Consider the following 57,671-nt stretch of genomic DNA (forward strand, 5'->3'; position numbering starts at 1 on the left):
ATTTCTTTTTTCACTTGATCGCGCAATTTTTTTACATCTTCCACAAGCTGTTCATCATATGCGCCGTCTTTCGGCTTTCTTTTTGCCGTTGCAAACGACACGTTTTTCATTGCTTCATGTAGCTTTTGCCACGACTCATGGCGCGCTTCTTTTAGCTTTGCAATGACTTGTTCGTCGCTTGCGAGCGTATCGTATAAATAAGCGGGACCGCCCGGCTCTTTCGTTTTTTGCAATGCCTGCGCTAAGCGATATTCTGCTGCTTCAAGCGCCAAATCAACCGCTTGAAAAAGGTAATGGGCATACGGTAAGTCATCGATGCGCGCACCTTCTTCCACGTCATACATATGAACGATTTGTTGCAACCATCCACTTGGGTTTGGATGCGAACGTGAAAACTCGTATAACCGCAAAATAAGCGTCTGTAAATCCGCATCTGTGCGATCGCTCGTATAGCGATCAACAACGGCTAAAAATGCTTCGTCGTTTTCGGTATAATATTGTTCAAATAACGCTTCTAACACTTCTTCTTTTAATAACGCCATCTCTCCCTCATCCGCGATGCGAAACACCGGGTCGATGCCAATGACGTAATAATATTTGCGAATGACATCTAAACAAAACGAGTGAATCGTGGAAATGGACGCCTTTTGCAAAAGGCTGAGCTGTCTCCGTAAATGAAGCGAATGTGGTTCTTTTTCAAGCGCTCGCTCTAACGCTTCCCCGATGCGTTGGCGCATTTCCGCCGCCGCCGCATTTGTAAACGTGACGACAAGCAATCGATCGACATCGATCGGCTGTGTCGTATGCAATATTTTTTGAATGATGCGTTCAACGAGCACCGCGGTTTTTCCTGATCCTGCTGCTGCGGCAACGAGCGTATGTTTTCCAGTCGCATAAATCGCTTGCCACTGTTCATCTGTCCATTGACTTTCTCGTGGTTTTGGCGGAATCACACAATCACCCCTTTAACCATTCATCAATCTGTTTCGGTGTTAATACGCGATATTGTTCCGCATCAATCCCTTCGTCAAATTGGCATACATCGCGAAACTCACAATATTGACATGCGGTTTTATTTTTTTGTTTGTACGGTGCAATATGCGTCACACCTTCGATCATTTGTTCGCCAACATCAACAATAAAGCGACGTACATGTTGCCGTAACATCGTAAACTGTTGCTCTGTTAACACTTTTGAATGTTGCGCAAACGTTCCATTTTTATTTAAACGGACAGGAACGATAAGAGAGCTTGTCCCCGGCTCTACATGCTCATCCATTAAGCGAACCGTTTTTTCATCTGCTAATACATATCCGCCCATTTTAAACTGTTCTAAAAACTTTTTCTCTAACTCATGTTCATCAAGCCATTCATTCACTTTTATCGTTGGATTATGAATCGGGAAGTATAACACTCCAGCTGGAAACGCCGATGTACCAACGAGCTTTTCCGCATACTCAAGCACAATATCTAAATAGGCCAACATTTGCAACGCTAAACCGTAATACACTTCCGTTAAATCGAGCGTCTTTTGCTTTGATTTATAGTCAATAATGCGGAGAAGCACCCCCTGTTCGCTCGTTGCTTGGTCGACGCGATCAATGCGACCGACAAACTGCAATACGGTTCCGTCCGATAATGTAAATGTAAGCGGTGGAAGCGGTTCTCCATCACCAAACCCTAATTCTACACCAATCGGCACAAAGCCGCTCCGCTTGGCGTGCTCGCTTAATACGGTCGTCGCTTTCGTCATAATCGTCTGTAACTTTTTCTTCATATATCGGTAACGGTGTGTGCTTAACAACACTTCTTGTTGAATGTACGGAGCAATTTGCTCCACCGCCTCGTACGACAACTGTTCACATTGCTGTTTTGATAATTGACTCCACGGAAGTTGCTCTTGACGCAAACGATCGGCGATCACTTTTAACGCCTGATGAAACAACTGTCCCATGTCTGGCGCCTTCAATTGAAAGACCGTCCGTTCTTTTAACTTTAAGCCGTGCGCCGCAAAATGAGCGAACGGACAACGGTTAAACGTCTCCATACGCGAAATGCTCGCTTTCACTTTTTTTCCATATAACGCTTTCGCAAGCTGCTTATTTAAACGTTTCGCGCGATTTTCATAAAATAACGCACGTACAACGACCGCCATTCGTTCTTTCCATTGTTCATGTTGTACATAGGCATTGTATACATCCCACCATATCGGCTCAATGGCATATTGTCGCTTCCACGCTTCAAGTTGTTGCACGAGCGGACCGAGCGTTGCCACATCGTTTGTCACATACGTCAGCTGTTGTTGTAGTGGGAGTAAAAACGGATCCGTCCCCCATTGCATTTTTGTCACGTTCGGGAACATATCGGTCAGCCGTTTTATGAACATCGATGGCAACAACGTTTTTTCTTGCTCGTCAGAAAGCGCATACGTCACATATAAACGTTCAGACGGACTAACAAGCGCTAAATAAAGCAAAAACGGCTCATCAAGCAACCGCTCACGGCTTGCCGGAGCAACATGTAAAGAATAATGATGCAACAATTCTCGATCCGTTTCCGACAACATGCCGTCATCATTTTTACGCATCGGAATGACGCCTTCATTTACCCCTACAAGAAACGTACAACGAATATTCGAAAGGCGCGAACGATCGAAATGCGCAATTAATACTTGATCCGTTGCCGGTGGCACGAGAGAAAACTGCAAACTTTCAAATCCCGTTTCGATAATCGTTAAAAATGTTTCAAGCGAAAGCGTTTCATCCCCTAATATTTCAACGTATTGATCGAGCAAGTCAATAAACGCTTGCCACACTTGTTCGTGGTGGCGGGCTGCGGACAGATCACCTCTTTCTTCCGCTTCATCGCGCAACCGTTCTAATTTTTGCGGAATTTGAAGGTGTTCTGCATATGCATATAGCGCTTCACATTGCTCGCGCCCCGTTTTCGCTTGTTTTAACCGCTTTTGTAAAACCAATAATGGCGAAATGACAAGTTTACGCCATTCGTTTAATTGTTGTTCATATCGTTTTTCTTCATCAGTTTGAGGTGCATGCACACCTTCTAGTCCTTTATATTTACGATACGTCCAATGCTCCGTCCACTTATCTCCTTGGATCCCAGAAGCAAGCACATAGTTTTCAAGTTGATCCATCGCCATGCGCATATCATGTACAGATTGGTCGAGGTGAAAAAAGAAATCTGTTTTCACTGCACGAAACACCGCTTCATAACGAAAATTTGTCCGCACTGCTTCCATACTTGCGCGCAACCATTCAATAAACGGATGATCGAGCATCGGTTCTTTTTCGTCAATAAAATACGGAATGCGATAGTCGGCAAACACCGTTTTTAACACGTTGCGATAATCTCCTACGTTACGAATCAATAAAGCGATGTCACGATAGCGATACTTTTCATCTCGTACAAGTCGAATGATTTCACGTGCAATGCCTTCCATTTCCGCTCGGCGTGTGGTCGCTTCCCCAATGATGATCGCTTCCGTTTGTTTTTCCCACTTACAGACAGGTCGATCATCGTAATGCGCTTCAAGATGACGGAGTTCTTCATGTTTATGGCGGACGTTGTGACGAAGTTGTTCTACTTTTTCAATCGGTACCCCATTTTGCAACGCGATGTCGCGCAATTGCGCATACGTCCGCCACGTATTGCGAAAGACATGCAAATCATCCGGCAGTTGCTCATACGGGGCATCTAACGTGAGTGCAACGGTCACATGCGGGCAATGAATAAATAATTGTTCGATGACCATATATTCTTGCGGCGTAAATTCATAAAAACCGTCCATGTAAATGTGCGCGCGTTTCATATAAGAAGAATGGCGAATTTTTTCGGCAAGCAACCGTAAATAATCTTCCGAATCGACGTAATGATGCGCCATCTGTTGTTCAAATTGCTCAAAAATCATCGCTGTATCTTTTAATTTATCGGCAAGCACGGTTTCATTTGCGGTCGCATGGCGGCGCAGCTGCTCTTCCGTTTGTTTTAACGTCGCTGGCGTCACACAATACCGTTTATATTCTGTCAACATTTGTTCAAGTTGTTCAATAAAGCCACGTTTATCCGCCGCTTTCTGAAACAACGTTAACTGCTCTTTTTGCTGTTCAACAATTTTCCTTAGCAACATATGTACGCCTGTTTGCGTTAAATGATGGCGGCTCATGCCGCCTGTCTCTTGCAAAATACGCCAAGCAAGGCGCGTGAAACTAAATACTTGTGCTCGAATCATTCCTTTGAGGCTACCGTTTATTAACGCGTACTCCGATTGAAACGTCATTTGTTCAGGAACGAGGTAAATAATCGGATCGCCATCTGGTTTTTGTGCGAGTTGATCGATCATTTCTTTTAAACACATTGTCGTTTTTCCGCTTCCTGAGCGCCCGATGATGAAACGTACAGACATATTTGTCCATCCTTTCTTATTTTCCGTCGTGCAATGCAAAACGTTGCTCGACTTTTTTTCCGATGTACCATAAAAGAAAAATGACAACAGCGACAAACACCGTGCGCATCGGCTGACGAATAAGCGCTACAACGTCGTAACCGATAAAGCTAATCATAAATACCATCACCATTTTTCCAAACAATATCGCTAACATATATTGTTGCATCGCAATGCCGGATAACCCCGCCACAACATTGACTGCTGCCGATGGTGTAAACGGAAAACAAAGCAGTAAAAAGAGCGGACCAAAACCGCGGCGCTCCACCCAATGCATCATGCGGCGAATCGTCGGGTGGCGATGTAAAAAAGAAAAAAAGCGCTGCCTCCCGATTTTTCGAACAAGGAGGAACACGAGGAGTGAACCGACACTTGTCCCAATCCATGAAATAAGAAATCCTTTCCAAAGGCCAAACGCTGCCGCATTTGCCATGACAAATACGAAGAGCGGCAAAAACGGTAAAAATGCTTCCGCCATTGGCAAGACGATGCCAGGAATCACACCAAATGAACGATATTCCGCTAACATGTCAAGCATATGTTTTATCGTAAACCATTGTTTTAATTCCTCTAAACTCATACAGTAACCCCTTTGCTACGTGCTCATGATTATATTGTACAAGTTTAGAGGAAAAGAGAAAACTGTTACGACCATTCCTTTTCCCTTAAGTATAGTAAATACATCATTTTCCGTTCGCGCGCTTCGATGCGCTCGTTCATTTTTGTCCGTAACTGTGCAGTGCGATGTAGCTGATTGATGAATGAATGATGTGAAATACATAGCTCGACGATCGTTCCGTTTGAAAACGTAATGCGCGTTTTTCCACCTTGAACATGCTCATGATGACGAATATGTAAATGCGATAGCCATACACATTGAGGATTCATTGGGGAAATCGTTGGAAAAAAGAAAATTTCGTTCGTTGGTTCAACTGCAATCGGTGCTTTATGCGAAGTGCCAATAATATGTCTTGCTCCATCTTTTCTTCCTCTTAAACTTGCGCCATAATACAAACAACTTTGCTCAATAATTTCCATCGGCTTTTGTTTGACGATAATTTCTCCATCTTCCTCTAACACTTTCGTCCACATTTGCTTATCGTGAAAAAACGGAAAAAGCCCCATCGTATAGCGCGTCAAATATAGATGCTCGACGATGAGCATACCGCTCCCTCCCTTATATACACATTTCGACAATATTATACCATAAATATACGGAATTTTCATGAAAAATCCCCTCGTTTTTTTCGAGGGGATGTTATTTTATGCACCTGTAAATTGTTCTTCTTCTGTCGAGCCTTTTAGCGCCACAGTTGATGCTTGACCGCCCGTAATGACAAGCGATACTTCGTCAAAATAACCTGTTCCGACTTCACGTTGATGGCGTGTAGCTGTGTAGCCATATTTTTCTGCCTCAAACTCCGCTTGTTGCAATTCGGAGTAAGCCGCCATGCCGCGATCGCGATAGCCGTGCGCTAACATAAACATGCTGTAGTTGAGCGCGTGGAAACCAGCCAACGTAACGAATTGGAATTTGTAGCCCATTTTTCCGAGCTCCACTTGGAAGTTGGCGATCGTTTCGTCGTCCAACTTTTTCTTCCAGTTGAAGGAAGGCGAGCAGTTGTATGCAAGCAATTTGCCCGGGAATTTTTCATGAATCGCTTCCGCAAAACGACGCGCTTCTTCTAAGTTCGGTTCGCTCGTTTCGCACCAAATTAAATCAGCATACGGTGCATATGCCAATCCGCGCGCAATCGCTTGGTCTAAGCCGGCACGCGTACGGAAGAAGCCTTCTGGCGTACGCTCTCCTGTAATAAACTGTTGATCACGCGGGTCGATGTCGCTTGTAATTAAATCAGCTGCATTCGCGTCTGTGCGCGCAATTAATACGGTTGGGACGCCCATGACATCTGCCGCAAGTCGCGCCGCAATTAAGTTGCGAATCGCTGTTTGCGTTGGAAGCAACACTTTTCCGCCTAAATGGCCGCACTTTTTCTCAGAAGACAATTGGTCTTCAAAGTGGACGCCTGCTGCTCCTGCTTCAATCATCGCTTTCATCAGTTCGAAGACGTTCAATTGGCCGCCAAATCCTGCTTCCGCATCGGCAACGATCGGCAAGAAATAGTCGATATCTTCTTTCCCTTCCACATATTGAATTTGATCAGCCCGTTGAAGCGCTTGATTAATGCGCTTTACAACGTGCGGCACGCTGTTTGCTGGATATAAGCTTTGGTCCGGATACATATGACCGGCTAAGTTCGCATCTGCCGCCACTTGCCAACCGCTTAAATAAATCGCTTTTAAACCAGCCTTTGCTTGTTGCACCGCTTGATTTCCTGTTAACGCCCCAAGCGCATGTACGTAATCTTCCGTATTTAATAAGTTCCAAAGCTTTTCCGCTCCGCGACGCGCTAGCGTATATTCAATATCAAGCGAACCGCGCAACTTAATGACATCCTCTGCGCTATACGGGCGCGTAATGCCCTTCCACCGTTCATCCAATTGCCAACTTTCTTCTAATTGTTTCACACGTTCTTCAAACATGCTCTCTCCCCCTTAATTTTTTTATCGTAACCCCTCTGTTTCCGTACATATGACCCCCAAAAAAGTTGTGACGCTCTTTTCTCTATGTACGAGCTTTGATACATCTCCCACCCTTCTTGTTATAATACACATTTTCCTTTCGACGTTTTTATTATATAACACAATTTTCAGAAAAGAAAGTATTTTTATGAATTTTTTTCAAAAAAATTTCACCTTTCCTACTTTTGTTCTAAAAAAATAATGCGCTCTAAAATGGTCGGATGACTGTAACGAAACAGTTTGACAAGATAAGGTGGATGCACTTGGCTTAAACTAGAGCGAGTCAACTGTTGAAACGTCGAGATCGCTGCTTCTTTATTTTTCGTCAGTTCAATCGCATACTTGTCCGCCGCATGCTCTTCATAACGGGAAATAGCATTCATCGCAGGGCTTGCCGTAAAACTTAATAGCGAAATCAATAGTAAAAACATCGGTAAAGAAGCGAGGTCATTCCATTTTTCAATGCGGCAAAGTGTCCCAAATCGTTTCATCATACGCTTCATCCATCGATTCGTCAACAGCAATCCGACAAATGTCACAACAATATATAACCCAATTCCCCAATAAATATGTTTCATGACGTAATGCGCCATTTCATGCGCCATAATAAATAAAATTTCATCTTCGCTTAACCGCTCAAGCGTCGTGTCCCATAACACGATGCGCGAATTGCCGCCAATGCCCGTTACATAAGCATTTAACGCATTCGTTTTTTCCGACATGTTCACTTCAAATACGTGGTCGGCTGGAATGTTTGCCTTCTCAGCTAACGCTAAAATTTTTGCTTCTAACTGTTTATTTTTTAATGGATAAAAATCGTTATAAAGCGGATCGATAAAAACTGGCTGAATAAACGTTAAAAAAAGCGTAAACGGAATGGAACAAAGCCACGCATACACCCACCATCGCTTTTCGAATTTTTGCATAAGCGTATATAATACATACACAATGACAACCATGATCGCATAGTTCACCCAAAAATCAATCAGTTCATCACGCATCCAACTCGAAAACGTTTGGGTTGAAATATGATACATTTTCGCCATGTAGTAACTTGCATAGCTAAGCGGAAACGTCACGACTTGTACAAGAAGCGATAACCAAAAGACGTAAATCGCCGTTTGCATAAACCTCCGTTTCGTCGTCGCCTCCGCCCACTGTTGAAAACGGGCTGACAAACCAAACAACAACACAAAAATATAAATGACCCACTCATATGGAACAGATAAAAAAAATAAAAAGTTTTTTACTTCCGAAAACTGTTCAGCAAGCATTAATTCTTTCTTCGTTAAAAACGTCGCAGGATCAGCGCTCGTTCCTTTATATTGTGCTGGAATGGATGAGTCCGTCCATTGAAATAAATAAAACGCAAAAAAGAGCGCATACATTGCATAAAGGAACAACGTCCAAAAAGCGATTTTTCTCATTGCCCTTCCCCCTTGTCCATGATTACTATTAGTTTAGTTTTTCATTTGCCATTTAGAACAACGAAAAAATTCAAATAATTGTCACGTCCCATTCTCCTCATTGGCACGTTGATTATGTATGATGAAAGTGGGAGGGATACACGTTGAGAAAACTATATATTGGCTTTTTTAGTTTACTTGCGATTTGTATTGGTATAGGCATCTTTTATTTTTCTTACTACCGCCAAGATCAAATGGAGTTTCCAAAAGACGTGACGATGGAAACTGCGTGGGGAAAACCGTATTCATTCAATAACATGGAACCGAAAGTACGTCTACTAGAATTTGTATACACAAACTGTCCAGACATTTGTCCAAGTACGTCATTTCAAATGAAACAATTAAAAGAACAGCTCGAAAAAGACGGTTTGTTTAAAACGAAAGTTGAATTTATTACGATTACGATCGATCCGAAACGCGACACCCAACAAGTGATGCAAACATATGCGAACATGTTCGGAGTAAAAAGCGATGACGAAGGATGGATTTTTTTACGTGGGAATGAAGAAGATACAAAAAAAGTAGCTGACGCGTTTAACTTCTTATACCGCGATCCCGGCAACGGCATGCTTATTCATACAACGCTCACATACTTTTTAGACGAAAACAACCGCGTCATTGACACATTCGGCATGGGCGAAAAAGGGTTTGATAAAGAGAAAGTGTATAAACGTATTCTCAAAGAGGCGAAATAGCCTCTTTTTTCGTTCCCTTTGTATGATGAATAAGAATGAGTCTTTTTTTCTAATTCAGAAGAAATGAGCAGTTATTAGGCATTTATACGCTATGGGAACCAAACGCACTCGATGGAAAAGATGAAAACTACGTGAACAAAGAAGCGCACGACGGGACAGGCCGCTTCGTTCCGTACGTCGTCCGCAGCGATGGAAAAATTATCGTTGAAGCGAGCCGTGACTACGATAAAGAAGGGAACGGAGATTATATTTAGTACCAAAACAAACGAAAAAGCCCATTTTATTTGAGCCATACACGTATGCAATTGACGGCAAAGACGTGCTGCTTACGCGCTCACCTTGCCGCTCATCGATCCGACAACAAATGAATTTTAGGGATCGTCGGCGTTGATTTTGAAGTAGCGTTTTTGCAACAGCTCGTCGCAAACGAATTTACTCGCATCAAATGCAGCGATTGAAGCAGCACGTACTGGAGAAGCAGGAAAAGGCTTTGCTGTTGTCGCCGAAGAAGTGTGAAAGTTAGCTGAACAAGCAGATGAAGCGACGAAACAAGTAAACGAGCTCATCGGGCATGTCCAACATCAAGTAAAAGAAGTGTCAGAAGTCACAAAACAAGGAGCGGAAGATATAAAAGAAGGCAGCGCAATCATTACGAACACTGCGCAAGCTTTCGAACGAATTGTCCAAAAAACAGATGTCGTATCGGAAGAAATTCAAGAAATATCAGCGGCAACAGAACAAATGTCAGCTGGCGTGGAACAAGTGACTGCTTCGCTTGAAAACATTGTTGAAACGGCTAAAGATGTACAAGCTGAAATCGTTCAGGCGACGCATTCAGTCGATGAACAAACGAATATTTCTAAACAGCTTGATGCATCCGCCAAACAGCTTGCTCGCATCGCTGTGCAGCTGCAACAATTAATCGAGCGCTTTACTTTGGAGTCCCAAAAATAACGGGACCCCTTTTCAACTATCCGCATCACTTTACTATTTTTTTTTATCATTTAGCAATACTAAAATATACAAAATAATAAAATAAATACGTACTTTTTTCTTTTCATCCACTTGTCGCAACATATTTATAATTTCCTCTTCCATTTTCCCTCCATGTTCCACTTCCTTTTCATTTGCAACGAGCCAATCGATAGATACATCTAGCACTCTACTGATCGGAATAAGCAAATCTACACGCGGGGTTACCGTCCCATTCACAATTTTATTAATCGTGCTCTTAGACTGACCTGTTTGTTCTACTAAATCTTTTTGCTTTAAATTGAGTTGTTTTAAACGTTGCTTAATTCTCTCGCTAATGATCGCTTTTATATCATTCACATTCACCACTCCCTTCATGTTTTGTTTCTTTTTTGGATTTTTTTTATTGAAAAGTTCCTAAAAAGAAACTATAATGGTAGTCAAATAAACCTTTCTTCGTTTTACGTAACCACAACAAGACGGTGGATTCGTGGACGTTTATGCTCGTGCAAAACGTACCATCAGCGCGCGGGTCATATGTTGTTATACGTCGATCATGTGCTTTTTAATATAAACAAATGTTTCTAAAACTTTTTACATCGTCATCTCTTGGCTGATCGTTATTCTTCTATTCCTTTCTGTATTCTTAAAATACACTAGGAAAATCGTGTCCTAATAAAAAGAAAAAAATGAGCATGACGTATATGACTTTTTATCATACGGACATCGAAGCGCCTTGTTTGCAACCGATTTCTTGTATTTATCGCATGTTAAAAAACTAATTCATTATGGAGTAGGCGTCGTTTCGATCTCCTTTATGTACGTAATGTACATATTGAGCGTGTATCACTCGTTTATTCAAGCGAGCGATGTTTTTTGTACTCCTCCATTCTTTTTTAGTAGCTTTGATAATGTTTTACTTATTTATTAGTTATATGACGACAAAGCATATAACGCACACGATCAATTCCTTGCAGCAAAAAATCGCGGACGACTATATTCCGAACGTTTATATTGACGAATTTTCCTCTCCCGTTCACACGTTCAATGCATATAAAATTTTTTTGCTGTTGCATACAATTGGACAAGAAAATGATGAATATCGGTACATTGTTGAACATTCTCACCGCGTTGCAAATTATTGTTTGAGAATTGGTGGATATCTCGGTCTTAACGATCATCAGCTACATAGCTTGTATCAAGCTACCCTTCTTCACGACATTGGAAAAATAGGTATACCTATCTATATTTTATTAAAAAAAGAACCTTTATCTAAAGATGAATTTTCATTTATTCAACAATATCCGAACATTAGCTACTTTATAGCCAAAACGACATTAAGAACGGAAAATGAAGAATTGTTAAACGCCATTCGATTTCATAAAGAACATGTAGACGGAACAGGATATCCTAACCGTTTGAAACAAGATGAGATCCCTTTGCTAGCAAAAATCATCTCAGCCGTAGATGCATTCGATGCTATGACCTCATCTAGACCGTATCGAAAAAGTAAAAGTAAAATGGAAGCAATTGAAACTTTATTAAAAGAAAGCGGGACAAAGTGGGATGCCAAAATTATGAATGTGATGAATTTATTGTTAACAAAAAAAACAAATATGTTAATGTAGCGATAAGAAGCTAAACACTTCGGATCGCTTTTTTCTTGTCTATATAGAAAGGAGACGCTCCATTGGACTGTACAAACTTATTTAAAACGACTCGTTCATTTTCTCGAGCTGCTCATCAGAAGATGTCAAATATTTTTTTATAAAAACGAATCTATGATTAAGCGACATATTTTTAGTATGTCAGAGACGACTATAGTACATTACAATTCAACGTCATGGATCGTTTATCCTATTCAAACAGGCACAAACGATAGTTCTGTTCGTTTGCTTATTTCCCATCCATACCATCCAGACAATCATATGTACGTCGAATGCTTAATTGAAATACTTACGCTTATCATTCAAAAAAATATAGCGAGCAACAACTCGCCCAAGAAGTTGAACAACTATCAGAAAGGGAGAGGCAAATATTTTTCCTTTTACTAAAAGGGTACAGCAATCAAGAAATCGCGGACGAACTCGTTTTGAGCAAACATACGATTAAAAATCATATTAACCATGTGTTTCAAAAACTGGATGTCAAACGTCGTTCACAGTTAATTGCAAAGTTCAGTCATCTTTTATAATTTTGTCATTCGGGGGAGCATCATGGATATTTTTGTAGGAAGACAACCTATCTTTAACAAAAATTACGAGGTCGTTGCTTATGAATTGTTTTACCGAAGCGGAGAAAAAAACTTTTATAACGCGTTAGACGGAAATAGAGCGACAATGGACGTGCTAATCAATAGCTTTATGAACATTGGAATTGACAAGCTAACGAACGGAACTCGGTGTTTCATTAACTTCACAGAAACGTTATTAAAAAAGCGAATCCCGTTTCATTTCCCAAAAAATTTAATCGTTGTTGAAATACTTGAAACGATTCCATATTCATATGAGCTCTTACAAATTTGCAAAGAGTTAAAGAAAGAAGGATATATGATTGCGTTAGATGATTTCATCTTTTTAGACCAATACATTCCTTTATTTCCTTATATCGATATTATTAAGGTCGATTTTTCTCAATCCAATAATTATAAGCTATACGATTCTGTCATTAAATCTCACCATATTCATTTACTTGCAGAGAAAATTGAAACGAGCGAACAATTAGACGAGGCAATGCGAAACGGGTTCGTATATTTCCAAGGATATTTTTTCAGTAAGCCAATTGTCGTGAGAGAGAAATCTCTTCCAAAAATGTCGCACAATTCCTATTTCTCTTTGTTAAAACAATTAAATAAAAACGAATTAAATTTTGAAGAACTTGTTGAAACGATTGAACACGATCCTTCATTAACTTATCGTTTACTCAAAACAGTAAATTCTTTTTTCTTATCTTCTTCCCCAAAAATTAAATCGATTCGTCATGCGGCGATTTTGCTTGGAACAAATCATTTAAAAAGCTGGTTGACCGTTCTCGCATTTCAACAGCCGAACGAGCCGTTCAAAAATGAGGTCATTGTCAACAGCTTATTAAGAGCGAAAACACTTGAACAACTTGCTCATTTCATTGGTTTAAGTGATGAAAAAGAGATGCTGTTTTTTATGGGCATCTGTTCTTCTTTCCATCTACTATTGGATCGGTCTTTGCATGACGTATTGGAAGAGCTGCATGTCGATGAAATTATTCAACAAGCATTAGAGGGGCGTCATCCACTGTATTCCTCTTTATTTGAGCTCGTTCTCTCACTCGAAACAAACGATAACGAGCAAACGAAACAATTAGCGAAGGCACTAAACATCCCTACATCTGAAGCATTCGCCACTTATCAAAAAAGCATCGAATGGATCGTGCAAATCCAAAGTGGATGGGTAAACTTATAAGTATTGAAAAACCAACATCTTTCGACAATAATAGACATATATTCTATTTTTCTATATAAAAGGAGGAGCTCGAAGTGGAGAACCATCCGCCTACGTCACGAATCTACATTAAGCGCAATTTTTAATCGAAAAACAGTGCGAACAGCTACAAGGTTTTTACTTTAGCCGACCGATATCGCTTGAACAACTACCAAACACGATCGCATCATTACGACAAATCGTTCACACATTAAAATCCCCGATGTAACTCGGGGATTTTTTTATACAAGCACAGCGCGATCGCTCGCAAATTGGCTACCGCGAATGCGCTGAAACTCTTGGAGAAGCACTTCAACAGTCAACTTTTTCTTTTCTTCTCCACTTGCTTCAAAAATAATTTGCCCACCATCCATCATAATGAGCCGATTTCCTAATTGGACAGCTTGCTCCATATTATGCGTCACCATTAGGGTCGTTAGGTGATTTGTTTCAACAATTTGTTTCGTTAAATCGGTAATTAATTGAGCGCGTGCAGGGTCTAACGCTGCCGTATGCTCGTCAAGCAGGAGCACATGCGGTTGCGTAAACGTCGCCATTAAAAGTGACAACGCTTGCCGTTCTCCGCCAGATAATAACCCCACTTTCGCATGCAGACGATTTTCTAGCCCAAGCTGAAGTGTTGCAAGCGCTTCTTTAAAAAATTCACGCCGCTTTTTCGTCACGCCGAAACGAAGCGTCCGCTTTGTTGTTCGGTTATAGGCTATCGCTAAATTTTCTTCAATCGTCATATTCGGTGCGGTTCCTGCCATCGGATCTTGAAAGACGCGACCGATGTAACGGGCGCGATCGTGTTCGCTCATCGTCGTCACATCTTTCCCGTCAATCATCACTTCACCGGTATCAGGGACAAGTCTTCCTGAAATAATATTCATCAACGTCGATTTTCCTGCCCCATTGCTTCCGATGATGGTGACAAAATCGCCTAGCTGAAGCGAGAGATCAATATGTTTTAATGCCACTTTCTCATCGAGCGTTCCTTCGTTAAACACTTTCGTAATCTGCTTGAGTTGAAGCAACCGCTGCACCCCGCTTTCTCGCTTTTCGTTGTTTTTCAGCACGCGCCGCGATCATTTGCGGAACGACGAGCGCTAAAATGACGATCAAAGCTGTAATGAGCTTCACATCACCCGTTTCTAAAAATTGGACGCGCAACGCCAACGTAATGACGATACGGTATACAATGGCTCCGAAAATGACTGCAAGCGTCGCCCGTACAATCGTTTTCGCCCCAAATAGCGCTTCCCCAATAATGACCGACGCTAAACCGATGACGATCATGCCGATCCCCATGCCGATATCGCTAAAGCCGCTATATTGCGCAATGAGCGCGCCCGAAAATGCAACAAGCGCATTTGAAAGCCCAAGTCCCATGATCGTTAAGCGGTCGGTATTCCCTGAAAAACTAGCAATCATTTTTTTATTATCCCCGACTGCGCGAAGCGCCAAACCGACTTCTGTTTTTAAAAATAAGTCAATAACAACTTTCACTATAACAACTAACAACATCCCAAAAACGACAATTCCCCACGTTTTCGGAACGAAAGGAATAACCGTTGCCAACGCTTGGTCGAAACGTTGAAACGCTTTCGTAATGATTGTCATGACCGTTTCTCGTTGCAAAAGCGGGACGTTCGGTTTATCCATAATGCGCAAATTAATCGAATATAAAGCGATCATCATTAAAATGCCTGACAATAACGGATTAATTTTCCCTTTCGTATGCAAAAGACCTGTCATACATCCTGCGAAAAAACCCGCCCCAAGCGCTGCAAGCGAAGCAATAAACGGATTGACGCCAGCGACGATAAGGACGGAAGCAACGGCCGCTCCCGTCACAAAACTTCCGTCCACCGTCAAGTCAGGAAAATCTAAAATGCGAAACGATATATACACACCAAGCGCCATAAGCGCATATAACAATCCTGCTTCGACAGAACTAAACAATGCTGTAATCATACGATCCATCCTTTTTATTCAATAAATTCCGCCATGCTATCCCATTCACTACGCCACGTGATCCCCATCTCTTCTGCCGCTTTTTTATTAATGACAAGTTTTAATTTTTGTGGATATTGCACCGGAAGTTCCGATGGCTTTTTCTTCCCTTCTAAAATGTCAGCTGCCATCACACCCGCTTCGTAGCCAATATCATAATAGTCAAATCCGTATGCCGCAAAACCACCACGTTTGACCGAATCTAACTCCCCAACAAAAAGCGGGATGTCTTGATCGTTTGCAACTTGAATGACGGATTCAAGTGCAGAAACAACAGTATTGTCTGTAATAACATAAAAACAATCTACTTTGCCGACTAACGATTCCGCTGCTTGCTTCACTTCCGACGACGTCGACACCGACACAGGTACGATCGTTAAATCGGTTCCCTCCATCGCTTTTTTCACCGCATCCACTTGCGCGACGGAGTTTTGTTCACCAGCGTTATAAATCATCCCGACGCGATTCCCATCGACAAATTGATCAATAAATTGCACCGTTTTTGGAATCGCATCTGGATGTGTGTCTGTCGTTCCTGTCACGTTTCCGCCCGGCTGTTCCATCGACTGTACAAGTTTCGCGCCAACCGGATCCGTCACAGACGTAAAAACGATCGGAATATCTTTCGTTGCATTTAATGCACCAAGCGCACTCGGCGTTGAATTGGCGAAAATTAAATCGACGCCATCTGCCACAAAGTTGTTGGCGATCGTTTGGTTATTGTTCATATCTCCTTGCGCAATTTGCACATCGTATTCGACTTTTAATCCTTTCTCTTCAAGCGCCTTTTTAAATCCGTTAAACGCCGCATCAAGCGATGGATGTTCAACAATTTGCGTCACGCCGACTTTATATGTTTTTTCTTTTTCCCCACTCGTTTCTTTCGTCGTTTTCTCTCCAGCGCATCCTGCTAGCACACCACCGGCAAGCAGCAGCGCTCCACACGTTTTCAACCACTTCATTCGTATCCCCCTTACTTTTTTGCTGTTATGCTTTTATGCGTTAAATTATACAAATATATTTTCTAAATATCAAGTAAATTATAAAAAAATAAATAAAAAAACGGTGCTTACATCGCACCGCTTTGAGAAATGACTTGCTCTTTTAACGCGCGTCTTAAAATTTTTCCTGTCGTATTTTTTGGTAACTCGTCTAAAAATTCGATTGAACTTGGCACTTTATATTTTGCCAAATGTTCGCTACAATAAGCAATCAGCTGTTGTTCTGTCAATTGTTTATTTTTACTTACGACATAACATTTTACCGCTTCACCAAAATTCGGATCAGGCACACCAATGACCGCAGCCTCAACAACGTCCGGATGGCTATACAGCACTTCTTCCACTTCGCGCGGATATACGTTGTATCCCCCAACAATAATCATATCTTTTTTTCGATCAACAATATAAAAATATCCTTCTTCGTCCATTTTCGCTAAATCGCCTGTATACAGCCATCCATCTCGAATCGTATGCGCCGTTTCTTCCGGCATTTTATAATATCCTTTCATCACATTCGGACCGCGTACGATCAGTTCACCTACTTCGCCGACCGGCACTTCCTCTCCTAATTCGTTCACAATTTTATTTTCCACGTTCATAATGCTCGTCCCAATCGATCCCGGTTTACGCGGACGATCGAGCGGATTAAAACACGTCACCGGTGATGCTTCCGATAAACCGTACCCTTCGGAAACGATGACATGAAATTTTTTCTCAAAGTTTTTCAATAATGCAACAGGCATTGACGCACCGCCTGAAATGCATAGACGCATATGTGCAAAGTCTTCCGCTTTTCCGTCTGGATACTGATATAAAAAGTTATACATCGTCGGTACGCCTGCAAACACCGTCGCTTTTTGTTCACGCGCTACTTTAAACACTTCCGCTGGGCTAAATTTCGGGAGAATCAGCACCGTTCCGCCGTTCATAAGCGGCGCATTGAGCGCAACCGTTAAACAAAATACATGAAACATTGGCAACGTTGCAATGACGCGATCATCTTCATTAATTTTTAAGTAGTCCGCGACATCTTGGGCGTTACGGTATAAATTTTTATGCGTTAACATCGCTCCTTTTGGTTTTCCAGTCGTTCCTGATGTATATAAAATGACCGCCACATCATCATCGTGAAGCTCTGGCCCGAAGAACGGCACATCACCTATCGCCAGCACATTTGTAAACGATTTCATTTTTGCCGGCACAGCGATCCCGTGTTCTTTTCCTTGCGGTGTTTCACAAATGATCATGTGCTCGACATTTGGCAAGCGTCCGTCAAGCTTCATAAGCGTCGGAATGACAAGATCAAGCGCAATGACAACTTTTACATCGCCGTTCGTTAAAATGTAATGAATTTCATCCGCCGTATAAATTGGGTTAATCGGAATGACTGTCGCCCCTGCACGCATGGCACCATACAAACTGACAATAAAATACGGTGAATTGCCTAGCAAAAGTGCCACATGATCCCCTTTGTTTACTCCAAGCTTTGCGAGCCCGCTCGCAAACTTCATAATCGCTCCGTTTAATTCACCGTACGTTGCAGACGTTTGCTCAAACATATACGCCTGCTTATTTGGCTTCTCCGTAGCAATTTGCTGTAACCGTGAAACTAAATTCATCTTCCCCACCCCTTTAGTGAATGAATGATCATTCATTTTAAAATTAAAAAAATTCTAAATGTATTATATTTTAAAATAAAAAAACAGGCAAGCGAGACATCTTTTAAAAACAAATAAAAGCTTACTATTCACAACCAATGAACAGCAAGCTTGCTATAGGTGACTCAGTCGCTTTCAATTAAAATTGCCCGTTGTACAGGCGGGCAATAGCGGCCATGTTTGTTTCGTATAAATGATACTTTTTTCCGTCTAGCAATAACGTGTTCACATCGATATTTCGCATTGCTTTCCTTCACTTTTTAAATGTTGGATAACAGCGTGCATCAAGCTGTTTTTATCAAAATGTCTTTCATCTAACTCAATAAAGATTTTATGATTAAGATTGCGATTGCTTTTAAACACATGATTAAACATGCTAATCCTCTCCTTGTTCCTAAAAATACGAAGGTATGTTTTATCTCTCATAGACATCTACCTCTCTATCATTTATATTTTACCAAAATAAAAAAGGGGACTTACCCCTTGTTAAAACGACAACGACCGCATTTGGCTATCTGTGGCGCGCAACAGCTCTCCCCACGTTCGATAACCGCGCAGACGAAATTGTTCTAATAGCTCCACAAATAAATACGCAGTCGTAAGCGCATCACCGATCGCCGAATGACGTTCATACATACGTGTGCCAAACGCTTGGGCATATCGCTCTAAATCGCGCATATCATATGACGGTGCAATAAAGCCGATTAAATCGAGCGTATCAATAAATGTCGGCTTGTGAAATTTCATTTTTTCACGGCGCAATTCGTGTTTCATCACAAATAAATCAAATGAAATGTAATGACCGACAAAGCATACACTTTGTTTTTGTTCAACAAACTGGAAAAATTGTTGCAATGCTTCAATTGCCATCGGCGCATGCTGAACTTTTTCCTTTGTAATATTCGTCAGTTCAACAATAACGGGTGGAATATCACGATTTGGGTTCACATACGTATGAAACGTCTCGTTCTCCAGCACGTTCGTTCCTTTTACTTGCACCGCACCGATTTCGATTAACCGATCCGTTGTCGCCACATGAAATCCCGTCGTTTCTGTATCAAAAACTGTAAAAACAACGTCATCAATTGGTGTCGATAACGGGATATTGTCGTTTAACTTATAATCAATCGCCTTGCGTAAAAAAAACATCATCATCCCCCTTAAAAATAAGAAAATAATTGCGCTTGTAGTTGCTTTAACGTTTTTAAACTTAAAATGAGTTCATCTTTTTCACGCGTCGTCATCGTCGTAAACGATAAAACAGACGAAGACGGTTGATTTGCTTTGTAGTGATTCCATTTATGGCGAATGTAAATGGCTAGCACGTTTTCTGCCGCTTTTTGCACATCTTTTGCAAACGATGGGGACAACACGTGTTTCTCCTTTAGCTTCTCAATTCGCTCAAACGGCGTGCCAGATACAATGCCATGAATTAATCCTAAAATTTGCACGCTATGGTGGTACGGAAATAGCACTTCTTTTTTCATATCAATCGTTTTCCGCTCAAGTCCAAAAATCGAACGAATCGGGCGGTCAAGCGTCGGAATTTCATTTTGCTTTTCCATCTCCACAAGCCGAAAAAAGAAAATTTTCGCTCGGTTTAACTGCTCGCGAATTTGTTGTTCAAACGTGCGATGCAAATCCATATCCCCATATACAAATCGATATGAAAAAAAGTTTTGTGCCAACAACAAATTGTCGTTTGTCGCATGAATCATCCATTCACGCAATCGGTCTTTCCACGTCTCTAATGAACCGCGCCATGCCTCTTCGCTCGCCATCATTTTTCCTTTGCATCGCTCATATCCCGCTTTCTCCATCATGTGCACAATCGCCTTGCCAAGGTTCGCAAAATACGAACGATGCTCCTCGCTTTCATACACGAGAAAATGATCTTGATCCGTCAGTAAAAACTGCTCTCCTCGGCCACTTGATCCCATTTGATAAAAAGCGAATCGGCATGGAGGCTCCCCTACTCTGTCCAACGCTAACGACAAACAACGCAATACGAGTCGATCATACAGTTTCGTAATCATATGTAAACATTGGGCAATCGGCACTTGATCGCGCAACATCGTTGCTAACAACTCGTAAATTGCCGTTTTCACTTTTGGCAACGTTTGTTCATCTGCATGATCGATTTGTTGAATGGTCCGCATCATGCTTTCGTTTTTCTTTCGCATTAAATCAGAAAACGTCACGATACCTTGCACTTTTCCGTCATCTACAACAGGCAAATGTTTCACCCCACGTTCAATCATTAGCGCAAGCGCATCGTAATAATACGCAAATCGCGAAATCGTCGCGACATCTTTTGTCATCACCCGTTCAACAACCGTATCGTACGGAAGCGATTGTCCTAGCACACGCTCGACAAGATCCGTTTCCGTTAAAATTCCACATAACGTTTGTTCATCTGTCACGACGATCGAACTAATATGAGCCGCCGCCATTTTTTTCGCCGCCTCTTGTACGGTTGCCGTCAACGGAAGGGTCACAACGTCGCGAATCATAACATCTTGCACAGGAACAACAAACGATGTAGCGTCCCCGAATTTACGCGCTTGCTTAATTTGCTCAGCAAGCGACACATATACATCTTTTAAACGAACACACACCTGCGCAAGTAAATAGTCATGTACGTTCGGATCATCCCATAACCGTGTTAACACGGAAAACGGCATGACAAGCACTTCACATCGTTCCGCCGCCCGTACCGCAACGAGCTCTTCTTTTCCATCGCTTTTCGATACACCTAAAAAATGGGCTAAGCTTGAAAATCCGATAATTCCTCCTTTTTGCACCACTTCAAGCACTTCGTCATATCCTTCATGCTCAACATATACTTCCGCCACCCCATCAAGCAACAACACAAGCCCTTTACGCTGCTCATTTTTCCCTAAAATCATCTCATCTTGTTCAAACGTTTTTCGTTCACATTCAGCGATAAGCTGTTCGATTTCGGATTGTGGCAATCCCTGAAATAATGGATGCATCAATATCCCCTCCCTTACAAAAACGGCATCTGTATATACAGATGCCGAACACATTATCTCATCCACACTTGACCGTCTTTGTATGTCATTTGCTCTGGATAACGAAGATCATACACTTCTTCTTGAACAGACTGTGAAGGTTCTTTCGTCATTAATGAAACAACGACATTCGCTAACATGGCCGCAACTGCTCCAAAAATTCCTGCCCCTGTATCAACAATTCCTGCAACTGAAAAGCCACCATACTTCGCTGCTAAAATGTAGCCTAGTGAAACGGCTAAACCGACAAGCATTCCTGCAATGGCACCAGCAGCGTTTGAACGTTTCCACCATACACCAAGGACAAGCGCCGGGAAGAACGTGCTTGCCGCAATCGCAAACGCCCATGCAACAATTTGTGTAATCACGCCCGGAGGATTTAAAGCGACTAAACCAGCTAACACCGTCGCTGCCGCAATCGAGATGCGTGCAACAAGCAAGCGATTTTGTTCCGATGCGTTCGGGCGCAAAATACGATAATAAATGTCGTGTGCAAATGACGATGAAATAGCAATCATTAAACCTCCTGCTGTTGATAATGCTGCCGCCATCGCTCCAGCTGCGACTAAGCCGATAACAAACATGCCAAGATTTGCGATTTCTGGTGTCGCCATAACGACGATGTCGTTGCTAATGACCATCTCTTGCCATTGTAAAATACCGTCGCCATTTGCATCCGCAATTTGCAACTTCCCTGTGTTAATCCATTTTTCTGTCCATGCTGGCAATTCGCTAATCTTTTGACCGACGACATTTTTAATTAGGATGAAGCGTGAAAATGCGGCATACGCAGGCGCTGATAAGTAAAGCAACCCGATGAATAAAAGTGCCCATGCCCCTGACCAACGGGCTGCTTTCATCGTTGATACCGTATAGAAACGAACGATGACGTGCGGTAGACCCGCTGTTCCAGCCATTAATGTAAACATAAGAGCGAGAAACTGCCATTTGCTACCATTCAAAAATGGTTCTGCATACTGTGAAATGCCTAATTGCTGATCCAACTCTTGAAACTGACCGACAATTTTTCCGTAAGAAAGCCACGGAATCGGGTTTCCTGTCAATTGAAGCGACATGAAAACGACCGGAATTAAGTAAGCGATAATTAAAATGACGTATTGCGCTACTTGCGTCCATGTAATTCCTTTCATTCCGCCAAACGCCGCATAAAACGCAATTAATACAACACCGATCATCGTACCGACTTTTGCATCTACCTCAAGCAAACGTCCGATAACGACGCCCGAGCCGGATAGCTGACCGATCGAATAAACGAATGAAATAATGATCGTACAGAGCGCTGCAATTACGCGAGCCGTATGACTTTCAAAACGATCGCCGATAAACTCCGGTACCGTATAACGACCGTATTTGCGAAGTTGTGGGGCAAGTAAAAATGTCAATAATAAGTATCCACCTGTCCACCCCATAATGTATGCAAGACCGTCATAGCCTAACAACATAATCGTACCGGCCATACCGATAAAGGATGCCGCACTCATCCAGTCCGCCGCAATCGCCATACCGTTTGAAAATGGAGAAATGCCGCGACCTGCGACGTAGAAATCAGACGTTTCTTTCGCCTTATTGTAAATTGCAATCCCGATATATAACGCAAATGATGCGATAATAATGGATAAAGACACGAGAAATTGTGTGTCCATGTTGCTCCCCCTTCCCCTTTGTTCTCTTAATGATCAAGTGTTTTCCCTGCGCTTAGTTGTTCGTTTTTCTCTTCGCTAATGCCGTACTTTTTATCAATGTTGTCACTTACTTTTGCGTTAATAAACAATAAGATGATAAACGTCGCAACGGCTCCTTGTGCTCCCATAAAGTAATGGAATGGGAAACCGTTAAACGTCATATTTTTAAATGACTCCGCGAACATAACGACGCCAAACGACACAATAAACCAAATAATCAAAAAAATAACAATTAACCACACACGCTCACGGAAGTACGCATCCGCCACTTTTTTGTCAATTTGTTTCAAACAAACACACCCCCAAGTTAAAAATAAATTTGACCGTTTCTAAAAATGGTGCTGGGAACGTTATGACTTCAAATAAAAAGTAAGCGAAGACTGACAAGAATGGAATGAGTAAAAAGAAAGGCTTTTGTTTACGAAAAGCAACGTACAAACTCGCAATTGTAATGGCTAAGATGAGGTAAAATGCAATCAAACAACTCCCCCCTATTTTGTAAGCGTTATCATTTTCTTTTAGCCCTCCCTACCTCCTAGTATGTACTGCTAAATTTTAAGAAAATTCTAACACAATCATATTATCTCCACTTTTCATTTCATCGTCAAGCATCTGTTCAAAAAATTTTCAAAATTTTTTATTCTGTATTATAACAAAAGGGTAGCCGATCGCTACCCTTCCCATGTCCATCTTGTTTTTGCTAATTGCACATCGCCACGGAAGATCGTTTTTGCTTCGTCGACAAGTTGTTCAACGTTGCCGAAATGAGGTAAGTGCGTTAGTAGCAATGTTTTAACGCCAGCGTCGCGCGCGATCGTTGCCGCTTCCTCGCTCGTCATATGCCCTGCTTGTTTCGCATGTTGCCCGGCATAAAAGTTGCATTCGCAAATCAGTACGTCCGCATGTTTTGCAAAAGGAACAAACTCAGGCAAATAACTAGAATCTGCTGTGTATACGACCGTCTTTTCTCCTGCACAAATGCGCATCGCATAACAAACAGCTGGATGTTCTGTCGGCATAAACGTAATCGTAAATGGACCGATATGAAGCTCATCGTTCGGATCGTACGCCACCGCTTTCGTCACTCCTTTATGAGCAAGGCGTGCGAATCCATCCCGATCAAACGAATGTCCATAAATAGGAAGCTCAGGCAAATGTGCGCCTAAATTTTTCTTAATGAGTCGCGCGTATTGAAGCGGTCCGATATCTGCGACATGGTCGTGATGATAATGTGATATGATAACCGCATCAATTTGCTCAATGTCAATGACGTTTTGAAGTTGCGCTAACGCTCCGCTTCCACAGTCAACTAACAGATGAAACCCGTCATGTTCAACTAAATAACATGACGTTGCTTCATTTTTTTTCGGAAATGCTCCCCAATAGCCGATCACTGTCACTTTCATATGTATTCACCTTCCTTGCAAAAATGTGTACAACTAAACGATACCAAATTTCTGAACAAATTTCACATACGCAAATGTTATAAAACAACTATTGACAAATATATATCTGTTATAATACAATAAAGTCAACAAAAGCGAAGGGGATGGGGAGTTATGTTAGAAAAAATGTCTGAATTTTATAAAAAGTTACCACCGAAAACATGTTGCGAGTGCGGCGAAGAAATGGAAGAACAACATGAATGTTACGGCAACGTTTGCGTGCAATGTTTAAACGTTTCTTGTTAAAGTAAAAAGCAGCCTGCGCGGCTGCTTTTTACTTTAACTTATATACACGTGCTTCATACGGTTTTAGCACAATCGTGTCAATCGATTCATTTTCATCGACCGTATAGTTGCTAATAAGCAATTGTTTTTCCGTAAACGTGATATGTGACGGCAATGTAAATGTTGGCTGCTCGCTGCTAAAGTTTGTGATGACAAGCAGCTGCTCATCGTTCAACTTGCGTACGTACGCATAAATTTGTTCATCATCTTCAAGCAACAGTTCATATGATCCGTATACGATAATTGGATGCTCTTTTCGGAGACGAATGAGTTTTTTATAATAATGGAACACCGAGTTTTCATCTTTCAACGCTTGTTCGACGTTAATGTCGCGATAATTCGGATTTACATTAATCCACGGAGTGCCTGTCGTAAAGCCTGCATGTTCTGTCGCATCCCATTGCATCGGTGTGCGCGCATTATCGCGACCGCGGTAATGAATCGCCTTTAATATTTTGTCTGGATCATACCCTTTGTTTACTACAACATCGTTCCATAAGTTAATCGTTTCCACGTCACGATAATATTCAATGGACGGGAAAGAAACGTTCGTCATACCGATTTCTTGTCCTTGATAAATGTATGGCGTTCCTTGCATCATATGTAGCCATGTCGCTAACATTTTTGCGCTTTCTACACGATACGTTTTGTCGTCACCAAAACGCGAAACAGAACGCGGTTGATCGTGATTTTCTAAATAAAGAGAGTTCCAACCTTTCCCGTGCAGTTCAACTTGCCATTTGCTCATAATTTTTTTCAAATCGGTTAATTTCCACGGTTGAATGTCCCACTTGCCGAGATGGCTACCCGGTTTCGAATCGACGTCCATATGCTCAAATTGAAACAACATATTCATTACGCCATCTTGCTCGTTCGTAAACCGAATGGCATCGTCTGTTGTGACCATTGGTGTTTCGCCGACTGTCATAATGTCGTATTTGCTTAATACTTTTTCTTTCATTTCACGCAAATAGTCCATTAATTTCGGACCGTTCACAAAATATTGACCGCCCCATTGATAACGATCGTTTGGATTTGTCACCGGCGCATCTGGCAAACCTTCTACTTTTGATAATAAGTTGATAACATCCATCCGGAATCCGTCAATGCCACGATCTAACCACCATGTCATCATGTTGAAAATTTCTTCGCGCACCTTTTCGTTTTCCCAGTTTAAATCTGGTTGTTTTTTCGAAAATAAATGTAAGTAATATTCCCCTGTCGCTTCATCATATTGCCAAGCAGAACCGCTGAAAAACGATTGCCAATTGTTCGGCTCTTTTCCGTCTTTCCCTGGTCGCCAAATGTAATAGTCGCGATACGGATTGTCTTTTGACTTGCGCGATTCAATAAACCAATGATGTTCATCTGACGTATGGTTGACGACTAAATCCATCACTAATTTCATGCCGCGTGCATGCATTTCGTGAAGCAGTTCGTCCCAGTCAGCGAGCGTACCAAACTCGTCCATAATGTCTTGATAGTCGCTAATGTCATAGCCGTTATCGTCGTTTGGCGACTTATATACAGGCGATAACCAAACGACATCGACGCCAAGCTCTTGTAAATAATCTAATTTTTCGATGATGCCGCGCAAATCGCCAATTCCGTCCCCATTTGAATCTTTAAAACTGCGCGGATAAATTTGATATACAACTGCTTCTTTCCACCACATGTTTATTCCTCTCCCCTCTATTCTTTTACAGAACCAGATGTTAAACCTGATACGATGCGACGTTGGAATAATAATACCATAATAACGAGCGGAATCGTAACGATAACGGTCGCTGCTGAAATTTCGCCCCATGGAATCGTATATTGCCCTTGGAACATTGCGATCCCAACCGGTACCGTTTTATAATTTTCTGCTGTGTTAATTGTTAACGCGAATAAAAATTCGTTCCATGCCGCAATAAACACGAGAATGGACGTTGTGAAAATGCCTGGTACAGCTAACGGCAAAATGACTTTAAAATACGTCTGCAACGGTGTTGCGCCGTCCATTTTCGCTGCTTCTTCTAAATCGAACGGAATTTTACGGAAAAACGTCACTAATAGCCAAATCGAAAGCGGCAACGCAAACGTCGTATACGGAATAATTAATCCTAAATAACTATTCGTTAGCCCAAACTTTTTAACAAACATATAAATTGGCGAAATCGTCGCGATTTGCGGAAACATCGAAACAGATAAAACGATGCCAAGAATAATCGATTTACCTTTAAAATCTAAACGGGCGATCGCATATGCAGCAAACGCTGCTACAAATACGGTATATACGGTTGTAATTGTCGCAATGACTGTGCTGTTCCATAAATATTTTAAAAACGGATAATTGACGAAAACAGAGACGTAACTTTTTAACGTCGGATGGCTCGTAAACCAATTAAACGCCTCATCTCCAAACAATTCCGTTAACGGCTTGATTGAACTTAATAAAATCCACAAAAATGGAAACATGACTAAAAAAACAAAAACAAATAAAAACACGTAAAACAATGGCCCGGCTTTCTTTTGCATCGTCGCACCTCCTATTTTCGATCAGAAATGAGGTCAGCACCTAAAATCTTAATGTAAATCGTCGAAATAATCGCTACGCAAATAAAGACGATTACCGCTAACGCTGAACCGCCACCGAAGTTTGTTTGTGAGAACATGACTTTATATGCTAAAATCGAAATCGTTTCTGTCGAGTTCGCTGGTCCGCCGCCTGTCAATACGAAAATTAAGTCAAATACACGAAACGCATCAAGCGTACGGAACAAGAGTGCAACAAGAATGCTTGACTTTAAAAGAGGTAGCGTAATTTTGACGAACTGTTGCCACTTTGTCGCTCCGTCAATCGATGCCGCCTCGTATAGTGAGCTTGGGATCGTCTGCAAACCTGCTAGCAGCAATAATGCCATGTATGGAGTCGTTTTCCACACGTCAGCGAAAATGACAGCAAACATTGCTCCTGTTCCTGTCGTGAGTAGCTCACTCATATCATTAATAATTCCGATATCCGCGAAGTATTTTGCAACAATTCCGTTTTGTCCATCATATAAAAATTTCCACATTAACGCGGATACGGCTGTCGGAATTGCCCACGGAATTAAAATCGTTGCTCTGACAAGTCCGCGTCCAAAAAACGCTTTATTAATCAACAGCGCGATCGCTAAACCGAGCACTAGTTCAATGGATACAGAAATAACCGTAAATACAGTTGTATTCCAAAGCGCTTTCCATAAACGGGAGTCGCTCAAATAGTTTTTGTAATGTGCTAAACCGACAAAGTTCGGTTCAATAACCGCCCCGCTTAATCCGTTTGCAAGCCCTGTTAATTTGTCCCCTTGTTTTAATTGTCCGTTTTCGTTTAATGTCTTTAATGTTTGTTTCGTTTCGCTAATCGTTTTTGTTAAATGTTGTGCCGCTTCTTCATCAATAGAAACAATTTTGAGCTCTTCACTCGGCACTTCAAAATTATTTAAAATTTCATCAACTTGTTCATATCGTTTTGCTACTTCTTTATCCGCGCGAATTTCCTCATCGACTTGTTGCAATTTTTCTTGCAACGATTCCAGCTGTTCTTTTTCCGCACCCGTTGCTTGAGCTATCTCTTGCTTTAATGCGCTCATTAAAAATGGATAATTTTCTAAATATCGCTCTAAGTTTAAGCTGTAATCAAGATGGAGAGAGGACTTCGCTGGGTTGTTGAGACGATAGTCAAATAAACTGAAATAAAATGACTGAATGACTGGCCAAATGGCGACAGCTAAAATAAGCAAAAGCGACGGAGCAACAAGAATATACGCTAAACGGCGCTCCGATTTTTTTTCGTTTTTCACTCGTTGTTCCCCCTTTATGCAAAGGATTTAGCCTTCAGCGCTCAAAAGAGGCTGAAGGCTAACGTGTCATTACTGCATAACAGCTTTAATTTCTTTTTCCATGTTCGCAACTGCTTCTTCAACTGTAATTTGTCCAGCAATCGCTTTTGATACGTTAATTTGAATAATTTCAGACACTTCTGGGTAGTTTGGTACAACTGGACGTGGTACCGCTGCGTTTAATCCGTTAACAAATCCTTCTTCTGCGAAGAATGGATTCGCTTTTAACACTTCTTCATCTTTAAATAGTTCTGGAAGCGTTGGTGCTAAACCGCCGTAAATCGCAGAAATTTTTTGACCTTCTGGACCAGTCATAAATTTCACAAATTCCCAAGCTGCTTCTTTATTTTTCGAATATGCGTTAATTGCTGTCATCCATCCACCTAATGCGGCAGCTGCCCCTTTATCACCAGCAGGGAGTGGCGCAACGCCGACTTTGTCAACGATTTTTGATTGTTCTGGATCGTTTGCTAACGCGTATTGATATGGCCAGTTGCGAATAAATGGAGATTGACCTTCAATAAACGCTGTATGAGATTCTGGTTCTGTAAATGTTGTAATGTTGCTTGGCACAACGTCAGATGTTGCAATCTCAACCATTTTCTTTAATCCTTTAATTGTTTCAGGGCTATTGACAACAACATTATTGTTTTCGTCTACAATTTTTCCACCGTATGCCGCAATAAATTCAATCGCGTTACATACTAACCCTTCATATTGTTTCGCCTGCATTAAGTAGCCGAATTGTGTACCACCTTGCCCTTTAAACTCACGTGCAGCTGTCAACAACTCATCCCAAGTTTTTGGTACTTTCTCCTCTGGTACGATATCTTTACGATAAAATAATAGTCCTGTGTCAATAAATTTCGGCATCGCCCATTGTTTTCCGTCGAAGTTTCCAGCTGCGAGTGCACCTTGGTTATATGCATTTAAATCAATGCCGTCTTTTTCAATAAAACGATCGAGCGGAAGAACATATCCAGCTTGCGCAAATTCTGCTGGCCAAACGACGTCTAAATCCATGACGTCAATTTCAGACGACTTCGCATTTAACATCGTGACGTATGCATCGTGCTGAGCCCCTGTGTCTGAAGGCATTTCGCGGAATTCAACATCAATGTTTGGATATTTTGCTTCAAACGCTTTGACGATTTCTTCTGTCGCTTTTGTTGCATCTTTACCGCGAGCGTACACAATTTTTACAACTTCTTCTGATTTTTTTGCATCGTCTTTTTTATCCGTTGTTTCCTTCTTGTCTGTGTCTTGACCGCCAGAACAAGCTGTCAAGCCGAGCGTAAGCGCTAACAATGCAGAAGAAAATTTCGTTGCCTTCTTCATGAAAAAGTCCCCCTTTATTGAATAAAATGTATGTCAAGCTTCACTTTTATGAAGCTCGCTACCAACTGTCGACGCACGTACAATCAACTGAAGTGGAAATTCATAAATTTCTTGTACGTCATACCTTTTTGTCTGAATTTTTTCTACGATAATATCCACCGCTTTTTGTGCCATTTGTTTGACTGGCTGATGCACAGTTGTAATCGTCGGGTTTGTTAGCTCAGTAATCGCTTGATTGTCAAAACCAACAACAGCTAAATGTTCAGGGATGCGATAGCCACATCTTAACGCCTCAGATATAATGCCGGCCGCTACTTCATCGCTTCCGGTGAATACAGCCGTCGGTCGCTCTGAAAGCGCCATCATTTTTTGGAATACACGCTTCCCGTCTGCGATATGAAACGCATCGCGAAAAGCATACTGCTCATGAAATGAAACTTTATACTCCGCCAGCGCCTTTTTAAAACCGATTTCACGCGACTTTGCCACATTGCTTCGATAACCGCCGGAACAGTATGCGATTTTCGTATGGCCTTGTTCGAGCAAATGTTTTGTCGCTATGTATCCCCCGTATACTTGATCGAGCCGAACCGTTGGAACGTTTGCACGATCATCAAACTCATTGCAAAGGACAATCGGCCCGTATTGCAAAAAAGGTTTTAGCTTTTTCCATTCATTTTGAATAGAAGCTAAAATAACACCATCTACTTGTTTCGTTTTTAATAAATTCATATAGTTTAACTCTTTTTCAGGCGAATAGCGCGTCTGACAAATAATGAGCTGGTAGCCATATTCGGCTGCCGCAATTTCTGTCGCTTCTACAAGTTCGCTGAAAAAAGGATTTGTAATACGCGGAATAAATAGCGCTAAAATGCTCGTTTTTTGATTCCGCAAACTTCTAGCCGATGAATTCGGTACATACCCTAGCTTTTCCATCGCTTCAAGCACGAGCTTTCGTTTCTCTTCTGACACGTACGGGTGATTGTTAATGACGCGCGAAACCGTCGTCCGTGAAAGCCCTGTTAGCTTGGCGACATCTTCAATCGTCGCCATCCTCCCATTCCCCCCTCATTCCAATCGAAAAGAAACGAATGAAATCGTTTTCATATCCATATTATACGCACATCATCTTGTATATGCAAGTTAATTTTTTAAAAATTTTTTCATCAAAAAAACTTCTGAAGCATATTACGCCTCAGAAGCTCGTTCGACAATCGTTATAAATTGACGACGATGTTGAATCGTAAAATACGTCATCGTTCCAGCCATCATAACGACAATAAACATAAGTAATTTGCCGACGTTTTCCCACATAAACGCAAAATCACCGCTCGAAATGACCGTTTTAAATCCGAAAACAGAATATGTCATCGGCAGCCATGCGTTAAAATGTTGCAATGCACGTGGAATTAACTCAAGCGGGAACGTACCTGCGCTTGTCGTTAATTGTAAAATTAAGATGACAATTCCGATAAATCGTCCTGGATCTCCAAAAACTGTAACGAGAAATTGAATGACTGATAAAAAGGTAATGCTTGTCACCACGCTAAACAAAAGAAATAACGGAACGCTTTTCACCTGTAAATCAAGCCCGAAAAGCAATACGCTGTCCGCAAGAAGCGCTTGTAACACACCCACACCAATGAGTACACCAAACTTCGCAAAAAACCATTGAAATGGTGAGCGTGGCACTCCAGCCGGTTCGCGAAGTGGAAAGACGATCGAAAGTAAAAGCGCACCGACAAACAATCCTAACGACAAGAAATATGGTGTAAACCCTGTTCCGTAGTTTGGCACTTCATTGATTTTTTTATCTTTTACTTTCACCGGTTCGGCAAACATGTTATATACGTCTTCGTTTGCTTTGACGTTGCTTGCTTTTTCAGCACCTTCTTTCAATTTATCTGCTAGTTCTCCTGAACCGTCCGCAAGCTGATTCATTCCATCTTGCAATGTTTCGGTTCCGTTTGTTAGTTCATTCATTCCGTTCGCTAATTGTTGTGCACCATCCGCTAACCGATGCGCACCATCTTGCAGTTGGTCGCCCCCATTCGCAAGAGCTTGCAAACCAGAAGCAAGTGTTTGACCACCATTTGCGAGCTTCTCTGTCCCTTGTTTCGCTTCTTGCATTTTTTCATGTAACGTATGCATGCCCGAAACAAGCTGTTCTTGTCCGTTCACTAATGCATTTGCGCCATCGGCGAGTTGCTGTTGTCCAGCAAGCAGTTCGTTTACGCCGCTATCGAGAGCCACATGCCCTTCATGTAGTCGCTTTGCCCCTTCGCTTAAAGACGTCGCACCTACTTGTAACGCTTTAGCTCCATTGTTCAACTGTACAACGCCTGTTTCTACTTGTTTGCTCCCTAGTGATAATTGCTCAACATGTTGTTTTAATTGCTCGTATACCGCTTTTTGTACTGGATCTGACGCTTGCGCAACAAGCGTATTAAGTTGCGAAACGAGTTGCTCTAACCCGCTTGTCACTTGCGTCGCACCCGCTTGAACTTGCGTAGCTCCTTGTTGCCACTCGGCAAGCGATGTAACTAGTTGTTCCGTCCCGCCACTTAATTGCTCTGAGCCTTGTAAAAGTAGTGGCATGCGAGCATCGAGCGCTTTCATTCCTTCAAGTATACGATTTGTACCTAAAGCCAGTTTTACTGTTCCTTCTTTTGCTTGCTGTGCTCCTGCAAGCAATTGTCCTTGCCCATCTACCATGCGCTTCATTCCATCATGAAGCGTTTGAACACCGGTTTGAACTTGCATTGAACCGTCAGCTGCTTGATGCAAACCGTCCGTAAATGTAATTGATTTTTCAGCAAGCGTCGCTAAATGGCGATACAATTCATTGGAGCCATCTCGCGCTTTGTTCATCCCATCATATAGCCTGTTCGTTCCGTCTTTTGCATCTATCAATCCGTCATGCAATTTGTTTGCCCCATCGCTCGCTTTTGTTAATCCGTCCGCCAACGTTTTTACGTTTTCAAACATGTTTTCGGCGTACGTTTCGGTTAATGTTTTTGCTACCTCTGTTTTAATTCTTTCTACTGCTGTTCCACCGATTTGGGCAGATAAAAAGTTAAACCCTTCATTTGGCTTGTAAATAAGTTGAAGCTTTTTCGGGTGATCATCTTGTAACGTCGTTGCGTTTTTAGAAAAATCTTCAGGAATTTCAATCAGCATATAATACCGTTGCTCTTTTAATCCTTTTTCCCCTTCACTTTGGCTTACAAAATGCCAATCAAACTGTTTCTTTTCTTTTAGCTTGTCGACGAGATCATCACCAATATGGAGCTCTTCTCCTTCAAATGTCGCGCCTTTGTCATTATTAACAACAGCGACAGGCAAATCGTCTAAATGATCATACGGATCCCAAAACGCCCATAAAAACATACCACTATATAAAAGCGGAATAAATAAAACAGCGATAATCGGAATAAGCACTTTCCGATTGGACGTGACCGCTTTTATTTCTTTTATAAACAATTTGCTCAACCCCCTTTTTAAAATATTGACCAATTTGTTCATTTAGTCATTTTACACAAAAAAGAGAAGGATCATCATCGAGATAATCCTTTTAATAAATACGAATCAAACAGTTCGGCAATTTTTTGTTGCGACAACGGCTCATGCTCTTTTTCCCAATCAACATGTAACGCGATATACATCTTGAACATTAAAAACGCCGTTAGCTCTGCATCGCACAAACGAATTTCCCCTTTTGCCATCGCCTCTTCTATTTTTTCCCGCACATAAGCGATCATTTCACGATCAAGTCGCTTCATCACATCACGTACAGCTGGCGTGCCGATATCGCGCACTTCTTGTAACAGCTTAATCGTCAACTCATGTTCTTTGCGAAACGTAAAAATACGTTGCAAAGCACGTTGTACGTTTTCGTTAAACGATAAGCGTTGATCGATTGCCGCGTCTGCCTCATGCTTAATTTCAGAAATGATCGAAGAAACGATGTCTTCAAGCAGCTCTTCTTTACTTTTAAAAAACGTGTAAATCGTCCCTTTTCCGACATTCGCCATTTTCGCTACTTGGTCCATCGTCGTTGCTTTATAGCCAAAAAGCGAAAATGACTTCGCTGCCGCTTCAATAATTTGTTTTCTTTTATCTGACATAGGCGTTCATCCTTTATTTTGACTAAATGAACATTTTGGTCATTTTGTTTTATATCGTAACACATATGATCTGTAGTTGCAAGAAAAAAGGTGCCTTTTATAGCGACACCTTTTCTTTCGTATAAGCTAAATAATGCAATACTTTTTTAACTGCCTCTTCCCCTTGATCGATGCAATCCGGGAGCCCAAGCCCTTCATACGAACTTCCTGCCAAAAAGATGCCTGGAAGATGTTGTTGCATATGTTGTTTCACCCGTTCCATCCGTTCACGATGACCGACCGTATATTGCGGCATCGATTGTTTCCAACGTGTCACAATCGAAAACATCGGATTCATCGTAATGTTCATCACTTTATTTAAATCGTCCATCACGACTTGAACGATATCTTCGTCTGTTTGATCAACAATCGCCTCATCCCCAGGACGTCCGACATAACAACGCAACAAAACATAACCTTCTGGTGTCGTATGTGGCCATTTTTTATGCGTCCACGTACATGCGGTAATCGTATAATCGCTATCGCGCGAAACAACAAATCCCGTTCCATTCATATCCTTCGCGACCGCTTCTTTCGGAAACGCTAATGCGACCGTTGCAACAGACGTCGATGGCATCGTTTCAAAAGAAGAAAACATCGTTTCATTCGGAAAAAGCGATGGCAATGATTGATGCGGAACAGCGACTACAACGCTATCCGCTTCTTTTTTCTCCCCGTTGCTTAACGTTAACACATATCGTTCCTCAACCTTCTCAATCCGCTCAACACGGACTCCTTTATGCACCGTTCCTTTTTCCAACCTTTGCTCAATCGCATCGACAAGCGAAGCCAACCCCGTTTTTAACGTTTGAAAAATGCCTTTGTCGCTTTTTTGTTTCGTTTTTTGTTTCGGCATCGATCGCTTCATGCCGAGCACGAGACTTCCGTGTTTTTGCTCTAAGTGGAAATATTGAGGAAACGTTGCCATTAAGCTAAGTTGGTCAATATCGCCTGCATAAATGCCTGATAATAAAGGTTCAATGAGGCGATCCACCACTTCATTTCCGAGACGACGGCGGAAAAATTGCCCGAGCGATACGTCCCCCTTCGTTTTTAACGGTGGCAAAACAAAGTCAGCTGCAGCTCGCAACTTTCCAAATGGCGAAAACAGTCGCGTTACAACAAACGGTGCAAGCTTCGTCGGAATGCCCATCACCGCTCCGCTTGGAATCGGATGAAGCGTTCGATTAACGAGAATGTACGATTGACCTGCCGTATTATGCACGAGCTCTTTCTCAAGCCCGACTTCGTGAATGAGGCGTGAGGCGCTCATTTTTCGTGCCAAAAAAGAATCCGGTCCGCGCTCAATGACAAAACCATCGCGATACACCGTTTGCACTTTTCCGCCAAGTCGATGACTCGCTTCAATTAATTCACACGAAATGGGCAACTGTTTTTCGCGCGCTTCTTTTTGCAAGTAATACGCTGCCGCAAGTCCCGTCATCCCACCGCCAATAATGACGACTTTCTTTTTCATGACACTTCCCCTTCTTTTCGCAAATGGTTTAACACAACAGTTGCAAGGGCGTCAATAAACTGCGGATGGGCGTTTGGCATCGGCGGGCGATAGTAACTGACGCCAAGTTCATCTGTTACTTGTTTACATTCAATGTCGTTATCGTACAACACTTCTAAATGATCGGACACAAATCCTGCTGGAACGTATACGAATGCCTCGTACCCTTTTTCTTCATATAGTTGTCGCGTTAAATCTTGCACATCAGGACCTAGCCAAGGCTCTGGCGTATTGCCTGCACTTTGCCAACCAATGACGTATTCCGAAACACCTGCTTCTTTCGCAATGAAATCGGCTGTTTCTTGTAGTTGTTTTGGATACGGATCTCCCATTGCAATAATTTTTTCAGGCAAGCTGTGGGCGGAAACGATCAACACCGCTTTTTCCCGCTCTCGTTCAGACATCGAAGCATACGTTTCTTTTACTCGTTCTGCCCAATATTGAATAAATTTCTGTTCAGTATACCAACTTTCCACACACGTCAACTTCGGTCCACCTAAACGGGCCGCTTCTTCTTTTGCTCGTTCGTTATATGATTTGACACTAAATGTCGAAAAATGCGGCGCTAATACGATCGAAACCGCTTCTTCTATTCCGTCTTCATGCATTTGCCGAACGGCATCTTCAACGAACGGCTCAATATGCTTTAATCCTAAATACATGCGAAATTCAATCTCGTCTTGTACTTCATTAAGTCGCTCGGCAAGTTTTTCCGCCTGTTGTTTTGTAATAGCTGCAAGCGGTGAGATGCCTCCGATCGCTTCGTAACGCTCGCGAAGATCCGCTAGCATCTCTTCCGACGGTTTGCGACCATGACGAATGTGCGTGTAATATCGCTCTAAATCCTCTTCTTTATACGGCGTGCCGTACGCCATGACAAGCAATCCCATTACTTTTTTTGACATCGTTTATTCATCCTTTTCTTTTTGCTGAATAATCGTGGATAAACGCTGTAAGTCGTTTTAACGTTTCTGGCTTGATTTGTGGGAAAATGCCATGCCCTAAGTTAAATACGTACCCACCTTCATGCGCCATGCCTTCATCTAAAATTTGTTTGACGCGCGCTTCGATAACTTCCCATGGGGCAAGCAATACGGCTGGATCTAAATTGCCTTGTAACGCTTTTGTCAGCCCCATCTCGCGCGCTTCACGAATCGATAAGCGCCAATCTAAACCGACGACATCAAGCGGCAAATCGTGCCATTCTTTCGCTAAATGGCTTGCGCCAACCCCAAACATAATAAGCGGAACATGTTCGTCACGAAGCGCGGTAAAAATACGCTCCATCGTCGGTTTAATAAATTGACGATAATCAGAAACATTGACTGCACCAACCCAAGAATCGAAAATTTGAATGGCGCTTGCCCCGGCACGAATTTGCGCTTTCACGTAACGAATTGTCATATCCGCTAGCTTATCCATAAGGGCAAACCATGCTTTCGGTTCCGCATACATAAACGCTTTCGTTTTATTATAGTTTTTCGAAGGGCCACCTTCAATCATATAGCTCGCTAATGTAAACGGCGCACCAGCAAAACCGATGAGCGGAACAGTCAGTTGCTCTTTCGTCAATAGGCGAATCGTTTCAAGCACGTATGGCACGTCGTTTTCTGGATCAATTTCACCGAGACGTTCGACATCGGCAAGCGAACGAATCGGATTGTCGATAACTGGTCCGATACCCGCTTTAATATCGACATCGACACCGATCGCTGGAAGCGGTGACATAATATCTTTATATAAAATGGCCGCATCGACGTTATATTGTTCAACAGGCAAACGCGTCACATAGGCGCATAGCTCTGGTTGGTGTGTAATTTCAAAAAGCGAATATTTTTCTTTCAACGCGCGGTATTCCGGTTGCGAACGCCCTGCTTGTCTCATATACCAAACAGGAACGTATTCCGTCGCTTCTCCGCGACAGGCACGTAAAAATGTATCGTTTTTAATCATCATGTCCATCCTTTCATGTTATGTAATCGCTTATATTATAGTGTAGCGAAATTGTTTATTTGTTTCCACTAACACAACTATACCGATTTTTTCACCGTCTGGGTAGTAATAATGTGCAACGTTCATGAAATCGCCAAGAAGAAAAGAAAGTGGTAAAATATGAGCAAGAAAAGGAAGGGGATGATATCGGTGTACGTATTTATGACAAATGGAACAATCGACTACTTAAAACGATTACGCGATCAGCATCCAAATGAGCGCATGTTGCTCGCATGTAATGAGGACAATGGTATGCTCATTCATGAGACAGAAGGAAACTCTTTATTTCATGAGCCTCGTCCATATGAAGTGCTAGATGCTGTTGGATTGCTCGGAGGGGAGTTTATCGTTTGTAATAACATTCCTGTCACAGATGAAGGTAGACCACTATTTGAACATCGCTTCAATCAGCGAGCGCGTTTAATTGAAAAAGAACCTGGCTTTGTCGCTATTCGCGTGTTACGTCCGTTAAAAAGCGATACATATGTCATTATGACGATGTGGGAAAATGAAAGTGCCTTTCGTCGTTGGCAACAGTCTAAAGCTTACGAAAAAGCGCACCAAAAACGTGGCACAGAAAAAGGAATCGATCAACAACGGTCCATTTTTCCGCGTCCATCCTATGTGACAACATATGCAGTTGTAAAAGAAGGCTGACACATCGTCAGCCTTATCCATTCCAAGCGTTCATGCCGCCGCGCACGTTCACGACGCGCTTAAATCCATTTTTCGCTAATATTTTTGTCGCTTGATTGCTACGCATACCACTTTGACAAATCACAATCGTCTCTTTCTCGCGATCGAGCTCATGTAGTTGATCAGCCAACTGATGAAGCGGGATATTTTTAAATTGACGAATGTTGCGCGCACGATATTCCGCAGGTGTGCGTACATCAATAAATTGGCGGTCTTTCGTTTGTTTTAATTTTTCTTTTAACTCATCTGGTGTAATATGCTCCACACCTTTTGTCGGCAACATTTTTGCCGCAACAAAATAAATAAGCAAAATGATGAGAACGACATTAATCCATGTACCCATATATGTTCCTCCTAAATACGTATATGGGTATATTAACCCGTTTTCGATCATTTGTCAACGATGGTATAATGAAAAAAACAGAAGGAGCGGTTCACGTGAAAACATTACTATTTGCTAAGCTTCGTGAATATTACGACGAAATGGTTACGATTCGCCGTTATTTGCATCAACATCCCGAACTATCGTTTCAAGAGTATAAAACAGCCGCATATATTGCCAATTACTATAAACAACTTGGCATTCCTGTGCGAACAAATATTGGAGGAAACGGGATCGTCGCAACTATTCATGGCCAACAAGGCGGAAAAACAGTAGCGCTTCGGGCGGATTTTGACGCCCTTCCGATTCAAGATGAAAAAGATGTACCATATAAATCAACCGTTCCAGGTGTCATGCACGCATGTGGGCACGATGGGCATACGGCCACGCTTCTCGTTCTTGCCAAAGCGCTATATGAATTACGTGAACATTGGAGAGGTACGATTGTTTGCATCCATCAACATGCAGAGGAATACGCACCAGGCGGGGCAAAGGCGATGATTGAAGACGGCTGTTTAGAAGGAGTAGATGCCATTTTCGGCACACATATATGGGCGACAGCGCCAACAGGTGTCATTCAATATCGGACAGGACCGATTATGGCAGCGGCAGACCGATTCCAAGTCGTCATCCGAGGTTCTGGCGGTCACGGAGCAGAGCCGCACAAAACAAAAGATGCAATCGTTACCGCCTCGCAACTCGTACTACATTTGCAGCAAATCGTTAGCCGTCGCGTCAATCCGCTTGAACCTGCTGTCGTCTCTATCGGTTCTTTCGTTTCCGACAACGCATTTAACGTCATCGCTGATCGCGCCACATTAATAGGAACAGTGCGAACATTTTCTGAGCAGGTACGTGACGATATTGAACGAGAAATTGAGCAAATTGTTAAAGGTACATGCATCGCCAATGGTTGTACGTATGAATACACGTACACCCGCGGTTATCCGCCTGTTGTGAACCATGAAGAAGAAACGAAATTTCTCGCCTCTATCGCCCATGAAATAGATGAAGTCACCGACGTCGTCGAAATTCCTCCGCATATGGGCGGAGAAGATTTCGCCTATTATTTACAACGTGTAAAAGGAACGTTTTTCTTTACAGGGGCAAAAGCCGAAACAACAACAATCGCTTATCCGCATCATCATCCGAAATTTGACTTCGATGAACGCGCGATGCTTATTGCGGCGAAAACACTCGGTCTTGCAGCCATTCAATATACGGAAAAGTAAAAGAAGCGGTTCAAGCCGCTTCCCGTTTTTTTCTCATATAAACGATAATCGCACCGTAGCATATGAAAACAATAAAAAACGTCGATAACATAGTGAAAACGCCATGAGCGATATATGCAACCATACCAAAAATAAACGCTTGATTCACCCCAATAGTCAATAACACACTCATAAACGATCGATGCGCCTCAACAGACGAGATCGGATAAAGGGAGAGAAGCGGATGCCCGCGATGGTGCAAGCGAAGCGAAAGCAATTGTACCGCTGTTGCATACGAACATAAAAGAGCAAACCACTCCACACCGCGAGGCAATGTAAAAATAAAGACGCTACCGATCGCAGTCAAACGAACGAACAAACCGAAATAATCGCCCGCACGGAAAAATGTACGTACATACAAATACGTATACGGGCGCATATGCAAACGAGCGAGCAAACGGAAAAGGAAACGAAGTGACGTCCGTTTTTTTACCGTATGTTTCATGTGAGGAACATCAACAAATGCATGTGCAATCCGATAAAACGCTTGCATTCGTCGCCGTTCATCAGCAAGCAATTGCTCCCATTGAAGCCCGCTTTTGCGTCCTTTTTGCTCCACATATCGCGCAAGGATAACCATAAACAGCAAAGGTACAAACATCCACACATATTGTTGGAGAAATAAAAAATAAAAAAACGTTGCATTCGTTAAAAAGCGAACAAACGTATGAAAATGATCTCGCCCAATTCTTGCCTCCTCTTGCCATTGAACGAACATATTCCATCCTGTTAAAAACACAATCGCCAACAAGACGATAAACAACGGCTGCGATGAAAATTTAAAATGCAAAGGCAAAAGGACGACAAATACAATAAACGAAACGTACAAATGCAGAAAGAAGCTGTACACCGCAGCACGCCAAAAATACGGACGAAGCCGTCGCTCGATCGGAAGAAAAAATACCGCATCTGCTTCTTTAACAAACGTCCGCACTCCACCTTGCGTCACCGCAAAAGCGAGCAAAAGCGAAGCAACAACAGCATAAGGAAAAGACACCAGTTCATCAACTGCTCGCTTATAAAATACCGCACTTGCCCCAATGCCGATAAATAAGACAAGCAACAAATGATCGTTGAACATATAACGACCGTACCGTCTCACCTCGGCGAGATGAGCAATCATCCGCTTTTTCCATAACTGTTGTCCATCAATCATCGTTCGTCTCTTCCTTCGTTAATTCGATATATATATCATCAAGTGTGGCATGAGGCATATGTAACTGCTCTTGAAGCATTGGCAATGATCCGCTTGCTTTCACTTGCCCATCATGTAAAATGATAAACGAATCACAATATCGCTCGGCTGTCGCTAAAATGTGCGTCGACAACAGCACACCCGCTCCCTCCTTTTTTCTTTCCTCAATAAGCTGAAGTAGCGCTTGAATGGCGAGCGGATCTAATCCAACAAATGGTTCATCAATAATATAAAGCGGCACATCGACTAAAAAAGCGCACATAATCATTACTTTTTGTTTCATTCCTTTTGAAAAAAATGCAGGAAACGAACTTAACTTTTTCTCAAGCCGAAACGCCTTCAACAACTGTGGCACGCGCTGTTCGTATGCTCGATCCGTCACACCATACGCCATGGCGGTGAGACGTAAATGTTCTTCAAGCGTCAATTCTTCGTATAGCGCAGGCATTTCCGGAATGTATGTAAATTGTGTGCGATATGCTTGTGGATCATCTTGAAACGTCATACCATTTATTGTAATTGTTCCTTTACGCGGTTGCATCAATCCGATAATATGTTTAATTGTCGTGCTTTTTCCTGCTCCATTTAACCCGATCAGCGCGACAACTTCCCCTTTTTGCACGGTAAACGATACGTCATCTAAAATATTTTGGTTCGTATAGCCACCGAATATATGCTGAACTTGTAATAGTGCCATCATCGCTTTCCTTTCTTACGTCATTATTTTTTATTTTAACAAATGAATAATAAAAAGAAAAACGGGTTATGATAAGTAGCGAAGAGGGACAAACAAGTAGCAAGTCGCAGTGAGCAACAAAGCAAGTTCAAGAACATGATGAAATGAGGTGTCTACGGGCCGCACATTAGCTAGCCTGTAACAACGAAAACACTCCCTTGAAAAGGGGATGGTCATCTTGAACAATGTCGCACTCACAAACGCGTAACTGATTCTACTCGTAAATGAGGTGTTCCCAAAAGACACGTAATCATGAAGATCCCTCTTCAATGGGCAGGATGCGATACGCATCCTGCTCTTTCCGTTTTTCGAAACGACGATCGTGTGGTAAAATAAAGACAAAATGGAAAGAAAGGTGGCATCAACATGAGCGACTGTATTTTTTGTAAAATTATAAACGGAGACATTCCTGCCGCAAAAGTATTTGAAAATGAACATGTCATCGCCTTTTTAGACATTAGTCAAGTGACAAAGGGGCATACGCTCGTTGTACCGAAAATACATAAAGAAAACATTTACGAGCTAACACCTGAACTTGCGCAACGTGTATTTGAAGTTGTTCCTACAATCGCCAACGCGATTCGTGAACAGTTTTCCCCAGAAGGCATCAATATTTTAAACAACAACGGAGAAATTGCAGGCCAAACCGTTTTCCATTATCATATGCATATCATTCCGCGGTACGGTAAAGGAGACGGATTTGGAGCTGTGTGGAAATCCAATCAAAGCAACTATACGTTTGATGAGTTACAGCACATCGCTGCACAAATCAAACAAGCTTTATGAAAAGAAGGTGTCCCGCGCGGACACCTTCTTTCGTCATTATTACTCGCTTTTTAATGCGTCTTTTAACGATTTGTCTTTAATGTCGACATTTGCTTCTTTCATCAGCTCATCAAGCTTCGATTGTACTTTCGATGTATCGAGCTTGCTTTTTTTCACTTCGAATTCAATTTCTTCTTTCATTTCATCAAATGACTTTTTCTCTTCTTTATCCGTTACTTTAATGATATGGTAGCCAAATTGTGTTTTCACTGGATCACTAATTTCACCGACTTTTAACGCATACGCTGCCTTTTCAAACTCTTCCACCATTTTCCCAGGTCCAAACCAGCCTAAGTCGCCGCCATTTTGTGCTGAACCTGTATCTTTTGAATATTCTTTTGCCAATTCCGCAAAGTCTTCACCTTTTTCTAACTTTGCTTTAATGTCTTTTGCTGTTTTTTCATCGTCGACTAAAATGTGACTTGCTTTCACTTTCGGCTTATATTCATTGTAGTATTTTTTCAATTCTTCATCGGTTACTTTCATGTCTTCCATCGCTGCTTTTTGGCGCAACAAATCAAGCTTTACCATATCGCGAATCGCTTCTTCGCCATTTTGTTGCACCGCTAAATCATATTGAACACCATACATTTCTTTTAAATTTTCGATTTCCTTATTTAGCTCTTCATCCGTTACTTTAAACTTTTTACTTAACACTTTCTCATGTACGAGATCGCGTAACACGTCTTTGCCGTAACGTTCTTTCATTTCGTTGTACAATTCTTCTTTTGTAATGTTGCCTTCCTTCGTTTCGACAACAACATCCGATCCGTTATTGCAAGCCGAAAGCGCAAGCATCGCTGCCGCCGACATGGCAACTGTCCATTTTTTCATTTCCCACAACTCCTATCTTTAAATATACACAAAACATACTATACCATATTTTTTCCGAAAGCTAAAATAAAGCAAAGCTGCGCCCATACCTTTTTGCTCCTTTTGACATACAATACATTGTCAAAGCGTCGCAACGCCTTCATATACGAAAGGAGGTGTCGTCTATGGGTGCAGGAGCAGGTTATGCAAACGGATTTGCGTTAATCGTTGTGTTGTTTATTTTATTAATTATCGTTGGTGCCGCTTGGTTATACTAAATGAAAGAAGCTGACAGGGACACTGTCAGCTTTTTTACGTAAACAACACTCCGATGTAGGAAGAAATAAGTAAAATGGTAATAAGGACATTAATGGTACGAAATACTTTTGGTTGTTTCTCTTCTGGAATTTCTTTTTGAATACAAAGCGTATTTGTTAGCTGATTAATGATAAAAAGAATAACTGTCGCAAGGGGTATAAAATAAAGCGCCAAACGAGTCCCCTCCTGTTTTTATGTATTTACTCCCCTACTTTACAACGATTTTTTCGATAAATCAATAATAGCATTTCATTTATGCAACAAATCCTGTAAAATAATACACACAAGTAGAGAAAAGGAGTTTCGAAAGATGAGCATTGAACATCGCATTGAAAAATTAGAATATTATTGTTCGCTCATGCTAGACATGATCGCACCAGAAAAAAAGCCTTTTTATGCGCTCGTCATCCGCTATGGCTTAACGAAAAAAGAAGTCGAAGACACGCTGCGACTGTGCGAACAATTAACTGAACAATATAAACAACAAAAAGAGGAAGGATTCGTGATTTTCACCTCGCTCTTTACTGAATTTGCGAGTGCGCTTCATCCGAACCTTCCGCTAGCTGAGACGATTGATGCGTTACAAAAACAACAACTATTCGTTCCACTCATGAACGAGTTTCAACGTTTATTACATACGCTCAACAAATGAAGCGACTTCTTCTTTTGGCTCATCTTTCTTTTTCAACTTCCCGTTCTCTTCCACGAAATCCTGTTCAATATTTTGAAAAGAACGCTCAAAAATTTCCATAAAATCGTCCCCGTACACATTTCGGATCACACACATCATTTCTAACATTTCTGGAAATTTACCGTACAATTCATACAACGGCTGAATGCCTTGAAGCACAGACGTCCGTTTCGGATCGTACGACTCCATTAATTTTAATAAAACTTCTTCTCCTTTTTCCGTCAGTTCAATGTACGTATTTCGTTTGTCGTCTTCTTTTTTCGAAAACGACAACAATCCGCGTTCCTCTAATTTTTTTGAAAAGTTAAATGCGGTCGATACGTGCATAACACCAAACTTGGCGATTTCAGAAATGGAAGCCCCTTTCAAATGGTAGGCAATCCATAAAATATGATGCTCGTTAATGTTTAAATCAAACGGTTTAATCCATTGTTGCCAATCTTTTTCGATTGATTTCCATAACGCTTTACTTAATTGGGCAACCCTTTGACTAAATAACATCGCCTCTTTAACAGAATAATGTCGTTCCGTGCTTTTCATCTCTCCACCCACTTTTTCGTATTTCCTTTGTTTTATCTTTTATTATGCCAGTAAAACAATAAATAATAAAGTATTAAATATTAGAATTTTTTAATAAATTTTAATATACACTTTTTGAACTAGGAGGAACAAGCATGGTCATCGCAACGGCGACAATTGGTCTCATCTTTTTGTATTTCACGATTGCTACGTTTTCTATATTGAATAAAGCGTGCATGTATCCCCCGAAAAAAGTATTAAAGCAACGCATAAGCGTATTCGGAACCCTCGCCCTTTTTTTTATCGCCCTCACTCTTTTACTCGTTCGTATGCAGTAAGAATGATATAAGGAAAACCCGACCAGAAACGATCGGGTTCTTTTTTATTACTGTTGTGAAACGGTATATGTTCGTCTCATAAGCGACTGAACGATCGGATAAATGACGATCATCGCAATCGTATTGACAAACGCCGTTGGAATGACGACAGCAACGAATAGACCACCAAACGTCGCTCCCCCTGGTAAGCCAACGATGGCTAATGCGACAGCTAAAAACGTCGCCCCAGAAATGAATGTGCCGACAGCAGTAAGCAATGCCGCCTTTACTGGCGTCGCTTTCGCCTTTAGTAACGTAAACAAGCCGAAAAAGAGCGCAGCCGTCACCACTTTATCAACGATGTTCGGGATAAACCCTCCTGGGAAACTTGTCGTTACTCCAGAAATGATCCCTGTGGCAATAGCTAGTAAACTGACAGCCGTTTTGTTCGGAAAAAGCATAATGCCTAAAAACATCATCGTCAACATCATATCCGGCTTCATTCCGAAGAAAAAGCCTGGAATGACCGTGTGAAGCACAGCACCGATCCCAACAAAAAGCGATAACAACACTAACGTTCTCGTATTCATTTCTCATCTCTCCTCATCTCATTCTTTTCTCTTCTCAGCTTGTAAGCAACTTTAACAATATTATAGCACTTTAAAGTGTCGAGGTAAAATAAAAATTTTCAAAAAATATTTTTTCGGAATGTTTCCATAAACTGCACCAGCGCCTCGCACGCTTCTATATCAACAGCGTTATAAATTGACGCGCGGCACCCCCCGACCGAACGATGACCAGCTAATCCAATGAATCCTCTTTCTTTTGCTTCCGATAAAAACTTCTTTGTAAGCTCCTCATTCGGCAACGTAAACGTTACGTTCATATGCGAGCGGCTTTCTTTTTTTGCATGCCCTTTGTAAAAACCTTCGCTTTCATCAATACAACGGTACAATATCGCCGCTTTTTCCGCATTTTTCTTTTCAATCGCTTGAACACCACCTTGTTCCTCTACCCATTCAAGAACGAGCGATAACATATAAATCGCAAACGTTGGTGGCGTGTTATATAACGAACGGCTTTCGCTATATGTGCGATAGTTTAACATTGTCGGCAAATGATCGTCTCCTTTTGCGAGCAAATCTTTCCGAATGATGACAACCGTCACGCCTGAAGGACCTAAATTTTTCTGCGCCCCCGCATAAATAAGAGCAAAACGACTCACATCAATATTGCGGCTTAAAATATCGCTCGACATATCCGCAATTAAATCGACAGCTACATTAGGAAATTCACGCCATTGTGTCCCTGCAATCGTGTTGTTTGATGTAATGTGCAAATACGCAGCGCGTTCAGACAATTCGATATTCGTCGGAATATATGTATATTGTTCTTCTTTCGACGAAGCTGCCACGTGCGTTGTCCCTACTTTTTTCGCTTCTTTCATCGCTTTATCCGACCATGAGTCCGTCAGTACATAGTTTCCAACTTCCCCTTCTTTTAACAAGTTCATCGGCACCATCGAAAATTGTAAACTAGCTCCTCCTTGTAAAAAAAGCACATCATGCGTATCAGGAATGTTCATCAGTTTGCGCAACAACGTTTCTGCGCGCTCATGCACAGCATCATATTCTTTGCTTCGATGGCTTAACTCCATAATAGACATACCTGTTTGTTGAAAGTTGAGCAATTCTTTTTGCGCTCGCTCTAACACAGCAAGCGGCAAAGCAGATGGTCCTGCGTTAAAATTGTACGCTCGCTTCACGCCTTTCTCCCCCTCATATATGTAATAATATATATCCTAACATGAAACATGAAAAAATGAAGAAAAATTTTTATGAATTTTTTAAAAAATAAAAGACCTTGTTTATTCCAAGGCCTTCTGACGTTGCTCGCGCGCTTGCCGAATGCGCTCCATATACACTTCTCCTTCTTTTTCTAACAACTTTTCATCTATTTTCTTTTCTTCTCTTGCTGTGCGGATGGCCATATATCCGCTAATGATAATGCCTGCAAGAAGCAATGTAATAAGCATGTGCATCCTCCTTTAAGCTTGTCTTACTTTACACATATGCAAACAACTAGAAAAATAGACGTATAAAGAAGGAAATAAGCGTGAATGAGCGAATACATGCAAAGGAAAGGGGTGGGGAAGATGAAGACATATACGCTTACTGTTTTTGAAAAAACAGGAGAAAAACTGCTTGATGAAACATTTACTGCTGCAAACGATGACGAAGCAAAACGAATCGGCGAGCAAAAATTAAAAGAAAAACAATTTGAACATAAAACGCATCGCTGTACAACATCGAGCGGCAAATTGATTTTATTTCATCGATAAAGCCCCGATCATCTCGGGGCTAAAATAATTGTGCCATCATTTTTAATTTTTCGTTTGTGTAATGTTCGTAATTTTCATTATACGCTTTCGGCTCTTTCGGATTGGCAAAATGCGTAATCGCTTTTGTTTTTGGATGCACGAATTTGCTTGACGCTCCACATCCCAGCCCGATGATCGACTGTTGCTCTTCCATAATCATAATGTTATAAATGCTTTCTTGACCCGGTAAAGCGTAACCGACGTTTTCTAAATTGCCGAGAATATTTTTTTGGCGATATAAATAATACGGCACATACCCTTTTTCTTTCGTCCATCGTTCCGCACGTTTCATCATTTCATTAATTTCATCACGATCCGCTACTTTATACTTTTCCTTATTTTTCGTCATTTCCGACGCACGCTTAAACGACAACGTATGCACCGTCAACGACTCCGGCATGAGCTTTTCTGTTTGGGCAAGTGTAAAATCAAACTGTTTTACACCTTCTCCTGGCAAACCGATAATTAAATCCATATTAATATTGTTCATCCCTGCCTCGCGGGCAAGATGAAATTTCTCAATCGTCTCTTCCACCGTATGATGACGCCCAATTGCTCGCAACGTTTCTTGAATATATGATTGCGGATTAATGCTAATGCGGTCGATGTTCCATTTTTTTAACACCGCAAGCTTCTCCGATGTAATTGTATCTGGTCTTCCAGCTTCAACTGTAATTTCACGTACGCGTTCAACGTTTGGAAACACACGATACATGTGCGCATATAGTGCATCCATTTCCTCTGCCGTAATGCTTGTTGGCGTGCCGCCACCGTAATAAATAGTCGTAATCGGAATGTTGCGCTCTTTTAAAAATTTCCCGATTTGTTCCATTTCGTAATGCAATCCGAATAAAAAGGAATCAACAGATCCTTGTTTTCCTTGAATTGCGTAGGCTGGGAATGTACAATATGCGCATTTCGTCGGACAAAACGGAATGCCAATATAAATGCTTACTTCGTTCGATAAATCGTAAAGATCTGGAACAACTGTCAACTGACGATCAACAATTTGTTGCATAAGCTGAATTTTTTCATCCGTCACTAAATAATCTTCGCGCAACTCGCGATGTGCTTCTTCTCTCGTTAAGCCAGAGCGCAATTTTTGATGCAATAATTTCACTGGACGAACACCTGTTAAAATACCCCATTGTTGCACAAAGTCTGTATATTGCTGCATAAGAGATAAATATATATAGGAAACCGCATGTTTCACTTGTTTCATGCGCCCTTTTTCTTCTTCTGTCTTCCACGATCGTGCGTAATAAGCCTCATACGTGCGACCATGTTCATGTTGCAACGTACCGCTAACAACGAGCCGGTCTCCTTGTTGTATATCCATCGTCACACGTACTTCCGCTTCTTCTGTCGCCATAAAAGAGAGCGTTGCCTCTTCAAAAAATAAACCGGTAATGACCTCAAGGGAACGTTGAAAACGATCCACCGGCTCAAGTCCGCAAATATGAATACGCAATGAAATCACCTTTCGCTTCGAAGTATTAAACCCATTTAAGTGTACAGAAGAAGCGAAAAGCTCGTCAAGAAACGGAAATTATTTTTTCTCTATTGTACGAATTTGACGTAAAAACTGAGGACGATGTTGTTTCCGAAAATGTTCTTTAATCATATATGCGACACCAAGTTGGTCGTTTGAACGCGTCACCCAGTCAGCAACAGCTTTGACTTCTTTTGAAGCATTTCCCATCGCAACGCCAAGACCGGCCGCTTCAATGGCTGGCATATCGTCCAAATGGTCACCGATGACGACCATTTCTTTTAACGAAATGCCGAGCTCGTTTCCAAGCCGAATTAACCCATTTAGTTTTGAAACGTTTGTTGGCAACAATTCAATTTTTCCATCGCTCACGCTGAGAGAAATGTCTGGAAATGCATGTGTGATCGTTTCAACAATTTCATCACATTCATCTTCTTTCGAGTAAAACACATCGATTTTCATTACATCAATCGGATCGTCGCGCAACACGTCACTTAACGAGTCAACAAATTGTGCCGGATAAAAAAATGGATCTCCTAAAATTGTCTTCGCAATCATGTTGTTTTTTATTTTTTTTCGATTTCCGATCGAATACCGTTCGTGAAGCAAGCGTACGTTGCAATTGAAATGCTCAAGCACGTGTACAATATCGAACGTTTTTTGTGCTGGAATGACAGAGGCGTGTAGCTTTTCTTCTAACGACTTTGCAACAAGCGCCCCTTGAAACGTCACTAAATACGAATCTAGCTTCAACGCCTTCGCTACTTTTTTCGCTGATAAAAAGTTTCTTGACGTCATCAAAGTCACATACACATCTTTTTTCTTCACAAAATCGATCGCTTCTTTCGTTTTTTTCTCCAACTTGCCATTCGATTTTAATAATGTTCCGTCAATATTTAGCGCAAGTAATTTATACATGAACGTCCCCCCTCGATGTCTTGGCTTCATTCATACGTATGACAAGGGGGTAAAAAAAAGAACACCCATTTTTATGAGTGTCCGTCATATAGTTCGTCAATTGGCTGAATCATCGCATTCATCGCTTTGGCAAACAACTCGTTTAAACGTTCTTCGGCATGAATGAGCCGTGCAATGTTTTCATTCATTTCAATAACATGTAAATGTTGTTGCAACAATTCGACATCTGCATCGCTGACCGGGAATCCGCTCATTTGTTTTTGTTGGAGCTGTTTTTGTAGCGCACGAAATTTCGTGAATAATTGGTGCGCAGTCGGATCGCGCTGCACTTGCTCGTAGGCGCGGCGAAGCTCGGCAAATGGCTCACTTGTACGAATCGCTATCGAAAGCTCGTGAATGGCTTGAAGGACGTCCATGCGGCACACTCCTCTCATTTTCCTTTTCTTTTTACCCTATGATCGAAGCGGCCGCTGTATGTCTACATTTGAACGAAAAACGTGATACAACCTTGAATGAGCCCGATGATCCCACCTAGCAAAGCCCCTAAATACGTAATCATTTTAAATTCACGGCGCGAAATTGTTAAAATCATTTCTTCTAGCCGTTCAACAGAAAACGATGCGACTTCTTCACGAACGATATCTTGCAAATGAAGCTGTTTCATCCATCGTCCGATGCGTTCGGAAGCAAATTGTAAAAGGAAGCGAACGAGCGTCGGTAATGAATGCCGCACATAAGGTGCAACGAGTGCGCCAAGCGGTTTTTGGAGCGGCTCTTGTACAATGAATGCGGTGAGACGTTTCACCCATACAACGATTTTTTCTTGATCGATTATTTGCTCCACCTCATGTATACGTATCTCCTTCACTTTTTCCCATTCGTTTATGAATAGTTGCACAAGCAGCTGTTTTGCTCCTTCACTTTGTAAAAATTTCACGATTTCCGGGCGAATTTTTTCCGCCAAACTAACGTTGCCAAGAAACATTTGAAGCATATTGCCAAACATGCCGCGGCTTTGTAAAAATTCATTGATCATATGCTCAATTTGACGCTCTCCTTGCTCACTCTCAACATACGTGCGCAAACGGAGCAATAAGCGATCGACAATCGAAGGGATAGCATGATCTATTTTTTGTAATACCTCAATTGGAATGATTTCATGAAGCGGACGTTGACGATATTGCGACATGAACGTTTTATATTTCGTTTCTATCCATGTTTCTGCCGCTTGTTTCGGATCTGGCATCCCGAATTGCTTCAGCCATTGTTCAACAGTTCGATCTGATTGTAGCCATTTTTCTACTTCTTCTTGCACGTAGTTCGTCATATCTTGAACGAACGATGGATCGTTTAATTTTCGACGCAATCCTTCCGCTGTTAATAAATGTTCCACAACCATACGTCCAAGTTGTTCCGCTAATTCCTCTCTCCGTTTCGGAATAAGTCCAGGTGTGAATGGTAGTCTTTTTCCTGCAATATATATCGGACGATACGGTCGAAAAAGCATTTTAATCGCAAGGGAATTTGTCATTCCCCCAATAAATGCTCCAACCACGATCATAAATAATAAATAAAGAAAAAGCCCCATAACGATCTCCCTTCTGCCAATAAACTATTCTAACCATTCATTATAGGGCTTGTCCGCTATGAGCGCAAATGTGCGATAACTGCTTATGCAACTGTTTCAAACATTTACATAACAATAGTCGGAATACTTCTCGTTCTGTCGCATGTTCTGATGCACACCATGCTTCTTTATATATATTCATTTTCTCAAATTGTTGTCGCCAATCATCTTTTTTCTCTTTCTTTTCTCTATCCCATTCTTTTCCGATGTGCAGTACATATAAATAACGAATAAGCGCTTCTTCCTCTTCATCTAAATCGTAATTCGTCAATGCATGTAAAAGCTGAACAATCATCATTTTCACCTCTCGTCATGAATATATGTGCGTACAACGTGAATGATGTATACTTTTTTTCCGTTCATACAGAATAATGAATAAGGGGGCATGTATGATGAAAGAACGCGATAATTATGAATGGGACATCGATCGTATGATCAATGAAGGCATGGCGGGAGGCTATGTATATTCATGCCATCGCGCCACAAATATTGAAGAAGCGCGTGATGTACAAACGGAACAACCACCACATGAAGTAAAATGAGGCGGCGAGCATTTTCTCGCCGCTTTTTGTATAATAGTCGTGAGGGGAGACGAAAGGAATGGACATACATGTTAGAAAAATTACGAGCATATTATCGAGATGCGCTTGTTGAATATGGACAAGTGAATGAACGACATGCGTACGAGTGGTTTTCTACAGAACATGGTGAGCTTTTCGGTATCAAAAAAGAAATGCTTACACAAAAAGAACGTGCGCTATTAGCTACATTGTTTACACCGTATGAAGCCGTAACTACTCAGATGAACAAACAACAACAAGCATGGTATCGTTTTTTAATTCATGGTGCGGAACATGCTTTTGAACAATTACCTCCCTCGACACATACACGATTTATTTACTTTTACATACAAAAAGGAACAGTTGACACACGCGATTTTACGGAGGCGATCCAGTCGCTTTTCCCTTACGATGTGACGATTATTTCAGAAACAGAACAACAATGGATCGTGATTGAACAACAAGAAGAAAGCGTTGCCTCTACCCTTCACGAATGGATCGACACGCTATGCAGTGATTTTTACATTCAATTGCGAGCATATATTGGACAAAAATGCCTCCATTCCGTTGAACTTGCTCGTATATTCGCAGCGGAAAAACGATATTTTCATGTCGGGCTGAAACACAATCCCGCTCAACGTGTTTACTGTATTGAAGACATCTTTCCTCTTCTGCTTATTAGCGGTGAGGAGATGACATATGCGACGATGTTTTTACAGGCGGTAAAACGAGAGCACGACATGTTGAAAACAATAAAGACGTTTTTTGAATGCAATTTAAACGTTTCGCTCGCAGCGAAAAAACTTCATATGCATCGCAATAGTTTGCAATATCGTATCGATAAGTTTATCGAAAAAACAAGTATTGATATCAAACAGTTTAAAGGGGCACTGACTGTATATTTAGCGATTTTGCTTCACGAACACCATTAGGCACATTGCCCGAAAACGTTTTCTTTTTTTGTGCACGTTGTCCATTTACGCTTCGTTCGTTTTTCTATATGCTTAAATCAAATGAAATCGATTGCATAAGGAGGCATACATATGGCTGAGCTTCGTTTAGAACATGTGTATAAAATTTATGACAACAACGTCACAGCTGTAAAAGACTTTAACTTACACATTCAAGATAAAGAATTTATCGTATTCGTCGGTCCGTCCGGTTGCGGAAAATCAACAACGCTTCGGATGATTGCGGGACTTGAGGAAATTTCAAAAGGTGATTTTTACATCGATGGAAAACGGATGAACGATGTAGCACCAAAAGATCGTGACATCGCGATGGTATTCCAAAACTATGCGCTTTATCCGCATATGAGCGTATATGACAACATGGCGTTTGGATTAAAATTACGCAAGTTCCCAAAAGATGAAATCGATCGTCGCGTTCGCGAAGCTGCACGCATTCTCGGTCTTGAGCAATATTTAGACCGCAAGCCGAAAGCGTTATCTGGCGGTCAGCGCCAACGCGTGGCATTAGGACGTGCGATTGTACGTGATGCGAAAGTATTTTTAATGGACGAACCTCTCTCTAACTTAGATGCAAAATTGCGTGTACAAATGCGCGCAGAAATCGCAAAACTTCATCAACGTTTAGGCACAACGACTATTTATGTCACACACGACCAAACAGAAGCGATGACGATGGCGACGCGCCTTGTCGTTATGAAAGATGGCGTCATTCAACAAGTCGGTACACCAAAAGAAGTGTATGAAAAGCCGGAAAATATTTTCGTCGGCGGATTTATCGGCTCACCAGCGATGAACTTCTTGCGTGGCGTCCTACAAGACGGCGTATTCGTGATCGGTGACGTAAAAATTGCCGTGCCAGAAGGAAAAATGAAAGTGCTTCGTGAGCAAGGTTACGTTGGCAAAGAAGTCATTTTAGGTATTCGTCCAGAAGACTTCCATGATGAGCCTGTATTTCTTGAAGCATCACAAAACACAAAAGTAAGCGCTCATGTCGAAGTCGCAGAATTGCTTGGCGCAGAAATTATGGTATATTCACAAATTAGCGGCCAAGAGTTCGTTGCACGCGTTGATGCGCGCACAGACGTCAAAGCAGGGCAAACAATTGACCTTGCGTTAGATATGAATAAAGCACATTTCTTCGATGTCAACACAGAGTTGCGCATCCGTTCGAGCAATGAAAAATAATCGATAAGCCCGTTCGTTTGAGCGGGCTTTTACTCTTGAATGAATTGAACGATATCGTCATCACAATGCGAGCAATGAAACAAATGAACGCAGACGTGCCGCTTTCTCGTATCGGCATATCCATCAACCATCTTCATCGTATCCATATCCATATACGGACTGTAGTCATCAAAATAATCTGTTAATTTCCCTTCGTCTTTTAATTTTTCCCCACATTGATCACAATAAAAAACGATTGTCCGTAAACCGTTGCATAACGGACAAATATGCATGCTCATCCCTCGCTTTATTATTTTCCATTATCTTTCCCACTTCACAAAAAATTACCACAAAAAAAAAAGAATAATAACATGTTTTTTCCCCAAAATAGTAGTACAAGCAAGCAAACATCAGTCGATGGGTTAAGCCAAGTTTGGCAGCGTGAAAAACATCACGCGTTGCTGGTGCAAATCCAGCTAACCCAACCATAAAAAATGTAACGAGGAGATGATTGAACATGGCAAACACAAATCAATTATTAGTATACGGTGCACAACAAGCAATTGATCAAATGAAGTACGAAATCGCTCAAGAATTTGGTGTAAACCTTGGACCAGATGCAACATCACGCGCAAACGGTTCAGTTGGTGGCGAAATTACAAAACGTCTTGTTGCAATGGCGCAACAACAATTAGGTGGATCTTACACAACTAAATAACATGGCTGAAAACCCCCAAGCGACAATCGCTTGGGGGTTTTACTGAATACGTCGCAAAAATTGTTGCGTCCGCTCGTGTTTCGGATGTGTAAATAGTTGCTCCGGATGACCACGCTCAATAATCATTCCTTCGTCAAAAAAGATGACTTCATCAGCCACTTCACGAGCAAAGCGCATTTCATGGGTCACAACGACCATCGTCATCCCTTCATTCGCTAAATCTTTCATCACTTTTAACACTTCACCGACAAGTTCTGGATCTAATGCCGACGTCGGTTCATCAAATAATAATACTTTCGGTTCCATCGCAAGTGCTCGTGCAATACCGACACGTTGTTGTTGCCCTCCTGACAGTTGGAACGGATACATATGCATTTGATCTTTTAACCCGACTTTCGTAAGCAATTGCTCCGCTCTTTCTTTTGCTTCATGTTTGTTTATTCGTTTAACTATCATTGGCCCTTCCATCACATTCTCAAGCGCTGTCATGTGCGGAAATAAGTTATACGCTTGGAATACCATTCCCGTCAAGCGACGAAAGTTGATGATTTCTTTTTTCGATGGCTTGTTTGCAAACTGAAGTTGTTTCCCATCAATCGTTACGGTTCCTTCATCAGCCATTTCCAATACGTTTAAACAACGTAATAACGTCGTTTTCCCTGACCCCGATGGACCGATAATGACAACAACTTCTCCTTTTTTTACGGTTAAATGCACACCTTTCAATACTTCACGATCTCCAAACGTTTTACGCAACCCTTCAACAATTAACATCGTAGCTCTCCTTATCCGTTTATCGAACAACGTAGCGACTTAAACGACTTTCAATGTTCCCTTGAATAATTGAAAGGAAAAAACAAATAATCCAATAAATAAGCGCTGCTTCAGTATAGAGCAGCAAAAATTCATAATTCGTTGCCGCAATTTCTTGCGCCTTTCGAAACATTTCCGACACAAGAATGAGCGAGGCAAGAGACGTATCTTTCACTAAACTAATAAACGTATTGGATAGCGGTGGAACGGATACGCGGGCAGCTTGTGGTAAAATGATGCGTCGCAACGTTTGTACATCGTCCATCCCAAGCGAATAGGCGGCTTCCCATTGCCCCTTTGGAATAGATAAAATCGCAGCTCGAATAATTTCCGATGCATATGCCCCGACATTTAATGAAAAACCAATGATCGCAGCAGGCAACGGATCAATTATTATTCCGATCGTCGGCAAGCCATAAAAAATAATAAACAATTGCACAAGAAGCGGGGTACCGCGAATTGCAGACACATACGCCCGCGCTATCCACTGCAACGCTTTTATGCTTGATAAGCGAGCTAAAGCCGTTAGCAACGCAATCGCTAATCCAATGACAAATGTAATAAATGCCAGCGGAATCGTATATAGCAAAGCCCCCTTCACCAATGGGAGAAGGGAACTTTCAGCAATATTCACTAGTCTTTCTAACCGTTCTGGATCCATCAACATATTATTTAGATACATCTTCACCAAACCACTTTTCTGAAATTTTCGCGTACGTGCCGTCTTCCATCATCTCTTTTAACGCTTTGTTTACTGCCTCAACAAGCGTGTCGCTTCCCTTGCGGAACATAAGACCGCTTTGAGAAGCATCATCATGTGTCGCGACAATTTGAATTGGCGCGTCTGGTTTTTGTTTTAGAAAATCAAGTACAGATAATTTGTCGTTAATTGTTGCATCCACTCGTTTAGAGCTTAACAATTCAATCGCTTGATTAAATCCTTCCACCCCTACGACTTCTGCGCCATATGAACGAGCTAAATCTGCATAGTTACTCGTCATCGATTGCGCCGCTTTCTTCCCTTTTAAGTCATCGAATGATTTGAGCTGTTCATTTTCTTTATGAACGACAAGAACAGCTGCTGACGTAATATACGGATTAGAGAAATCATATTTTTCTTGACGATCTGGACGAATACCGACTTGGTTTGCAATCATATCAAAACGTTTTGCATCTAAGCCAGCAAACATCGCATCCCATTGGGTTTCAACAAACACAGGTTTCACTCCGAGACGCTTCGCTACTTCTTTAGCAATTTCTACATCAAATCCTGTTAACTCACCTGTTTCATCGTGAAACGTGAATGGTGGATACGTGCCTTCCGTTCCAATTTTTAATTCTCCCTTTTCTTTTATTTGAGCAAATAAATCATTTTCTTTTTCATTTTGACCGCAACCTGTAAGCAATGCCCCAAACATAAACAGCGCGATCAACAATAGCCACTTTTTCATTATACTAACCCCCATTATTCTTATCGTTTTTTATGCTTATTCATCGTAATAAAAGTTGAAGAAGATTGTCAATAAAAAAAGGAGCAAAACGCCCCTTCCTTTTTATACATTTTCTACAATTGGCTCGCGAATACGAACAAGTACTTTACGAATGCGCCGAT

63 protein-coding genes and 1 pseudogene (2 of these 64 only partly in view) are annotated in these 57,671 nt (G+C 41.6%); 18 read left to right on the forward strand and 46 right to left on the reverse strand.

Translation table 11 applies throughout. From position 1 onward, the window contains the following. The 6 genes from addA to BO219_RS00615 form a co-directional block, all read right to left on the reverse strand. On the reverse strand, positions 1-953 hold the beginning of the coding sequence (addA, locus tag BO219_RS00590) for a helicase-exonuclease AddAB subunit AddA (protein ID WP_077427728.1). Its footprint begins 2,677 nt before the window's first position; the window shows 953 of its 3,630 coding nt (coding positions 1-953); the start codon lies at positions 951-953; its stop codon lies off the left edge, out of view. A gap of 4 nt (positions 954-957) precedes the next feature. Further along, positions 958-4,422: a helicase-exonuclease AddAB subunit AddB gene (gene addB / locus BO219_RS00595; protein WP_077427730.1), complete on the reverse strand. Its 3,465-nt coding sequence runs from the start codon at positions 4,420-4,422 to the stop codon at positions 958-960. Positions 4,423-4,438: 16 nt separating this feature from the next. Next, positions 4,439-5,041, reverse strand: coding sequence for a TVP38/TMEM64 family protein (locus BO219_RS00600; RefSeq protein WP_077427732.1), 603 nt, complete (start codon positions 5,039-5,041; stop codon positions 4,439-4,441). A gap of 65 nt (positions 5,042-5,106) precedes the next feature. Further along, positions 5,107-5,625 carry a competence protein ComK gene (locus BO219_RS00605; RefSeq protein WP_035019777.1) on the reverse strand — a complete coding sequence of 173 codons (519 nt, stop codon included), beginning with the start codon at positions 5,623-5,625 and terminating at the stop codon, positions 5,107-5,109. Positions 5,626-5,724: 99 nt separating this feature from the next. Further along, on the reverse strand, positions 5,725-7,005 hold the full coding sequence (gene aceA / locus BO219_RS00610; RefSeq protein ID WP_077427734.1) for an isocitrate lyase: 1,281 nt from the start codon (positions 7,003-7,005) through the stop codon (positions 5,725-5,727). Positions 7,006-7,223: 218 nt separating this feature from the next. Next, positions 7,224-8,471, reverse strand: coding sequence for a M48 family metallopeptidase (locus BO219_RS00615; protein ID WP_077427736.1), 1,248 nt, complete (start codon positions 8,469-8,471; stop codon positions 7,224-7,226). A gap of 143 nt (positions 8,472-8,614) precedes the next feature. Here BO219_RS00615 and BO219_RS00620 point away from each other — a divergent pair, with 143 nt between their 5' ends. The 3 genes and pseudogenes from BO219_RS00620 to BO219_RS14705 all read left to right on the forward strand — a co-directional run. After that, complete coding sequence (locus BO219_RS00620) at positions 8,615-9,205, forward strand: SCO family protein (RefSeq protein ID WP_077427738.1); 591 nt, start codon at positions 8,615-8,617, stop codon at positions 9,203-9,205. Positions 9,206-9,336: 131 nt separating this feature from the next. Further along, on the forward strand, positions 9,337-9,459 hold the full coding sequence (locus BO219_RS14970; RefSeq protein ID WP_256368117.1) for a hypothetical protein: 123 nt from the start codon (positions 9,337-9,339) through the stop codon (positions 9,457-9,459). A gap of 163 nt (positions 9,460-9,622) precedes the next feature. After that, positions 9,623-10,159 (forward strand): annotated as a pseudogene (locus tag BO219_RS14705) (methyl-accepting chemotaxis protein); the annotation flags it as partial. Positions 10,160-10,192: 33 nt separating this feature from the next. Here BO219_RS14705 and BO219_RS00630 read toward each other — a convergent pair. Beyond that, a complete protein-coding gene (locus BO219_RS00630) occupies positions 10,193-10,537 on the reverse strand; it encodes a helix-turn-helix domain-containing protein (protein ID WP_226373730.1) in 345 nt (114 codons plus the stop codon). Between the two features lie 551 nt (positions 10,538-11,088). On the opposite strand from BO219_RS00630, the gene BO219_RS14710 reads away from it, so the two are divergent. The 3 genes from BO219_RS14710 (at position 11,089) to BO219_RS00645 (ending at position 13,614) form a co-directional block, all read left to right on the forward strand. Beyond that, the gene (locus tag BO219_RS14710; protein ID WP_226373731.1) at positions 11,089-11,805 is read left to right on the forward strand and encodes an HD-GYP domain-containing protein; all 717 of its coding nucleotides are present in this window, start codon (positions 11,089-11,091) and stop codon (positions 11,803-11,805) included. Positions 11,806-12,212: 407 nt separating this feature from the next. Beyond that, positions 12,213-12,371: a response regulator transcription factor gene (locus tag BO219_RS00640; protein WP_226373733.1), complete on the forward strand. Its 159-nt coding sequence runs from the start codon at positions 12,213-12,215 to the stop codon at positions 12,369-12,371. A 22-nt stretch (positions 12,372-12,393) separates the two neighbouring features. Then, a complete protein-coding gene (locus BO219_RS00645; protein WP_077427744.1) occupies positions 12,394-13,614 on the forward strand; it encodes an EAL and HDOD domain-containing protein in 1,221 nt (406 codons plus the stop codon). Positions 13,615-13,874: 260 nt separating this feature from the next. Here BO219_RS00645 and BO219_RS00650 read toward each other — a convergent pair whose 3' ends face one another. The 10 genes from BO219_RS00650 to BO219_RS00700 all read right to left on the reverse strand — a co-directional run bounded on the left by BO219_RS00650 (position 13,875) and on the right by BO219_RS00700 (position 24,451). After that, positions 13,875-14,669 (reverse strand): ABC transporter ATP-binding protein, encoded by a 795-nt coding sequence (locus tag BO219_RS00650; RefSeq protein ID WP_077427746.1) that lies wholly within the window; start codon positions 14,667-14,669, stop codon positions 13,875-13,877. Then, on the reverse strand, positions 14,635-15,609 hold the full coding sequence (locus BO219_RS00655; protein ID WP_077427748.1) for an ABC transporter permease: 975 nt from the start codon (positions 15,607-15,609) through the stop codon (positions 14,635-14,637). The genes BO219_RS00650 and BO219_RS00655 overlap by 35 nt, the downstream gene beginning before the upstream one ends. A 14-nt stretch (positions 15,610-15,623) precedes the next feature. Then, positions 15,624-16,610 (reverse strand): ABC transporter substrate-binding protein, encoded by a 987-nt coding sequence (locus BO219_RS00660; protein WP_077427750.1) that lies wholly within the window; start codon positions 16,608-16,610, stop codon positions 15,624-15,626. A gap of 107 nt (positions 16,611-16,717) precedes the next feature. Beyond that, positions 16,718-18,268, reverse strand: coding sequence for a fatty acid--CoA ligase family protein (locus BO219_RS00665; protein WP_077427752.1), 1,551 nt, complete (start codon positions 18,266-18,268; stop codon positions 16,718-16,720). A gap of 525 nt (positions 18,269-18,793) precedes the next feature. Continuing rightward, the gene (locus BO219_RS00675; RefSeq protein ID WP_077427754.1) at positions 18,794-19,456 is read right to left on the reverse strand and encodes a 3'-5' exonuclease; all 663 of its coding nucleotides are present in this window, start codon (positions 19,454-19,456) and stop codon (positions 18,794-18,796) included. A gap of 11 nt (positions 19,457-19,467) precedes the next feature. Next, on the reverse strand, positions 19,468-21,303 hold the full coding sequence (locus BO219_RS00680) for a DUF294 nucleotidyltransferase-like domain-containing protein (protein ID WP_077427756.1): 1,836 nt from the start codon (positions 21,301-21,303) through the stop codon (positions 19,468-19,470). Positions 21,304-21,356: 53 nt separating this feature from the next. Next, the gene (locus BO219_RS00685) at positions 21,357-23,006 is read right to left on the reverse strand and encodes a sodium:solute symporter family protein (RefSeq protein WP_077427758.1); all 1,650 of its coding nucleotides are present in this window, start codon (positions 23,004-23,006) and stop codon (positions 21,357-21,359) included. Between the two features lie 26 nt (positions 23,007-23,032). Next, positions 23,033-23,335, reverse strand: coding sequence for a DUF4212 domain-containing protein (locus tag BO219_RS00690; protein ID WP_077427760.1), 303 nt, complete (start codon positions 23,333-23,335; stop codon positions 23,033-23,035). After that, positions 23,322-23,525, reverse strand: a complete 204-nt coding sequence (locus BO219_RS00695) for a hypothetical protein (RefSeq protein ID WP_077427762.1) — start codon at positions 23,523-23,525, stop codon at positions 23,322-23,324. The genes BO219_RS00690 and BO219_RS00695 overlap by 14 nt, the downstream gene beginning before the upstream one ends. Before the next feature lie 191 nt (positions 23,526-23,716). Continuing rightward, the gene (locus BO219_RS00700) at positions 23,717-24,451 is read right to left on the reverse strand and encodes an MBL fold metallo-hydrolase (protein ID WP_077427764.1); all 735 of its coding nucleotides are present in this window, start codon (positions 24,449-24,451) and stop codon (positions 23,717-23,719) included. Between the two features lie 153 nt (positions 24,452-24,604). Between BO219_RS00700 and yhfH the strand changes: the two genes are divergently transcribed. After that, positions 24,605-24,736 carry a protein YhfH gene (yhfH, locus tag BO219_RS00705; RefSeq protein WP_077427766.1) on the forward strand — a complete coding sequence of 44 codons (132 nt, stop codon included), beginning with the start codon at positions 24,605-24,607 and terminating at the stop codon, positions 24,734-24,736. A gap of 28 nt (positions 24,737-24,764) precedes the next feature. On the opposite strand, the gene BO219_RS00710 is transcribed toward yhfH, so the two are convergent. From BO219_RS00710 to hemE, 10 genes are all read right to left on the reverse strand, one after another. Beyond that, complete coding sequence (locus tag BO219_RS00710) at positions 24,765-26,450, reverse strand: glycoside hydrolase family 13 protein (protein ID WP_077427768.1); 1,686 nt, start codon at positions 26,448-26,450, stop codon at positions 24,765-24,767. A gap of 17 nt (positions 26,451-26,467) precedes the next feature. Then, on the reverse strand, positions 26,468-27,295 hold the full coding sequence (locus tag BO219_RS00715; RefSeq protein WP_077427770.1) for a carbohydrate ABC transporter permease: 828 nt from the start codon (positions 27,293-27,295) through the stop codon (positions 26,468-26,470). 11 nt (positions 27,296-27,306) lie between these two features. Then, a complete protein-coding gene (locus tag BO219_RS00720) occupies positions 27,307-28,602 on the reverse strand; it encodes an ABC transporter permease subunit (RefSeq protein ID WP_077427772.1) in 1,296 nt (431 codons plus the stop codon). Positions 28,603-28,671: 69 nt separating this feature from the next. Further along, positions 28,672-29,979, reverse strand: coding sequence for an ABC transporter substrate-binding protein (locus BO219_RS00725; protein ID WP_077427774.1), 1,308 nt, complete (start codon positions 29,977-29,979; stop codon positions 28,672-28,674). 33 nt (positions 29,980-30,012) lie between these two features. Beyond that, positions 30,013-31,032, reverse strand: coding sequence for a LacI family DNA-binding transcriptional regulator (locus tag BO219_RS00730; RefSeq protein WP_077427776.1), 1,020 nt, complete (start codon positions 31,030-31,032; stop codon positions 30,013-30,015). A gap of 135 nt (positions 31,033-31,167) precedes the next feature. Next, positions 31,168-33,504, reverse strand: a complete 2,337-nt coding sequence (locus BO219_RS00735; protein WP_077427778.1) for a YhgE/Pip domain-containing protein — start codon at positions 33,502-33,504, stop codon at positions 31,168-31,170. Between the two features lie 32 nt (positions 33,505-33,536). After that, positions 33,537-34,106, reverse strand: coding sequence for a TetR/AcrR family transcriptional regulator (locus BO219_RS00740; protein ID WP_077427780.1), 570 nt, complete (start codon positions 34,104-34,106; stop codon positions 33,537-33,539). A gap of 97 nt (positions 34,107-34,203) precedes the next feature. Then, positions 34,204-35,622, reverse strand: coding sequence for a protoporphyrinogen oxidase (gene hemY, locus BO219_RS00745; protein ID WP_077427782.1), 1,419 nt, complete (start codon positions 35,620-35,622; stop codon positions 34,204-34,206). Then, on the reverse strand, positions 35,619-36,566 hold the full coding sequence (gene hemH, locus BO219_RS00750) for a ferrochelatase (RefSeq protein WP_077427784.1): 948 nt from the start codon (positions 36,564-36,566) through the stop codon (positions 35,619-35,621). The genes hemY and hemH overlap by 4 nt, the downstream gene beginning before the upstream one ends. 7 nt (positions 36,567-36,573) lie before the next feature. Next, on the reverse strand, positions 36,574-37,623 hold the full coding sequence (gene hemE, locus BO219_RS00755) for a uroporphyrinogen decarboxylase (protein ID WP_006319083.1): 1,050 nt from the start codon (positions 37,621-37,623) through the stop codon (positions 36,574-36,576). A 180-nt stretch (positions 37,624-37,803) separates the two neighbouring features. On the opposite strand from hemE, the gene BO219_RS00760 reads away from it, so the two are divergent. Continuing rightward, positions 37,804-38,310 (forward strand): antibiotic biosynthesis monooxygenase family protein, encoded by a 507-nt coding sequence (locus tag BO219_RS00760; protein WP_077427786.1) that lies wholly within the window; start codon positions 37,804-37,806, stop codon positions 38,308-38,310. Positions 38,311-38,323: 13 nt separating this feature from the next. Here BO219_RS00760 and BO219_RS00765 read toward each other — a convergent pair whose 3' ends face one another. Beyond that, a complete protein-coding gene (locus tag BO219_RS00765; protein ID WP_077427788.1) occupies positions 38,324-38,692 on the reverse strand; it encodes a rhodanese-like domain-containing protein in 369 nt (122 codons plus the stop codon). A gap of 68 nt (positions 38,693-38,760) precedes the next feature. On the opposite strand from BO219_RS00765, the gene BO219_RS00770 reads away from it, so the two are divergent. Then, positions 38,761-39,963: a M20 family metallopeptidase gene (locus BO219_RS00770; RefSeq protein ID WP_077427790.1), complete on the forward strand. Its 1,203-nt coding sequence runs from the start codon at positions 38,761-38,763 to the stop codon at positions 39,961-39,963. 10 nt (positions 39,964-39,973) lie between these two features. Here BO219_RS00770 and BO219_RS00775 read toward each other — a convergent pair whose 3' ends face one another. Both BO219_RS00775 and BO219_RS00780 read right to left on the reverse strand, forming a co-directional pair. After that, on the reverse strand, positions 39,974-41,158 hold the full coding sequence (locus BO219_RS00775) for an ABC transporter permease (protein WP_077427792.1): 1,185 nt from the start codon (positions 41,156-41,158) through the stop codon (positions 39,974-39,976). After that, positions 41,151-41,897 carry an ABC transporter ATP-binding protein gene (locus BO219_RS00780; protein WP_171699894.1) on the reverse strand — a complete coding sequence of 249 codons (747 nt, stop codon included), beginning with the start codon at positions 41,895-41,897 and terminating at the stop codon, positions 41,151-41,153. The genes BO219_RS00775 and BO219_RS00780 overlap by 8 nt, the downstream gene beginning before the upstream one ends. Before the next feature lie 402 nt (positions 41,898-42,299). Here BO219_RS00780 and BO219_RS00785 point away from each other — a divergent pair, with 402 nt between their 5' ends. After that, complete coding sequence (locus BO219_RS00785) at positions 42,300-42,719, forward strand: HIT family protein (RefSeq protein ID WP_077427794.1); 420 nt, start codon at positions 42,300-42,302, stop codon at positions 42,717-42,719. 39 nt (positions 42,720-42,758) lie between these two features. Here the strand turns inward: BO219_RS00785 and BO219_RS00790 are convergent, their stop codons facing one another. Beyond that, complete coding sequence (locus BO219_RS00790) at positions 42,759-43,592, reverse strand: peptidylprolyl isomerase (RefSeq protein WP_077427796.1); 834 nt, start codon at positions 43,590-43,592, stop codon at positions 42,759-42,761. 164 nt (positions 43,593-43,756) lie between these two features. On the opposite strand from BO219_RS00790, the gene BO219_RS00795 reads away from it, so the two are divergent. After that, the gene (locus tag BO219_RS00795) at positions 43,757-43,849 is read left to right on the forward strand and encodes a YjcZ family sporulation protein (RefSeq protein WP_019417055.1); all 93 of its coding nucleotides are present in this window, start codon (positions 43,757-43,759) and stop codon (positions 43,847-43,849) included. A gap of 34 nt (positions 43,850-43,883) precedes the next feature. On the opposite strand, the gene BO219_RS00800 is transcribed toward BO219_RS00795, so the two are convergent. After that, positions 43,884-44,063, reverse strand: a complete 180-nt coding sequence (locus BO219_RS00800; RefSeq protein ID WP_077427798.1) for a hypothetical protein — start codon at positions 44,061-44,063, stop codon at positions 43,884-43,886. Positions 44,064-44,199: 136 nt separating this feature from the next. On the opposite strand from BO219_RS00800, the gene BO219_RS00805 reads away from it, so the two are divergent. Further along, positions 44,200-44,541, forward strand: a complete 342-nt coding sequence (locus BO219_RS00805; RefSeq protein ID WP_077427800.1) for a YhaI family protein — start codon at positions 44,200-44,202, stop codon at positions 44,539-44,541. On the opposite strand, the gene BO219_RS00810 is transcribed toward BO219_RS00805, so the two are convergent. Beyond that, positions 44,521-45,120 (reverse strand): HTH-type transcriptional regulator Hpr, encoded by a 600-nt coding sequence (locus BO219_RS00810; protein WP_171699896.1) that lies wholly within the window; start codon positions 45,118-45,120, stop codon positions 44,521-44,523. The genes BO219_RS00805 and BO219_RS00810 overlap by 21 nt on opposite strands. A 134-nt stretch (positions 45,121-45,254) precedes the next feature. On the opposite strand from BO219_RS00810, the gene yhzF reads away from it, so the two are divergent. Continuing rightward, positions 45,255-45,437, forward strand: a complete 183-nt coding sequence (gene yhzF, locus BO219_RS00815; protein WP_077427804.1) for a membrane protein YhzF — start codon at positions 45,255-45,257, stop codon at positions 45,435-45,437. Between the two features lie 47 nt (positions 45,438-45,484). Here the strand turns inward: yhzF and BO219_RS00820 are convergent, their stop codons facing one another. The 3 genes from BO219_RS00820 to BO219_RS00830 form a co-directional block, all read right to left on the reverse strand. Continuing rightward, on the reverse strand, positions 45,485-46,006 hold the full coding sequence (locus BO219_RS00820; RefSeq protein WP_077427806.1) for a tryptophan transporter: 522 nt from the start codon (positions 46,004-46,006) through the stop codon (positions 45,485-45,487). Positions 46,007-46,104: 98 nt separating this feature from the next. Beyond that, a complete protein-coding gene (serC, locus tag BO219_RS00825) occupies positions 46,105-47,181 on the reverse strand; it encodes a 3-phosphoserine/phosphohydroxythreonine transaminase (RefSeq protein WP_077427808.1) in 1,077 nt (358 codons plus the stop codon). 102 nt (positions 47,182-47,283) lie between these two features. Beyond that, positions 47,284-47,451 (reverse strand): sporulation YhaL family protein, encoded by a 168-nt coding sequence (locus BO219_RS00830; RefSeq protein ID WP_035019753.1) that lies wholly within the window; start codon positions 47,449-47,451, stop codon positions 47,284-47,286. Between the two features lie 120 nt (positions 47,452-47,571). On the opposite strand from BO219_RS00830, the gene BO219_RS00835 reads away from it, so the two are divergent. Continuing rightward, positions 47,572-47,757, forward strand: a complete 186-nt coding sequence (locus tag BO219_RS00835) for a YhzD family protein (RefSeq protein ID WP_012575827.1) — start codon at positions 47,572-47,574, stop codon at positions 47,755-47,757. A 19-nt stretch (positions 47,758-47,776) separates the two neighbouring features. On the opposite strand, the gene BO219_RS00840 is transcribed toward BO219_RS00835, so the two are convergent. From BO219_RS00840 to BO219_RS00860, 5 genes are all read right to left on the reverse strand, one after another. Further along, the gene (locus BO219_RS00840) at positions 47,777-49,276 is read right to left on the reverse strand and encodes a coproporphyrinogen III oxidase (RefSeq protein ID WP_077427810.1); all 1,500 of its coding nucleotides are present in this window, start codon (positions 49,274-49,276) and stop codon (positions 47,777-47,779) included. Positions 49,277-49,345: 69 nt separating this feature from the next. Continuing rightward, positions 49,346-50,206, reverse strand: coding sequence for a Cof-type HAD-IIB family hydrolase (locus BO219_RS00845; RefSeq protein ID WP_077427812.1), 861 nt, complete (start codon positions 50,204-50,206; stop codon positions 49,346-49,348). Positions 50,207-50,277: 71 nt separating this feature from the next. Continuing rightward, a complete protein-coding gene (locus BO219_RS00850; RefSeq protein WP_077427814.1) occupies positions 50,278-50,622 on the reverse strand; it encodes a YlbF/YmcA family competence regulator in 345 nt (114 codons plus the stop codon). A 62-nt stretch (positions 50,623-50,684) separates the two neighbouring features. Continuing rightward, on the reverse strand, positions 50,685-51,794 hold the full coding sequence (locus tag BO219_RS00855) for a DUF445 domain-containing protein (protein WP_077427816.1): 1,110 nt from the start codon (positions 51,792-51,794) through the stop codon (positions 50,685-50,687). Between the two features lie 40 nt (positions 51,795-51,834). Further along, positions 51,835-52,128, reverse strand: a complete 294-nt coding sequence (locus tag BO219_RS00860; RefSeq protein WP_194947784.1) for a hypothetical protein — start codon at positions 52,126-52,128, stop codon at positions 51,835-51,837. Between the two features lie 97 nt (positions 52,129-52,225). Here BO219_RS00860 and BO219_RS14610 point away from each other — a divergent pair, with 97 nt between their 5' ends. The 3 genes from BO219_RS14610 (at position 52,226) to BO219_RS00870 (ending at position 54,549) form a co-directional block, all read left to right on the forward strand. After that, a complete protein-coding gene (locus BO219_RS14610) occupies positions 52,226-52,375 on the forward strand; it encodes a hypothetical protein (protein WP_162471116.1) in 150 nt (49 codons plus the stop codon). 68 nt (positions 52,376-52,443) lie between these two features. Then, positions 52,444-53,325 (forward strand): PucR family transcriptional regulator, encoded by an 882-nt coding sequence (locus tag BO219_RS00865; protein WP_077427818.1) that lies wholly within the window; start codon positions 52,444-52,446, stop codon positions 53,323-53,325. 111 nt (positions 53,326-53,436) lie between these two features. Then, positions 53,437-54,549, forward strand: a complete 1,113-nt coding sequence (locus tag BO219_RS00870; protein WP_077427820.1) for an ABC transporter ATP-binding protein — start codon at positions 53,437-53,439, stop codon at positions 54,547-54,549. Between the two features lie 29 nt (positions 54,550-54,578). Here BO219_RS00870 and BO219_RS00875 read toward each other — a convergent pair whose 3' ends face one another. Beyond that, positions 54,579-54,821: a hypothetical protein gene (locus BO219_RS00875; protein ID WP_077427822.1), complete on the reverse strand. Its 243-nt coding sequence runs from the start codon at positions 54,819-54,821 to the stop codon at positions 54,579-54,581. Between the two features lie 224 nt (positions 54,822-55,045). On the opposite strand from BO219_RS00875, the gene BO219_RS00880 reads away from it, so the two are divergent. Next, the gene (locus BO219_RS00880) at positions 55,046-55,246 is read left to right on the forward strand and encodes an alpha/beta-type small acid-soluble spore protein (protein ID WP_003395655.1); all 201 of its coding nucleotides are present in this window, start codon (positions 55,046-55,048) and stop codon (positions 55,244-55,246) included. A gap of 39 nt (positions 55,247-55,285) precedes the next feature. Here the strand turns inward: BO219_RS00880 and BO219_RS00885 are convergent, their stop codons facing one another. The 4 genes from BO219_RS00885 to BO219_RS00900 all read right to left on the reverse strand — a co-directional run. Beyond that, entirely contained in the window at positions 55,286-56,020 is a 735-nt protein-coding gene (locus BO219_RS00885) for an amino acid ABC transporter ATP-binding protein (RefSeq protein WP_077427824.1), read from the reverse strand. A 19-nt stretch (positions 56,021-56,039) separates the two neighbouring features. Further along, positions 56,040-56,741 carry an amino acid ABC transporter permease gene (locus BO219_RS00890; protein ID WP_077427826.1) on the reverse strand — a complete coding sequence of 234 codons (702 nt, stop codon included), beginning with the start codon at positions 56,739-56,741 and terminating at the stop codon, positions 56,040-56,042. Then, positions 56,728-57,510, reverse strand: a complete 783-nt coding sequence (locus tag BO219_RS00895) for an amino acid ABC transporter substrate-binding protein (protein ID WP_077427828.1) — start codon at positions 57,508-57,510, stop codon at positions 56,728-56,730. The genes BO219_RS00890 and BO219_RS00895 overlap by 14 nt, the downstream gene beginning before the upstream one ends. A gap of 102 nt (positions 57,511-57,612) precedes the next feature. Further along, on the reverse strand, positions 57,613-57,671 hold the final stretch of the coding sequence (locus BO219_RS00900) for a hemolysin family protein (RefSeq protein WP_077427830.1). Its footprint extends 1,207 nt past the window's final position; the window shows 59 of its 1,266 coding nt (coding positions 1,208-1,266); the start codon falls outside the window, past its right edge — the gene reads right to left on this strand; its stop codon occupies positions 57,613-57,615.

Origin of the sequence: Anoxybacillus kestanbolensis, from assembly GCF_001996285.1 — a bacterium.
Lineage (GTDB): Bacteria > Bacillota > Bacilli > Bacillales > Anoxybacillaceae > Anoxybacillus > Anoxybacillus kestanbolensis_A.

Excerpts from the sequence above, each read along its gene's own strand:
- addB (WP_077427730.1), bottom strand. The coding sequence starts at position 4,422 with ATGTCTGTACGTTTCATCATCGGGCGCTCAGGAAGCGGAAAAACGACA.
- BO219_RS00600 (WP_077427732.1), bottom strand. The coding sequence starts at position 5,041 with ATGAGTTTAGAGGAATTAAAACAATGGTTTACGATAAAACATATGCTT.
- BO219_RS00605 (WP_035019777.1), bottom strand. The coding sequence starts at position 5,625 with ATGCTCATCGTCGAGCATCTATATTTGACGCGCTATACGATGGGGCTT.
- aceA (WP_077427734.1), bottom strand. The coding sequence starts at position 7,005 with ATGTTTGAAGAACGTGTGAAACAATTAGAAGAAAGTTGGCAATTGGAT.
- BO219_RS00615 (WP_077427736.1), bottom strand. The coding sequence starts at position 8,471 with ATGAGAAAAATCGCTTTTTGGACGTTGTTCCTTTATGCAATGTATGCG.
- BO219_RS14710 (WP_226373731.1), top strand. The coding sequence starts at position 11,089 with ATGTTTTACTTATTTATTAGTTATATGACGACAAAGCATATAACGCAC.
- BO219_RS00645 (WP_077427744.1), top strand. The coding sequence starts at position 12,394 with ATGGATATTTTTGTAGGAAGACAACCTATCTTTAACAAAAATTACGAG.
- BO219_RS00655 (WP_077427748.1), bottom strand. The coding sequence starts at position 15,609 with ATGATTACAGCATTGTTTAGTTCTGTCGAAGCAGGATTGTTATATGCG.
- BO219_RS00660 (WP_077427750.1), bottom strand. The coding sequence starts at position 16,610 with ATGAAGTGGTTGAAAACGTGTGGAGCGCTGCTGCTTGCCGGTGGTGTG.
- BO219_RS00665 (WP_077427752.1), bottom strand. The coding sequence starts at position 18,268 with ATGAATTTAGTTTCACGGTTACAGCAAATTGCTACGGAGAAGCCAAAT.
- BO219_RS00675 (WP_077427754.1), bottom strand. The coding sequence starts at position 19,456 with ATGTTTTTTTTACGCAAGGCGATTGATTATAAGTTAAACGACAATATC.
- BO219_RS00680 (WP_077427756.1), bottom strand. The coding sequence starts at position 21,303 with ATGCATCCATTATTTCAGGGATTGCCACAATCCGAAATCGAACAGCTT.
- BO219_RS00685 (WP_077427758.1), bottom strand. The coding sequence starts at position 23,006 with ATGGACACACAATTTCTCGTGTCTTTATCCATTATTATCGCATCATTT.
- BO219_RS00700 (WP_077427764.1), bottom strand. The coding sequence starts at position 24,451 with ATGAAAGTGACAGTGATCGGCTATTGGGGAGCATTTCCGAAAAAAAAT.
- yhfH (WP_077427766.1), top strand. The coding sequence starts at position 24,605 with ATGTTAGAAAAAATGTCTGAATTTTATAAAAAGTTACCACCGAAAACA.
- BO219_RS00710 (WP_077427768.1), bottom strand. The coding sequence starts at position 26,450 with ATGTGGTGGAAAGAAGCAGTTGTATATCAAATTTATCCGCGCAGTTTT.
- BO219_RS00715 (WP_077427770.1), bottom strand. The coding sequence starts at position 27,295 with ATGCAAAAGAAAGCCGGGCCATTGTTTTACGTGTTTTTATTTGTTTTT.
- BO219_RS00725 (WP_077427774.1), bottom strand. The coding sequence starts at position 29,979 with ATGAAGAAGGCAACGAAATTTTCTTCTGCATTGTTAGCGCTTACGCTC.
- BO219_RS00730 (WP_077427776.1), bottom strand. The coding sequence starts at position 31,032 with ATGGCGACGATTGAAGATGTCGCCAAGCTAACAGGGCTTTCACGGACG.
- BO219_RS00735 (WP_077427778.1), bottom strand. The coding sequence starts at position 33,504 with ATGAACAAATTGGTCAATATTTTAAAAAGGGGGTTGAGCAAATTGTTT.
- BO219_RS00740 (WP_077427780.1), bottom strand. The coding sequence starts at position 34,106 with ATGTCAGATAAAAGAAAACAAATTATTGAAGCGGCAGCGAAGTCATTT.
- hemY (WP_077427782.1), bottom strand. The coding sequence starts at position 35,622 with ATGAAAAAGAAAGTCGTCATTATTGGCGGTGGGATGACGGGACTTGCG.
- hemH (WP_077427784.1), bottom strand. The coding sequence starts at position 36,566 with ATGTCAAAAAAAGTAATGGGATTGCTTGTCATGGCGTACGGCACGCCG.
- hemE (WP_006319083.1), bottom strand. The coding sequence starts at position 37,623 with ATGGACATGATGATTAAAAACGATACATTTTTACGTGCCTGTCGCGGA.
- BO219_RS00765 (WP_077427788.1), bottom strand. The coding sequence starts at position 38,692 with ATGGGTACATGGATTAATGTCGTTCTCATCATTTTGCTTATTTATTTT.
- BO219_RS00770 (WP_077427790.1), top strand. The coding sequence starts at position 38,761 with ATGAAAAAAACAGAAGGAGCGGTTCACGTGAAAACATTACTATTTGCT.
- BO219_RS00775 (WP_077427792.1), bottom strand. The coding sequence starts at position 41,158 with ATGATTGATGGACAACAGTTATGGAAAAAGCGGATGATTGCTCATCTC.
- BO219_RS00780 (WP_171699894.1), bottom strand. The coding sequence starts at position 41,897 with ATGATGGCACTATTACAAGTTCAGCATATATTCGGTGGCTATACGAAC.
- BO219_RS00785 (WP_077427794.1), top strand. The coding sequence starts at position 42,300 with ATGAGCGACTGTATTTTTTGTAAAATTATAAACGGAGACATTCCTGCC.
- BO219_RS00790 (WP_077427796.1), bottom strand. The coding sequence starts at position 43,592 with ATGAAAAAATGGACAGTTGCCATGTCGGCGGCAGCGATGCTTGCGCTT.
- BO219_RS00795 (WP_019417055.1), top strand. The coding sequence starts at position 43,757 with ATGGGTGCAGGAGCAGGTTATGCAAACGGATTTGCGTTAATCGTTGTG.
- BO219_RS00805 (WP_077427800.1), top strand. The coding sequence starts at position 44,200 with ATGAGCATTGAACATCGCATTGAAAAATTAGAATATTATTGTTCGCTC.
- BO219_RS00810 (WP_171699896.1), bottom strand. The coding sequence starts at position 45,120 with ATGAAAAGCACGGAACGACATTATTCTGTTAAAGAGGCGATGTTATTT.
- yhzF (WP_077427804.1), top strand. The coding sequence starts at position 45,255 with ATGGTCATCGCAACGGCGACAATTGGTCTCATCTTTTTGTATTTCACG.
- BO219_RS00820 (WP_077427806.1), bottom strand. The coding sequence starts at position 46,006 with ATGAATACGAGAACGTTAGTGTTGTTATCGCTTTTTGTTGGGATCGGT.
- BO219_RS00830 (WP_035019753.1), bottom strand. The coding sequence starts at position 47,451 with ATGCTTATTACATTGCTTCTTGCAGGCATTATCATTAGCGGATATATG.
- BO219_RS00835 (WP_012575827.1), top strand. The coding sequence starts at position 47,572 with ATGAAGACATATACGCTTACTGTTTTTGAAAAAACAGGAGAAAAACTG.
- BO219_RS00845 (WP_077427812.1), bottom strand. The coding sequence starts at position 50,206 with ATGTATAAATTACTTGCGCTAAATATTGACGGAACATTATTAAAATCG.
- BO219_RS00850 (WP_077427814.1), bottom strand. The coding sequence starts at position 50,622 with ATGGACGTCCTTCAAGCCATTCACGAGCTTTCGATAGCGATTCGTACA.
- BO219_RS00855 (WP_077427816.1), bottom strand. The coding sequence starts at position 51,794 with ATGGGGCTTTTTCTTTATTTATTATTTATGATCGTGGTTGGAGCATTT.
- BO219_RS00860 (WP_194947784.1), bottom strand. The coding sequence starts at position 52,128 with ATGATTGTTCAGCTTTTACATGCATTGACGAATTACGATTTAGATGAA.
- BO219_RS14610 (WP_162471116.1), top strand. The coding sequence starts at position 52,226 with ATGAAAGAACGCGATAATTATGAATGGGACATCGATCGTATGATCAAT.
- BO219_RS00865 (WP_077427818.1), top strand. The coding sequence starts at position 52,444 with ATGTTAGAAAAATTACGAGCATATTATCGAGATGCGCTTGTTGAATAT.
- BO219_RS00870 (WP_077427820.1), top strand. The coding sequence starts at position 53,437 with ATGGCTGAGCTTCGTTTAGAACATGTGTATAAAATTTATGACAACAAC.
- BO219_RS00875 (WP_077427822.1), bottom strand. The coding sequence starts at position 54,821 with ATGCATATTTGTCCGTTATGCAACGGTTTACGGACAATCGTTTTTTAT.
- BO219_RS00880 (WP_003395655.1), top strand. The coding sequence starts at position 55,046 with ATGGCAAACACAAATCAATTATTAGTATACGGTGCACAACAAGCAATT.
- BO219_RS00885 (WP_077427824.1), bottom strand. The coding sequence starts at position 56,020 with ATGTTAATTGTTGAAGGGTTGCGTAAAACGTTTGGAGATCGTGAAGTA.
- BO219_RS00890 (WP_077427826.1), bottom strand. The coding sequence starts at position 56,741 with ATGTATCTAAATAATATGTTGATGGATCCAGAACGGTTAGAAAGACTA.
- BO219_RS00895 (WP_077427828.1), bottom strand. The coding sequence starts at position 57,510 with ATGAAAAAGTGGCTATTGTTGATCGCGCTGTTTATGTTTGGGGCATTG.